Raw genomic sequence first — 57,671 nt, 5'->3', positions numbered from 1 at the left:
GCGGTTCGTGTAGGGAGGAACGTCCGGCTCGCCCCGCCGCAGCCGCACCCATCGGCGCACGAGCACCGCGCTCGCGACGAGTGTGACGACGACCAGTTCCACCGCGTACAGCACTCCCCGGACCGTCGTGCTTCCCATGCCCAGGACCGTGGCCGGGAGCGGGAGGACGAACGTGCCCAGCGACGCCAGCAGGCCGATCACGACCGTGCGCCACACCAGCTCGAGACCGGAGAAGTGCCGGCCGCGGTCGACGTGGCGACCGACGAAGAACTGCACGCACAACGCGAGCGACATCGGCCAGAGCGCGGCGAACACCACCACACTCGGGAGCGGGACCGCATCGAACATGGGCTGGTTGACCGGATTCGTCACCGACCAGTGCCACCATCGCAACTGCGGTCCGAGGTGGTCGAAGATCTCGTAGAACGCGTGGTGAACGAAGCCCACGCAGACCGCACCGACGAGAACCCCGTAGCCCCGGAAAACGCCCAGCATTCTGACGATCTCGAAGGCCAGCGTGGCCATCAGCGGGTAGATCGCGACGATGTACAGCGGGAGCCGGCCCCACAGGAACTCCACCGTGAACACGTTGTGGGCGAACATCGTGTCCACGTGCTCCTCGATGCCGAATGCGGCGGGGAAGTACAGCGGTGGCTCGATGAGGAACAGGTAGGCGGTGGCGCCGAACCAGAGCACCAGGTTGGTGGGATCGCCGTGGCGACGCAGGCGCACGACGGCGAGCACGAGCGCGAGCACGGCACCGAACACGACGGTGACCTCGAGAACCGGAAGGGTCCAGTTCTCCAGGGCCGACGGGTTGCGGACCTCGACGAGGCCACCGGCCTCCTCGCACGAGAAGCCCAGGGACGTGGCGAGTTCGGCGAAGGTGGGTGAACACAGGTCGGTCATCGCTCCGGCCCCCCTACGATGCGACCGCGTCGGCGGTGTACCAGCGCGTGACGTCGTAGCCGTCCTCGTAGCGCCGGAACCACACGTCCGCGAGTGCCGGCAGCTTCTCGTGGGCCGGGTTGTGCTTCGGCAACTGGCTCCGGACGACTCCCGCCAGGGCGACGAGTTGCTCACCGAGCGGGAGATCGTCGAACGCGCGCGGCAGGGGGCCGTGGTCCTCCGCGTGCAGCAGCGGCAACCACGTGCGCAGGCGCTGCTTGCGCCGGTAGGACGCGAACATCGACAGAGCGTCGATCCTCCGGTCCGCCAAGGGAACATGCTCGTTGAAGCCCTCGCAGGCCAGCCGGATGACCTTCAGCACATGACGGAAGACCGACGGGGCCACGCGCATCCGGTAGATGTCGGAGCCGACGACGGAGTCGAAGACGACGAGCGCCGAACTCCGATGTTCGACCTCCTCGACGAAGTGCCAGATGAACAGCGACGCCACCCGGTCGTCTCCGGGCCGGAACAGGGCCGCCTCGTTGTCGAGCATCAGCTTGAACACCGGAGTGAAGGTCGCTTCGAGATCCGCGGTGTAGGCGAGCCGGTAGTTCAGCGAGGTCTCCGCGGTGAGCCGGTCGAACTCTCCGATGACGTCGTCGAGAGTCTCCCGGAGCCCCGGGTACTGCTTGATCAGGGCCCTGACGTGTTGGCGGTGCGCGGTCGAGTGCTGCCCCTCCTGACGCATGAACGCGTCCGCCTCCGCGGCGACCTCGGGGTCGGTGATCAGCGGCTTGGTCTGGAGAATCATCTTCACGATCATCTTCTCGAAGCCGATCGCCAGGAACGAGACCGCGTTGGCCATGCTCGAGAAGGCCGGATTCGCGTCGTTCCACAGGAAGGGCACGTCGTAGTCCTCGAACGCGAAGTTCATCTTTCGGATCTGCAGATCGGTCACGCGCTACCCCTCGTCGTCCGGAAATGGGCTGGGCCGGGGCCCCGCAGAGGCCCCGCGCCGCGGTGCCGTGATCATACATAGATCGACCAACACGTATGATGAGAACGTGTTATCGAAACCGTGGACGGCCCCGCGGGCGGCGGGCCACCCCGTGCTACCGTCGGTCGTTCGAGCGGACGGCCGACAGGCCCCACCATGCGGAGGGCCCGCCGTTCCGGATGCGGTGCGATCCGAGGAAGCGGAGCAGTGGCACGGAGACGCGGGTGGGGCGGCAGCCCACCGGAGAACGACGACGAAGCGTCCCGCCGGATCGTCTCCGCTGCAGTCGATCTGATCGGGCGTACGGGTTCCGTCATCAGCATCGCCGATGTCGCGGAGTCGCTGGGCGTCATCCGCCAGACGGTGTACCGCTACTTCCCCAGCGCGGATGCACTGATGCGGGCCGCGGCGATCGCATCGGTCGACGGATTCCTCGCTCGACTGACCCGGCACATCCGCGGCATCGAGGATCCCGTCGACGCGATGACCGAAGGCGTGGTCTACACCCTGGCCGAGGTACGCCGGACGCCGCATCTGGGCATCCTGCTCACGGGCACGTACTCGAACGTCCATCCCGACGGCCTCACCTCCGAAGAGGCACGCGAGTTCGGGATGACGATGATCAAGCGTTTCGACGTCGACTGGGAGCGCTACGGGTACGACGACGCGGCACTCCACGAACTCGTCGAATACGTGCTGCGCACGATGCAGTCGTTCTTCGTCTCCCCCGGCAACCCCCCGCGGAGCGACGACGAGCTGCGGCGCTATCTCCGACGCTGGATGGGCGCCGCGATCCTCGCCCAGTGCCCGACCGCGGCACGCGCCTCCTCCGGCGGCGTCCGAGACGACAGCGCGTGACGGGAACCGGCCCGGACCGGCGATCCCGGTGCGCCCGCCGGTGCCGATCGCACGCCGTCGCACGGCCGCGGCCCCGGAGCGGTCGCTCCGGGGCCGCGGCCGATCGCCGCGCTAGACCGGCTCGGGCTCGCGGACGACCTGCGGCGTCTCCGCCCGCTCGGCCGCCTCGGCCCGCAGCCGCTGCCCGAGCACCGACTTGCGCCGACCGTAGACGAAGTAGATCACCACGCCCAGGGCCATCCAGGCCACGAACCGCATCCACGTCTCGACGGACAGGTTGAGCATCAGCCAGCCGCACGCGAGGACCGCGAGGATCGGCACCAGCGGCACGAGCGGCACCCGGAACCCGCGCGGCAGGTCGGGGCGGGTCCGGCGGAGCACCATCACGCCGATGCACACCAGCACGAAGGCGAACAGCGTGCCGATGTTGACCATCTCCTCGAGCACACCCATCGGGAACACCGCGGCGAGGACGGCGACGATGCCGCCGACCAGCAGGGTGATGCGTACCGGGGTGCCCTTACGGCCCGTCGTGGCCAGCTGCCGCGGCATCAGCCCGTCCCGGGACATCGCGAACAGCACGCGGGTCTGGCCGAGCATCATCACCATCACGACCGTGGTGAGGCCGGCGAGGCCGCCGACGTTGATCGCCATCTGCGCCCACGTGATGCCGTGCGCCTCGAACGCGGTGGCCAGCGTGGCGCTGCCGTCGCCGACGAGCGCGCTGCCCGTCCGCAGGTCGGTGTACTTCACCATGCCGGTCAGCACCAGCGTGACGCCCACGTAGAGGACCGTGACGATGGCGAGCGAGGCGAAGATGCCGCGCGGCAGCGCCTTCTGCGGGTTCTTCGTCTCCTCCGCGGTGGTGGCGACCACGTCGAATCCGATGAATGCGAAGAACACCAGGCTCGCGGCGGCGAGCAGGCCGTACCATCCGTAGCTGCTGCCGTCGGCTCCGGTGAGCGCCGAGAACAGCGACTGGTGCACGCCGCTCGCGGTGCTCTGCGCCCCCTCGGCCGGCGGGATGTAGGGCGAGTAGTTGCTCTTGTCGATGTAGAAGACGCCGACCACGATGACCAGCAGGACGACCGCAACCTTGATGGCGGTGACGACGGCCGACACCCGCGAGGACACCTTGGTGCCGACGACGAGCACGACCGTGATCGCGCCGACGATGAGCAGCGCCCCCCAGTCGACCGCAAGCGGCCCGAGATGCATCGTGGTGTGCCCGCTGCCGCCGAGCATGCCACCGAGGTACAGCGACCAGCCCTTGGCGACGACGGCGGAGGCGAGCGCGAACTCGAGGATCAGGTCCCAGCCGATGATCCAGGCGACGAACTCACCGAAGGTGGCGTACGAGAAGGTGTAGGCGCTGCCGGCGACGGGGACGGTCGACGCGAATTCGGCGTAACACAGGGCAGCGAGACCACACGTGATCGCGGCGAGCACGAATGCCAGCGAGATCGACGGGCCGGCGACGTTGCCCGCGGTGCGTGCGGTGAGGGTGAAGATGCCGGCGCCGATCACCACGGCGACGCCGAACACGGTCAGGTCTTTGGCGGTCAGCTCTCTTCGCAGCCGCGAACAGGGTTCGTCGGTGTCCGCGATCGACTGTTCGACGGATTTGGTGCGCCAGATGCCGACTCCGGGCATGGTGTGCTCCTCGGGATGGGATTGTGGGCCCGCCGGACCTCGTGGGCGACCGGGGGCGTGACACTCGCAGGCGACGCATTGTGGTGCCGCAGAGCGGGATTGCGTGAGCAATTCAGTGCAGCAATCATGGCACTGTCACAATTCGTGTCAATATCTTCCGCACCAGCTATTCACAATGCTTAAATGTGATGCGCATCACAACAGAAAGGGTGTCACCGTGCTCAGTTTCGATCGGCTCGACGCGGCTCTTCTCGCCGAGCTCACCCACAACCCGCGGGCCGGCATCGTCGATCTGGCAGCGAAGCTCGGCGTCGCGCGCAACACCGTCCAGTCGCGGATCCGGAAGCTCGAGGAGTCCGGCGCCGTGACGGGATACCGGCCGGTGGTGGATCTGCCGAAGCTCGGCCTGCCGCTGCAGGCGTTCATCGGCGCAGAACTGGTGCAGGCCCGGATGGGTCACGTCATCGCGGAGCTCGAGCGGTTCCCCGAGGTGCTCGAGGTGCACGCGACGACGGGTCGGGAGGACCTGCTGATCCGGATGGCGGCGCAGTCGCAGGAGGATCTGCTCCTGCAGCTCGAACGAATCCATGCGATCGAGGGCGTCGCGCACACCACGACCACGCTGGCGCTGACGACGCCGGTGCCGTACCGGACGCAGCCCCTGCTCGAACACCTCACCCGCGACTCCGGGCACGGGCGCTCCGCGCCGGTGAGCGACCGGCACTGAGGGACCGGCGTTGAGGGACCGGCGTCGAGGGACATCGGTCTCCGGGTACGCGAGAAGGGGGAGGCACCGCGGTGCCTCCCCCTCGCCGTACCGCCCGTCAGGCGGCGTCGATACGCCGCTCGGCGACCCGGTTCGCGGCCGCGCCGGGCCCGATGTCCAGGGTCCGCGACATCTCGAAGATCTCGGCCGTGCGGTCGAAGATCGCGTCCACCCGGGACCGGACGACGGTCGGGTCGGATCCGTCGACCTCCCCCGCGACCTGGATCAGGCCGCCGGCGTTGGCGACGTAGTCCGGCACCCACGTGATGCCGCGGTCGCGCAGGATGTCCTCGACCTCCGGGCGGGCCAGCTGGTTGTTCGCCGCACCGCACACCAGACGCGCACCGAGCACCCCGGCGGTCGACGGGGTCAGCGTTCCCCCCAGGGCACACGGTGCGTACACATCCAGCGGCGCCGCGACGACGCCGTCGGCGACCCGTGCCGCCGGGAACTCGGCGGCCACCCGGGCGAGAGCCACCGGGTTCACATCCGAGACCACCACGTCGGCGCCGTCCGCGGTGAGCAGCCCCACCAGTTCGTAGCCCACCTTCCCGAGCCCCTCGACACCCACGGTGCGGCCGGCGAGAGTCGTTGTTCCCCAGACATGCTCGGCTCCGGCGCGCATCGCCTGGAACACGCCGAGCGCGGTGAGCGGCGAGCTGTCCCCGGATCCGCCGGCCGCGGGAGTGCGTCCCACCGCGTGCGAGGTCTGGCGGCCGATCACGTCCAGGTCGCCGGCGTGGGTACCGACGTCGGCGGCGGTGATGTAGCGGCCACCGAGGGACTCGACGAACCGTCCGTACGCGGCGAGCAGCGCCTCGCTCTTGTCCGTGGCGGGGTCACCGAGGATGACGGCCTTGCCGCCGCCGAGGTTCACGCCCGCGACCGCGGCCTTGTAGGTCATGCCCCACGACAGCCGCAGCACGTCCTCGAGCGCCCGGGCCTCGTCGGCGTACGGGTAGAAGCGGGTGCCGCCGAGCGCGGGCCCGAGCGCGGTGGAGTGGATCGCGACGATCGCGCGCAAGCCGGTCGCGGCGTCCTGACAGAAGACGACCTGCTCGTGTGGGCGGTCGGACAGGCACCGGGATCGGCCGAAGACACCGGCGGGGGCGTCGGAGGTGGCCGAACGGGCGAGGGTCGGTGTGGTCACGTGATGGGTTCCTTTCCAGAAGAATGTATTCGGGATGTCGAGAATCGGTGGCGGCTCAGAAGTCGATCTCGACGCCGAGCTCGGCGAGCCGCGCGCGGTACTGCTCGACGGAGCGCAGCTTGACGTCCTCGTAGCCGCGGACCGTGTCCGGCAGAGCCGCGACCTGCACCGCGCGGTCGTAGGTGGCGGCATCGAGGTCGGCGGCGAGGCGATCGACCGTGGCCGTGTAGTGCGCGAGCAGGGCGCGCTCGACCTTCCGGACGTGCGCGTAACCGAACGGATCGAGGCGGGTGCCGCGCAGGCGCCTGCCCTTGGCCAGGATCCGCAGCGCCGCGTGCGACTTCGGTCCGAACCCGATCTTCTTGGTGCGGCCGAGCGCCCGCAGGACCGGCGGGTGCAGCCGGTAGGTCAGCTGCTCACCGCCGGGCACCTGAGCGCGTACCTCGTCGAGGAACGTGGGGTCGACGAGCAGTCGCGCGACCTCGTACTCGTCCTTGTAGGCGGTGAACTTGAACAGCCCGCGCGCGACGGCCTCGCTGAGGTCGGTGCGGTCGGTGACACGGCGTTCGGCCGCCCACACGGACTGCACCCGGTCGATGTAGCGGGCGGCGAGGCGTTCGCCCTGGAAGTCGATGAGCGCGGCGGCACGCACCCGCACGAGCCGCAGCACCTCGCCGTCGAGGGTGGTGTCCGCGAACAGGGCGTCCGGGGCGACGGTGACCTTCGGCTGCGGGCGGGCCGGTTCGGTTGCGGCCGCGAACGCGCCGGGGTCGGCGATCGCCACGCGGCCCCACCGGAACGCCGCGATGTTCGCCGCCACCGCGACACCGTTGATCTCGATCGCCTCCTCGACGGACTCGGCGGGGATCTGCAGGCCGCCGAGTTGATGGGCGGCGCCGACGATCAGGAAGTTCGCGGCGGCGGTGTCGCCGAACAGTGCCTGGGCGGCGGCGAGAGCGTCGAACGAGGCCGACCGGCGGGTCGCCGCGTCCAGCCGGGACAGCAGCTCCTGTTCGTCGGGGTGGCGGATCGACCTGTCGTACACCATGTCCCCGGTGGGGGTGCGGCTCGTCGAGGCCACCGCGACGGTCGTGGCAGGATCGGCGTAGGCGAGGTTCTTCGCATCCGCCGCGGTGAGCAGGTCCAGCGCCAGCAGGCACGACGCCCCGCCGGTGGTCACCCGGTTGCCGGGTTCGAGACCGTCGGCGGCGAACCGTAGGTGCGAGACCACCGGGCCGGCCTTCTGGCTCATACCGATCTGGTCCAGGGATTCGACGTCGAAGCCGGCGCGCAGCGCGGCGGTCGCGAGCACCTGGTTGACGGTGACGATGCCGGTGCCACCGATGCCGGCGAGGAAGATGTTGCGGGTGCCCACCGCGGAGCCGGGATCGGGGTCGGGCACGGCCGGGGGCACCGGGACGGTGCGGCGCTGCGGCGTGCGTCCGGGCGCGACCTCGACCGTCACGAACGACGGGCACTCCCCGTCGAGGCAGGAGTAGTCGGTGTTGCACGACGTCTGGTCGATGCGGGTCTTGGACCCGAACTCGGTGTCGACCGGCTGCACCGACAGGCAGTTGCTCTTGACGCCGCAGTCGCCGCAGCCCTCGCACACCGCCTCGTTGATCACCACGCGCGTGGTGCGGGCGGGCAGGGTGCCGCGCTTGCGCTGCCGCCGCGCATCGGCCGCGCAGTGCTGGTCGTAGATGAGCACGGTGACGCCCGGGACCTCGCGCAGCAGCCGCTGCGCCTCGTCGAGCCGGTCGCGGTGCCAGACCGTCACGCCGCGGGCGAGGGAGCGCTTGCGGTGCCGCTTCGGTTCGTCGGAGCAGACGATGATCCGCCGCACCCCCTCGGTGGTGAGCTTGTGGGTGAGCGCGGGAATCGTCAACGCGCCCTCGGCGTCCTGCGCCCCGGTCATCGCGACGACGTCGTTGTAGAGCAGCTTGAAGGTGATGTTCACCCCGGCCGCGACGCACGCCTGCACGGCGAGCTGGCCGGAATGGAAATACGTTCCGTCGCCGAGGTTCTGGAACATGTGCGGGATGTCGGTGAACGGTGCCTGGCCGATCCACTGCGCGCCCTCGCCGCCCATCTGGGTCAGCCCGGTGACGGCGCTGTCGGCGCGGCCGGACATCGTGACGAGCGCGTGGCAGCCGATGCCGCCGCCGCCGATCGAGCCCTCCGGCAGGGCGGTGGAGCGGTTGTGCGGGCAGCCGCTGCAGAAGTACGGGGTGCGCTTGGCCGACAGCACCTCCAGGGGCAGCGACGGGAGCGGCGCGGGTCCGAGGTCCACGTGGCCGCGCAGTACCCGGCGCAGCGGCCCGCGGATCCGGCCGGCGGTCAGTTCGCCGTCGACGGGCATCAGCGGGCGGCCGTCGGCGTCCTTCTTGCCGACGATGCGCGGCGGGGCGTCGGTGCCGTAGAGGATCTCGCGGATCTGGGTTTCGACGAACGCGGTCTTGTCCTCGACGACGACGAGTTGGTCGAGGCCGGAAGCGAATTCGCGGACCAGGTCGGGGCCGATCGGGTACGGCATGCCGATGCGCAGCAGCCGGATCCCGGCGCGATGCAGGTCGGCGTCGGTCACCCCGAGGTCGAGCAGCGCCTGCCGCAGCGCGTCGAACGTGGTACCGGTGGCGGCCAGCCCGATCCGGGCGTGCGGGGGGTCGACCTCCACGACGTCCAGCCCGTTGGCCTTCCCGTAGGCGTGGACCATCGCCCAGCGCGGCCCGTACAGGTCGGCCTCGGCGATCACGCTGTCGCTCGGCGCAGCCATCGGACGCTGACGGTAGACGAACGGCTTTCCCTCCCAATCGATCTCGGGAACCGTGATGCGCAGGTCCGCGACCGAGCCGTCGACGGACCACGCGCCGTCGGCGACGTCCGCGACGATCTTGAGCGCGACGAGGCAGCCCGAGGCGCGCGACAGCGCGACCCCGTGCAGGCCCATCGAGACGATCTCGGCGGCGTTGCGGGGGAAGAGCACCGGGATGCCGAGGGCCGCGAGGGACCGTTCGCTCACCGCGGGCACGGTCGACGACTTCGATGCCGGGTCGTCGCCGACCATCAGCAGCACGCCGCCGTTCGGGTCGACGCCGTACATGTTGGCGTGCCGCAGCGCGTCGGTGGCCCGGTCCAGACCGGGGCCCTTGCCGTACCAGACACCGACGACAGCATCGTGGGTGGGCGTGCCCGCCCCGAGCCGGCCCTGACTCCCCCACACGGACGTCGCGGCGAGTTCCTCGTTGAAGCCGGGCACGAAGGTGATGTCGTGCTCGGCGAGAACCTTCGGCATGCCGTGCAGCAGCTTGTCGAGGCCGCCGAGGGGGCTGCCGGGGTACCCGGAGACGAACGTGGCCACGCGACGTCCGTCGCGGATGTCGCGCACGTGCTGCTCGACGAGCTGCCGGGCGATCGCCTGGACGCCGGTGAGCAGCACCGTGCCCGAGCCGGAGCGGTACCGGTCGTCCAGGTCGTAGGGAAGACGCTCGATTCCGCGGACCGCGGTCTCGGTCATCGCACACCACCGTTCCTTTGCTGCGACATGTGTTGTGCAGCGTCGCTCAAGTCACATCAACTGGTGCAGCAATGATCGACATAGCTGATTGATTTCGTCAACACACAAGTTCTCAGCGAATCATAATGTTCAAATGTGACCCGCGACACACTCGACAAATGGTCACCGTGATCAGCGGGCGGGTGTCGCACCACCGGCGACGCAGACCCGGCCGGCTCGATGCGCCGTAGCGGACCGGCCCGTCCGCCCTCGCTCCGGGATCCGTCGCCCGGCTCCGTGCGCGGTTCCGTTCGATGGCAGATCCGGGCCGTGGACACCGCCGCCATGCACACCGACGCCGAGAGCACCGCCGCCGAAACCGTTCCGGGGAGGCTGCCAGTTCTGCCGGATTTGTCAGGAGCCGGGAGTACCCTGAAGTGGCGCCGGCCGGTTCCGGGCCGGAGCGCCTGGGGAACTGCCGATGAAAGCTTGCGTACCCCGCCATGCCGGGGCACTGTCGTCCACGGCCGGACCGTCGTCCGTGCCGCGGGGCCGCGCGCCGCCGCCCGGTCCCGTCCTCCCGACCGCGCCGATAGACCACATCTGACGGACCCCGCTCACCGGCATGCCCGGGCGGAACGGGTGTCCCCCACCGGATTCACTCCATCGCGACATCGTTCCCGAAAGGACGTTGTCATGCGCACCACCCTCCCGGCCGCCCTGTGCGCGGCCGCCGCCACCCTCCTTCTCGGATCCGGCATCGCCGCAGCGCAACCCGCGCCCGATGTCGTCGGCCTCAGCGAACAACAGGCGATCGCCCTCCTGGATGCGGAAGGCATCCCGTACCGGATCACCAACCGCGCCGGCAATCTGTCCGGCGAGTGCCGCGTCACCGAACAACGGGATCGCGGCTATCGCACCGAAGTCGACTACGTGTACGACCACGACGACAACGAGTTCGATCGTGTCGAACGGCAGGTGTGGTTGGGCGTCGGCCTCGTCGTAGTCTGCCGCTGACCTCTCGCTTCGCGAACCGCATCGCGCACCACCGTGCACCCCTCGCGACCCGGGGGGATGCACGGTGGTGCCGCATGCGCCCAACCGATCCGGCGGAACCGCCTCGACGAACGCGTTCCCCGCACCCTCACCGGGCACGCACCGAGCGCCTTGCCCGAATTATCCAGTCCCGCAGGGGAATCACCCCCTGGTGGCACCCGACGTCCGGGGGCGATCGGCCCTCACGCCTGCGCCGGAATGTCCAACGGCTCGACGCGGGCACGGACCCGGAGGACGTCCGCGTTCACCGAGTACAGGGCGTCGAGGAACGCGACGGCGAAGGAGCCCGGGCCCGTGGCGTTCCCGTCGGCGATCTCCGCGGCCACCGCGACGTGGGCGTGCGCGGCGGCGAGTCCGATCAGCGCCGTGGGGGCGACGGCGAGGTATGCCGCAGCGAGGGCACCGAGCGCGCAGCCGGTGGAGGTCACGCGCGGGAGCAGGGCACTGCCGCCACCGATGCGCAGGCCGGTCGTCGCACCGGCGGCGTCGCGGCCGACGAGGTGGTCCACGGGACCGGAGGCGGACACCGCGTCGGCGTGGGCCAGCAGCGCCAGCGCGGCCGGCACCGCGGCGGCGGGGTCGTCGGAGCTGTCGACGCCGCGGGTGTCGCCACCCAGACCGGCCAGCGCGATGACCTCGGAGGCGTTGCCGCGGATCGCCGTCGGACGGAACGGGAGCAGATCCGCGGCCAGGCCGGTGCGCCACGGGAGGCCCCCCACGCCGACGGGATCGAGCACCCACGGGGTGCCCGCGTCGCGGGCGGCCTCGGCGGCCAGGGTGAACGCCGCCGCCGTCCCGTCGTCGGGGGTGCCGAGGTTGATCAGCACGCCCCCGGCGATGCGGGCGAATCCGGCGGCCTCGTGGACGTTGTCGATGTGGGCGTTGCTCGCGCCGGCGGCGAGCAGGACGTTGGTCAGGAAGTTGGCGGAGACGACGTTGGTGAGCGACTGCACCAGCGGCACCCGGGCGCGGAGAGCGTCGAGGGCGGCGGCGAGATCGTCGACGGTCGGGGGAATCGGGGCAGTGGTCACGATGAAGTCCTGAGCTGGTTCCACGGGAGGTCGGGGCCTCACGTCCCGAACACCCGCTCCACGACCCCCCGGGCACGTCGAGTGACCCGCAGATAGTGGTCGAGGAACTCGGAGGCGTCACCACCCGACCAGCCGGCGACCTGGGCGACCGCCGACAGCAGCTTGCCCGGGCCCGGCAGCTGGTCGGTTCGCTTGCCGCGCACCAGCACGAGCGCGTTGCGGGCGCGGGTGGCGGTGAGCCACGCGTCGCGCAGCAGTGCGACGTCCGCGCTGCTGAGCAGTTCTGCGGCGCCGATCGCATCGAGCGTCTCGAGCGTCGAGGTGTTGTGCAGCGACTCGATGTGGTGCGCGTGCTGCAGCTGCAGCAGCTGCACGGTCCACTCGATGTCGGCCAGGCCACCGCGGCCCAGCTTGGTGTGGGTGGCGGGGTCGGCACCGCGCGGCAACCGCTCCGAGTCGACCCGGGCCTTGATCCGCCGGATCTCGCGCACCGCGTCGTCCGACACGCCGCCGGCCGGGTACCGGGTGGCGTCGATCATGTGCAGGAACTGCAGTCCGAGCTCCGCGTCGCCGGCGACGGCGTCGGCCCGCAGCAGCGCCTGCACCTCCCAGGTCTGCGCCCACTGGGCGTAGTACGCCTGATAGGACGCGAGGGTGCGCACCATGGGTCCGCTGCGCCCCTCGGGGCGCAGGCCGGTGTCGACCTCGAGCGGCGGATCCGTGCTCGGCGCGCCGAGCAGGGTGCGCACCCGCTCGGCGACCTGGTTCGCCCACTTCACCGCGGCGGTTTCGTCCGCCCCGGGGTTCGGCTCGCAGACGAACAGCACGTCGGCGTCGGACCCGTAGCCCAGTTCGCCACCGCCCAGACGCCCCATGCCGATCACCGCGAGCCGCGCCGGCGCCGGCCCGTCCTCCTGCTCGGACGCCTTGATCACCGCGGCCAGGGCAGCCTCGAGCACCGCCGCCCACACCGCGGACAGTGCGCGGCACACCTGCGGTACGTCCAGCATCCCGAGGATGTCGGCGCTCGCGACGCGGGCGAGTTCGGCCCGGCGCAGCGACCGGGCCGCGTTGATCGCCTTGTCGGGGGCGTCGTAGCGGGCCGAGGAGGTGACGATGGCCTTGGCGACCTCGTCGGGCCGCGGTTCGAGGAGCCGGGGCCCGCCGGCGCCGTCGGCGTAGAGCCGGATGACGTCCGGGGCCCGCAACAACAGGTTGGACACGTAGGCGGAGGACCCGAGCACGGTCATGAGCCGGTCCGCGACGGACGGCTCGTCGCGCAGCGTCCGCAGGAACCACACCCGGTCGACGAGCGCCTCGGACAGGCGGCGGTAGGCGAGCAGCCCGGCGTCGGGGTCGCTCGTCTCCCCCAGCGCCTCGAGCAGTTGCGGCAGCAGCAGCGCCTGGATGCGGGCCTTGCGGGAGGCACCGCCGGACAGTGCCGTCAGGTGGCCGAGCGCGTTCTCCGGTGCGCTGTAGCCGAGCGCGGCGAGCTGCCGGACCGCGGCGTCGGGCGACAGCCGCAGCGCCTCCTTGTCCACCCGGGCCACCGACTCGAGCAGAGGCCGGTAGAACAGCTTCGCGTGCAGCTTGCGCACCCGCGCCGAGTTGCGCTTGATCTCCGACTCGAGCACCCCGAGCGCGTCGTGCCGTCCGTCGGGGCGCATGTGCGCGGCGCGGGCGAGCCAGCGCATCGCCTCCCGGTCCTCCGGGGGCGGCAGCGTGTGGGTGCGTTTGAGCCGCTGCAGCTGCAGGCGGTGCTCGAGCAGCCGCAGGAACTCGTAGGAGGCCCGCAGGTTCGCGGCGTCGTCGCGCCCGACATAGCCCCCGTCGGCGAGGGCGGACAGCGCCTGCACGGTGTTCGGTACGCGCAGCGCCTCGTCGGCGCGGCCGTGCACCAGCTGCAGCAACTGCACCGCGAACTCCACGTCGCGCAGGCTGCCCCGGCCCAGCTTGAGTTCCCGCTCGCGCAGCTCGGCGGGCACGAGTTCCTCGACGCGCCGGCGCATCGCCTGCACCTCGGGCACGAACGCCTCCCGCTCGGAGGCCGTCCACACCATGGGGCTGAGCGCCTCGACGTAGCGGCGACCGAGGTCGAGGTCGCCGGTCATGGGCCGGGCCTTGAGCAGTGCCTGGAACTCCCACGTCTTGGCCCAGCGCTGGTAGTACGCGACGTGCGAGTCCAGAGTGCGGACCAGTGCGCCGCGCTTGCCCTCGGGACGCAGCGCGGCATCGACCTCGAAGAACGCCGAGGTGCCGATCCGCATCATCTCCCCGGCGATGCGGCCGGCGCGGGCGTCGGCCGGCTCGGCGACGAACACGACGTCGACGTCGCTGACGTAGTTGAGCTCGCGGGCCCCGCACTTGCCCATCGCGATGACGGCCAGGTCGACGGGGCAGGGACCGTCCGGGACGACGCTGGCGACGGCCACCGCCAGGGCCGCCGTCAGGGCCGCGTCGGCGAGATCCGCGAGCCGCTGCCCCACCTCGAGGTACGGCAGGACCGGTTCGTTCTCGACGACGGCCGCGAGATCGGCGGCCGCGAGCAGCGCCAGCTGGTCGCGATAGCCGGTGCGCAGCGCAGCCACGGCCGCCGGACCGGTGATCGTCGCCCGGTAGATCAGACGGTTGTCTCCCGTCCCGGCCTCGGGTTCGGCCTCGACGTAGCCGAGCATCCGATCGGTGAGGGTCCGCCGGTCGGGCAGCTGCAACGTCCCGGCGAGGCCACGCCACCGATCCGGGTGGGCCACGATGTGGTCGCCCAGGGCGGACGACCCGCCGAACAGGCCGAACAACCGGCCGCGCAGCCCCTTGTCGGTGCGCAGCGCCGCGTCGAGTTCGGCCCAGCCGTCGCCGAGCGCGTCGTGCAGCCGGGCAAGGGTGCGCAGGGCGAGGTCCGCGTCGGGTGCGCGGGAGAGGGCCCACAGCAGTTCGGTGCTGTCGGTGTCGGTCCAGCCGAGCTGCCGGAGTTCGTCGGGGGCGGTCGGGGCGAGGAGGCCGAGCCGACCGGCGCTCGGTATCGCCGAACGCGCCGTCGGCGGTCTCACCATGCCGTCACCGTCGCTCCGGCGCGGGACACTACCGCCCGAGTGGGCACGGACCTCACCTCTTCGTCGTCGTCGACCGTCCGGTCCGCGGCGACGCCCTCGTGCGGCCGCGGCCGGCAGGGGTTACAAGCCCAGGTACTGATCCAGTTCGTACGGGGTGACCTGGCTGCGGTAGTTCTCCCACTCAGTCCACTTGTTGCGGAGGAAGAAGTTGAACACGTGCTCGCCGAGCGCCTCGGCCACCAGTTCCGACTTCTCCATCTCGCGCAGGGCGATGTCGAGGTCGGTCGGCAGCTCCCGGTACCCCATGGCGCGCCGCTCCGCGGAGGTCAGCGCCCACACGTCGTCCTCGGCCTCGGGGGCGAGCTCGTAGCCCTTCTCGATGCCGCGCAGGCCGGCGGCGAGTAGTACCGCGAACGTCAGGTACGGGTTGCAGGCCGAGTCGGGCGTGCGGATCTCCACCCGGCGCGAGGACGCCTTGCTCGGCGTGTACATCGGCACCCGCACCAGAGCGGAGCGGTTGGACGGGCCCCAGCAGGCCGCGGTGGGCGCCTCGCCGCCGTGCACGATGCGCTTGTAGGAGTTGACCCACTGGTTGGTCACGGCACTGATCTCGTTGGCGTGCTCGAGCACCCCGGCGATGAAGGCCTTGCCGGTGGCCGAGAGCTGCAGCGGATCGTCGGGATCGTGGAAGGCGTTGTTCTCGCCCTCGAACAGGCTCATGTGGGTGTGCATGGCCGAGCCCGCGTGCTCGCGGAACGGCTTGGGCATGAACGTCGCGCGCACGCCCTCCGACATCGCGATCTCCTTGACCACGTAGCGGAAGGTCATCACGTTGTCGGCCATGGACAGCGCGTCGGCGTAGCGCAGGTCGATCTCCTGCTGACCGGGCGCGGTCTCGTGGTGGCTGAACTCGACGGAGATGCCCATCGACTCGAGCGCGTCGATGGCGTGGCGGCGGAAGTTCGGGGCCGAGCGGTGCACCGACTGGTCGAAGTAGCCGCCGTCGTCGGCCGGCACGGGCGGCGCGCCCGGTTCACCGTTCTCGACGAGGAAGAACTCGATCTCGGGGTGCACATAGCAGCTGAAGCCGAGGTCGGATGCCTTGTTGAGCTGGCGGCGCAGCACGTGCCGCGGATCGGCCCAGCTGGGGGTGCCGTCGGGCATCGTGATGTCGCAGAACATGCGGGCCGAGTACTGCTGACCCTTGCTGTCGGCCCACGGCAGCACCTGGAAGGTCGAGGCGTCCGGCCGGGCGACCATGTCGGCCTCGGAGATGCGGGAGAATCCCTCGATGGCCGAGCCGTCGAACCCGATGCCCTCCTCGAAGGCTCCTTCGAGTTCGGCCGGGGCGATCGCCACGGACTTGAGCGTTCCGACCACGTCGGTGAACCACAAGCGCACGAACCGAATGTCGCGCTCTTCGAGGGTGCGGAGCACGAACTCCTTCTGGCGATCCATACGGCCGAGACTAGGCACAGTGCGTTAAATCCGTGTTACATCCGCGGGTTGTGGCCCCGGCGTGTCGCTCACATCGTCGCGCCGTCAGCACCGCGGGTCCGCCGCCGGCGCCTGCCCGGTCACGAAATACCTGATCACCGGGTCGTCGACGCAGGCCTCGCCGTCGAGCACGACGGTGTGCTGGGTACCCGTGAAGGTGACGAGTGCGCCGCCGAGTTGCCGCGCGAGGTCCACCCCCGCCTGGTACGGCGTTGCGGGATCCTCGGTGGTGGAGACGACGAGCACGGTCGGCAGGCCCGGCACGTCCGGGGTGTGCGGCTCACCGGTGTGCGGCACCGGCCAGAAGGCGCACAGATCCCGCGGCGCGGCGCCGCTCGCGCGGCCGTCGTCGAGGAACGGCGCGGCCTGCCGGTACAGCCGGTCGGCCTCGGCCGCGACGGCCGCGTCCGTCACCGGCGGGTCGTCCACGCACCGGATCGCGTTGAAGGCGTCGGTGGAGTTGGTGTAGGTGCCGTCGTCGCCGCGTCCCTCGTACAGGTCGGCGAGCAGCAGCAACGTGTCGCCCCGGCCCTCGGTCAGCGCCGCGAGCCCCGCCCGCAGCGAGCCCCACAGCCGCGGCGAGTACAGACCCTGCTGCACCCCCGTGATCGCGTCCCGGTGGCTCAGGCCGCGCGGATCCGTGGTCTCCGCGGGCGCCGCGATCAGCGGGTCCACCAGGGCCCGGAACCGGCCCACCGCCGCGACCGGGTCGGTGCCGAGCGCACAGTCGTCGTGGCGGGCGCAGTCCGCCGCAAACGCGTCGAACGCCGTCTGGAATCCGGCCGCCTGCAGCAGGACCTCGTCGAGGGGGTCCTGCTCGGGGTCGAGCGCACCGTCGAGCACCATCGTCCGCACCCGGTCGGGGAAGGTCTCCGCATAGAGCGTGCCGATCCGGGTGCCGTACGAGAACCCGAGGTAGTTCAGTTTCTCGTCGCCGAGGACGGAGCGGAGCACGTCGATGTCGCGCACGACCTCGCGGGTGCCCACGTGGGCGAGCAGGCCGGTCCCGGCGCGCTGCGCGCAGGCACCGGCATAGTCGCGGTGCCGCTGTTCCGTCCGCGCGATGCCCTCGGGGCTCATGTCGCCGTCGTCGGACGCGCGGTCGGCGTCCGCCTCGGCGTCGGTGCGGCAGCGCACTGCGGGCTCGGAGGCCCCGACGCCGCGGGGATCGAATCCGATCATGTCGAACCGGTCGGTCAGCTCGGTGCCGTCGGCAACGGTGGCGAGCCCGATCCCGGCCGCACCCGGCCCGCCGGGATTGACGAGCAGCGAGCCGATCCGCTGCCCGGACGCGGGCGAGCGGGAGATCGCCACCGTGATCGTCTCCCCGTTCGGGTCGTCGTAGTCTAGCGGCACCGTGATCCGCGCGCACTGCACGCCGCGGGGCAGTTGCTCGGCGTCGGGGCCGTAGTCCCGGCAGGACCCCCACTGCACCTGCTGCGCGTAGAACCGCTCGAGGCCGGCCGGGGCGCCGATCGGCGACGTCCGCGGCGGCGCGGTCTCGGTCGTGGTGCTGCAGCCGGCGGCGAGCAGCACCGCGGCGGTCAGCGCGACGGCGCGCGCCGGGACGCGGAGAGAAGGGGACGACACCCAGCGATGGTGCCACGGGCAGCATCCGCGCCGACGCGGCCGGTTCGGGTCCGGCCCGCCGCCGCATCCGGCGGATGTGACCAATCGCACCGCCGGCGCCGCTACTGCCCGAATGGAGCCGGTGGCAGACTGAGACCGTCATCACCCAACCCGGGGACCCGCACGGGCCTCGAGGCAGAAAGGGACCTCTGATGTCCGAATCCACCGCTGCCCTCTACGGCGGCTCCGCCCCGTCCGCCGCCCCTCGGCGCAAGACGCGGGTCCATCACCTGCAGGCCATGAAGGCCGAGGGCCGTCGCTGGGCCGAACTGACGGCGTACGACTACTCGAGCGCCCGCATCTTCGAGGAGGCCGGCATCCCGGTGCTGCTCGTGGGCGACTCCGCCGCCAACGTCGTCTACGGCTACGACACCACCGTGCCGGTCACGGTCGACGAAATGCTCCCCCTGGTGCGCGGCGTGGTGCGCGGCGCGCCGCACGCCCTGGTGATCGCCGACCTGCCGTTCGGCACCTACGAGGCGTCGCCCGAGCAGGCTCTCGCCACCGCCATCCGCTTCATGAAGGAGGGCGGCGCCCACGCCGTCAAGCTCGAGGGCGGCGAGCGGGTCGCCGCGCAGATCGCCGCGATCGCCGCCGCCGGCATCCCCGTCCAGGCCCACGTCGGGTTCACCCCGCAGTCGGTCAACAGCCTCGGCGGATTCCGCGTGCAGGGCCGCGGCGACGGCGCCGAACAGCTCATCGCCGACGCCATCGCCGTGCAGGAGGCCGGCGCCTTCTCCGTGGTCATGGAGATGGTGCCCGCCGACATCGCCGGCCAGGTCACCCGCAAGCTGACCATCCCCACGGTCGGGATCGGTGCCGGCAACGAGTGTGACGCCCAGGTCCTCGTGTGGCAGGACATGGCCGGCTACACCAGCGGCAAGACCGCGAAGTTCGTCAAGAAGTTCGGCAGCGTGGGCGACGAGCTGCGCCGCGCCGCGGCCGAATATGCTGCAGAGGTGGCGGCCGGGACGTTCCCCGGTCCCGAGCATTCCTTCTGATCCGGCAGGACGAGGGGAACCTGCGGCCGGTCCGGCCGGAGGTTCCGCTCACCCGTAGGCCCGGGCCTTACCGACCCGCGAGGTGCACCCCACATGATTCGTCCCCGTCGCACACTGCTCGCCGTTGCCGTCGCCGGTGCGACGATCGCCGCCCTGGGCGGGTGCGCGTCCGGCGGTCAGCCCGCCCCCACCGGCTCGACCACCGCGTCGACGCAGCCGACGACCGGCACCGGCGCGGCGGCCGAGCCGAGCGCGCTGCCCGGTGGGGTCACCGAGGCCCAGGCCGCCGAGCTGTGCTCGCAGATGGAGGCCCAGCTGCAGAGCTGGCGGACCTACACCCCGTCCATGAGCAAGCCCGGCTTGAACCTGCTGGTCGGCGAGTGGGCGGCCCGCAACGGGATCGACATGCTGGCGCTCGCCCAGGACCGTGACCGTGTCGACACGATCGCCTCGGCCCAGTGTCCGGAGGTGCGCAGCCAGGCGCTCGAGGCCCTGCAGATCCCGACCCTCGCCTCCGCGCTGGTCGGCTTCTGATGCCGTTGCGGCGGCCGTACCCGCCGATCGAGCCGTACGAGCAGGGCCTGCTCGACGTCGGCGACGGCCAGCGCATCTACTGGGAGGTCAGCGGGAATCCCGCCGGCAAGCCGGTGGTGTTCCTGCACGGCGGTCCGGGCGGCGGCACCATGCCCGCCCACCGGCAGTTCTTCGATCCGGAGGCGTACCGGATCGTGCTGTTCGATCAGCGCGGCTGCGGTCGGTCGGTGCCGCACGTCGCCGAGGGCGCGGATCTGTCCGCCAACACCACCGAGTATCTGCTCACCGACATCGAGACCCTGCGGCGACGTCTGGGGATCGGCCGCTGGCAGGTGTTCGGCGGCTCGTGGGGGTCGACGCTGGCCCTGGCCTATGCGCAGCGCCACCCGCACCGGGTCACCGAGCTGGTGCTGCGCGGCATCTTCCTGCTGCGCAGCAGCGAGATCGACTGGTATTACAACGGTGGCGCCGGACAACTGTTCCCCGAGCTGTGGGAGCGTTTCCTGGAGCCGCTGGCCGGGGCGCCGGACGGTGAGCATCCCGTCGACACGTACCACCGGCTGCTGCATTCGCCCGACCCCGACGTCGCGCTGCGGGCCGCCGTGGCGTGGTCGACGTGGGAGGGGGCGACCAGCGCCCTGCTGCCCACCCCGGAACGGATCGTGGAGACGTCGGAACCGCGTTTCGCTCTGGCGTTCGCGCGCATCGAGAACCACTACTTCCGCAACCGTGGCTTCCTCGAGGAGGGGCAGCTGCTGCGCGACGCCGGACGGCTGCGCACCATCCCCGGCGTGATCGTGCAGGGTCGCTACGACGTGGTCTGCCCCGCGACGAGCGCGTGGGAACTGCACAAGGCGTGGTCCGGCTCGGAACTCGTCGTCGTCGACGACGCCGGGCACGCCGCGAACGAGCCCGGCATCACCCATCACCTGCTCGAGGCGACCGACCGCTTCCGCTGATCCTCACCCGAGGCGGCCGAACCCGACGACCGCCGAGTCGGACGTGACGTCGACGGTGTGGACGCGGATGCGGCCGAGTTCGTTGCCGCCGACCGTCGTCGCGGTGTCGCCGTCGACCGCGACGACGATGTTGGTGTGCTGGCCGACCCACAGCTCGTTCTCGTACAGCACCACGTCGCCCACCGCCGGCCGGTACCCGTCGCCGGCCGGTTCGAATCGTCCGACCGACTCGTAGTACTCCTGCAGGGTGTACACGCCGGGGATCCGCCAGTGCCCGGAATGCGGATTGGCCAGCGGCCGATCCGCTTCCCGCATGATCCAGCTGACGAAGTTCGCGCACCAGGGCTCCTCGGCGCCCTCGGAGTAGAACGTCCCGGGCCGCTGCGTCCGGTGTTCGTCCTCGAGCAACTCCACGATCCGCGCCTGCGGGAGCGTCAACGCCGACGTGTCCACGTCCGGGAAGTCGGCGGTGTCCCAGGGCAGATACCGGCTCGGTGCCACGCGGAACACCAGCACCGCCAGGACCACAAGCACCGTCGTGAGGACGGCGAGGCCGACGAGCAGGCCCCGCGGCCGGCGCGGCGGTCGGGACGCGTTCACGGCCGCCGCTCCCGCCCGGCAGCGACGTCACGCCGGGTACGCAAACCGCACCTTCCGGGCCTGCGGGTCGGCGTGCGTCAGCCGGATCCGGATCCGGCTGCCCTCCTTCGGCTCGCCGGCGCACGGGGCGATCACGGTGGCGTCGGGCACGAACACCTCGGCGTCCCGGCGGCCGTTCGCCGCACGCAGGACCGTCGCCTCGAACGACTCCCCCACGTGCGGGGCGAGGACCGTCGCCTCGGTGAGTTCGATGCACGCGCGGGTCACCTTCCCGGCGAGCGCGTCGGAGCCGGACATCGTCTCGGGAAGCTCCGGGAGCACGGCGCGCACCGGGTCCGGCACGTCGGTGCCCGCGCAGAGCGCCAGGCACACCTCCGTCACGAACCGGTCGGCCAGCCGCCGCAGCGGCGCGGTGACGTGTGCGTACGGCGCACCGATCGCCCCGTGTCCCGGCTGCTCCGGAATCGCACCGTCGAACGCCACGTACGACGCGCCGCGCAGCAGCGCCGGGGCCTCGCTCATCAGCACCAGGGTGCCGGGCAGGTTCACGTCGAGGCCGGCCAGGAAGGTACCCACCGGCACCTGGTCCGGCCACGGCACTCCCAGGGCGGAGGCGGTGCGCCGCAGTTGCGCCACGGCCTCGGGAGCGGCCGGTGGCAGGGTCCGCAGCAGCCCGATCCGCGCGTCGAGCATCAGTCGCGCCGCACACATCCCGGTCAGCAGCGACACGTGGGAGTTCCAGTCGTCGACCTCGGTGCGCGGCTGGGTGGTCAGCCGCCAGCCGTTCCCGTCGGCGACCACGTCCTGCTCGGGCAGGCGCAGTTCGATCGCGCCGCGTGCGCGGGCCGCGGCCTCGCGGAGCCGGCCGAACTCGGATAGTGCCGCGATCGACGGGTGCACGACCCCGGCGTCGACGCCGGCCTGCACTCCGGCGTAGTCGAACCGGGCGACGGACCGGACCAGTGCGCGCCGCACGCTCACGTCCACGGGCTCGGCGGCGTCGTCGAGAACGATGCGCCACAGCGCCGCCGGACGCACGCGGCCGGGGAGGAGGCTGGCCGAATCCTCGGACAACGGCCGGGGGTGCAGCGGGACCGACCCGTCGGGCAGATAGTAGGTCTGTCCGCGGCGCCGGCTCTCGCGGTCGAGCGCGCCGTCGGGTGCGACGACGGCCGCGACGTCGGCGATCGCGTAGTGCAGGACGAAGCCGTCGACGGTGCGCTCGAGGTGCAGCGCCTGGTCGAGATCCATCGAGCCCGGCGGATCGATGGTCACCAGTGGCAGATCCGTGCGGTCCACCCGCGCGGCCGACCAGCGGTCGACCGCGGCCTCGGCCTCGGCGACGGCGGGCAGGGGATAACTGTCGTCGAGCGCGAACTCGGCGCGGACGGCACCGAAGTCGATCGCGGGCGCGACGACGATGCGGGTGTTCGTCACCGTGCTGGGGAACCGCTCAGCGGTTCCACTCCTCGTCGGCCTCGTCCGCGGCCTTGTTGCGCTCGGCCGCGATCTCGAGTGCCCGTTCGGCGGTGGCGCGGTCCGGATACGGCCCCATGCGGTTCAGCGCACTGGGGTCCTTTCCCTGGCTGACCTTTCCGGTGTGGACGTCGTAGTACCAGCCCTCGTCGCTCATGACTCCCAGTCTGCCCCAACCGACGCCGAGTTTCGGGGTAACCCGCACGCGCGGCGCGGCTGGTACCGTCGGCCCCTGGTCCCCGCTCGACGACTCGAAAGGCACCGCATGTCGTACCTGCTCTACGACTTCCTGCTCCCCTACCTGGGGCACGAGGCCGCCTCCTACTGGGCGCACCTGCTGGTCGTCGCCCCGATCTGAGCCGGGGTGGGCGGACGAGCCGGCCTGTAAGCCGGATCCTGTACCCCGCCGAGGCGGGGTGGCGACCATCCATCTGGGCACACCGTCGCCGGGTACCTCGAGCGGTTCACCCGCAGGCTCGGGCGAGCAGCCCTCGGACACCTGCGCAGCCGCACCGAACGAGTCGGTGCGGCCTTCAACCTTGCTCCGGGCGGGGTTTACCGAGCCGCCCCGGTCACCCGGGGCGCTGGTGCGCTCTTACCGCACCGTTTCACCCTTACCCACCCCGAGGGGTGGGCGGTCTGTTCTCTGTGGCACTGTCCCGCGAGTCACCTCGGGTTGCCGTTAGCAACCGCCCTGCTCTGTGGAGTCCGGACTTTCCTCGATCCAGGGCCTGGCACCGCCACGGTGCCGGTTCCCTGAGCCGCGGTCGCCCGGCCAACTCGTCCGCGTCGATCAGGGTACTGCCTCACCTGTCTCGAATGCGAACTACGGTACCGCCATGGCGAGATATGTGGCCCTGCTGCGGGGAATCAACGTCGGTGGCATCACCATCGCGATGGCGGATCTGAAGGACGTGTTCGCCGGGCTCGGTTTCGGCAACGTCCGCACCGTGCTCGCTTCGGGCAACGTGGTGTTCGATGCCGACACCGCCGACACCGCCGAAGCGAAGGCCCGGATCGAGGCGGCCCTGCGTGATCGATTCGGGTACGAGGCGTTCGTGTTCGTCCACGATCAGGCGGCCGTCGCGGCGATCGTCGACGCCTACCCGTTCGAGGAGCGTGACGGCCGGCACGCGTACGCGGTGTTCGTCGCCGATCCCGCGGTTCTGGACGAACTGGCGGCGACGGCGGAGGGTCTCGACCCGGCGGTCGAACGCGTCACCCGGGGCAACGGCGTCCTCTACTGGGACGTCGAGCGCGGGCAGACGGTCAAGAGCGCCTTCGGCCGGAACACCGGCAAACCGCGCTACAAGGCGGTGACCACGACGCGGAACCTGCGCACGCTCCGAAAACTCCAGGTGTGAGCGGCCGGGACGCTGCCGGCGGTGTGTCCTTCGGGCGGTGGGCGCAGCCCGAAAGACACACCGGCGCCGACGGCGCCTACAGGTGCGACGTGTCGTTGACCAGCCGCACGGCCGCGCCGCCGTCGGGATAGAACTCGGCGATGCTCAGCGACGCGAGGTCCAGGTGCAGGCGGTACAGCAGCGACGGCCCCGCGTCGAGCGCCATCTGCAGCAGTGTCTTGATCGGCGTGACGTGGGAGACGACGAGCACGTTCGCCCCGCCGTACTCCGCGACCAGATCGTCGCGGACGGTGGCGAGACGGCCGCGGACCTCGTCGAAGCTCTCCCCACCCGGCGGGCGCACCGACGTGTCCCCCAGCCAGCGCCGGTGCAGATCGGGATCGCGCTGCGCCGCCTCGAGGAAGGTCAGCCCCTCCCACTTGCCGAAGTCGGTCTCGATGAGGCCCTCGTGCACCGTCACGGGCAGACCGAGCGCCGACGCCGCGGCATCGGCGGTCTCCCGGGCCCGCCCGAGCGGCGACGACACCACCGCGGCGACGTTGCCGCGCTCGCCGATGCGACGCGCGGCCGCGCGGGCCTGCGCACGGCCCAGTTCCGTCAGCGGCGGGTTGCCGCGGCCGGAGTAGCGGCGCTCCACCGACAGCGGGGTCTGCCCGTGCCGCAGCAGCAGCATCCGGGTGGGCGTGCCGACAGCGCCGGTCCAGCCGGGCGACTTCACCGGTGGGGCCGCCGATTCCGGTGTGGGAGAAGCGGATTCGGAACCCGAAGCAACCGACGCGGCGGCGTCCATCGCCTCGTTGGCGAGCCGGTCGGCGTAGGCGTTCTCCGCGCGTGGCACCCAGGTGAACTCGACCCGCGAGAATCCCCGGGCCAGCTCGCGGGCGCGGGCGGCGAGCGGAATCATGTCCGGGTGCTTGATCTTCCATCGGCCCGACATCTGCTCGACGACGAGCTTGGAATCCATCCGGACGTCGACCTCGTCGGCCCCGAGTTCGGCGGCGGCGGTCAATCCGGCGATCAGGCCCTGGTATTCGGCCACGTTGTTGGTGGCGCGGCCGATGCTCGCGCTGCGCTCGGCCAGCACCGCCTCATGGTCGGCGCCGAAGACCACCGCACCGTAGCCGGCGGGGCCCGGGTTGCCGCGCGAGCCGCCGTCGGCCTCGACAACTACCCGGCTCAAATCCCGGATTCCTTGGTACGCACCAGGATCGCGTTGCACTCGGGGCAACGTACGAGGACCTCGGGGGCGGCGGCGGCGATGCGAGCGATCTCGCCGCGGTCGAGCTCGAGGCGGCATGCGCCGCACCGGCGCGCCTGCAGCAGGGCCGCGCCGATGCCCGTCTTCGTCCGCTGCGCCTCGTACTGGTCGACCAGCTCGGCCGGGAAGGCCTCCACGAGTGCCGCGCGGTCGCTCAGGCACCGCTGCTCGGCGACCTCGATGTCGGCGAGCGCCTCGTCGCGCAGGCGGACCGCGTCGGCGAGTTCCTCGTCGACGCTCGACAACCGCGCGCCGGCGTGGTCGTGATCGGCCTTGGATGCCTCCCGGCGTTCCATGACCTCGAGCAGCTCGTCCTCGAGCAGGGCCTGCCGGCGTTCGAGGCTGGTCAGCTCGTGCTGGAGTTCGGACAGCTGCTTGGCGCCCACTCCGCCGGCGGCGAGGAGCTTGCGGTCGCGATCCTCCCGCTGGCGGACCGCCTCGACCTCCCCCTCGAGCTTGCGAATGTCGCGGTCGAGGTCGTCGAGGATGATCTCGACAGCGACGGCGGCGTCCCGGCGCGCGGTGCGTTCCGCCTCGAGCCGCTCGACCTCCTGCTGTTCGGGCAGGGTGCGGCGCCGGTGCGCCAGGCGGGTCACCTCGGTGTCCACAGCGGCGAGGGCCAGGAGCTTGGACTGCACGGCGGGTTCGACGTTCACTCGGCGGGTTCCTGCTTTCGGCGACGAGATCAAGGGGGGGTGGTAGCTGCCTACCGTACCGCGCGGCCGGTCACGGGGAACCCGGACCTACCGGGCTGCGGTGGTCCAGGGATCGGTGCGCAGCGCGCTGACGCGGGTCGACCAGCCGTCGCGGTCGGCGAACACGTCGTCGAGCACACCCTTCGCCTGGGCGCACCACGGGTACTCGCTGGCCCAGTGCGCGACGTCGACAAGCGCGGGGCCGCCGGCGCGCAGGTGCTCGTCGGCGGGATGGTGCCGCAGGTCCGCGGTGACGTAGGCATCGACGCCGAGCCGGCCGACGGTGCCGAGGAAGGAGTCGCCGGAGCCGCCGCACACCGCAACGGTGCGGATCATCCGGTCGGGGTCGCCGGCACCGCGCACCCCCCACTCGGTGGCCGGCAGTGCGGCCGCGACCCGCTCGGTGAACTCGCGCAGCGTCTGCGGCGCCGGGAGTTCTCCGACCCGGCCGAGACCTCGGGAGCCGGGCAGAGCGGCGAGTTCGAGCACGTCGAACGCGGGTTCCTCGTACGGGTGCGCCGCGCGCAGGGCAGCAAGCACCGGGCCGCGCACCGATCGCGGGGCCACGACCTCGATGCGGTCCTCGGCCAGGCGTTCGAGTTCGCCGACGGTGCCGACCGCCGGATCCGCCCCGGCCTCGGGACGGAACTGTCCGGTCCCGGAGGTGGTCCAGGAGCACTCGCGGTAGTTCCCGAGCCGGCCCGCACCGGCGTCGAACAGGGCGGCGCGCACCGTCTCGGCCGAGTCGGCGGGCACGAGGACCACCCACTTGTCGACCGCCGGTTCGGGCTTGGGTTCGATCGGCCGCAGGCCGGTCAGGCCGAGCGCCTGTGCCAGCGCATCGGACACGCCCGGGTCGGCACGGTCGGCGTTGGTGTGGGCGGTGAACAGCGCGCAGCCGCCTCGGATGAGCCGGTGGATCAGGGCGCCCTTCGGGGTGTGCGCGCCGACGGTGTCGACGCCGCGCAGCAGCAGCGGGTGGTGCACGAGGAGCAACTGCGCACCCCAGGCCAGGGCTTCGTCGACGACGGCGGCGGTCGCGTCGACCGCGAGCAGGACCCTGCTCACGGGCTCGGAGGGATCACCGGCGACCAGCCCGACGGAGTCCCACGACTCGGCCAGCGACGGCGGATAGGCCGTCTCGAGCACGTCGATCACCTCGCGCAGCGCCACCGCCGTCACCGCTCCTCCTTCGTCGTCTCCCGGGTGCTGCCCGAGACCCTACGCGGCGGGCTTCGCCGGGAGCCGGGACAATGGGGACGTGACGACTCTCGCCGACCTGCATCCACTGCTGCTGCCCGCGCCCGTCGTGCTGTTCGACCTCGACGGCACCCTCACGGACTCGGCGGCGGGCGTGCTCGACGGGTTCCGGCATGCGCTCGCCACGGTGGGCGTTCCGGAACCGGCGCACGACGAGCCACAGCGGGTCCTCGGTCCGCCGATGATCGACACACTGCGCGGGCTCGGTCTCGACGAACAGCAGGTGGATCGGGCGCTGACCGCGTACGTCGAGCGCTACGACGCGCGCGGCTGGGCGGAGAACTCCGTGTTCGACGGGGTGGCGGCGATGCTCGAGCGGGTGCGCGACGCCGGGAGCCGGCTCGCCGTCGCGACGTCGAAGAACCAGGGCTTCGCCGTCCGCATCCTCGAGCACTTCGGGCTGGCCGCCCACTTCGAGTTCATCGGCGGCGCGAGCGACGACGGGAGCCGGCGGGCGAAGTCGGACGTGATCGCGCACAGTCTGGCCTCGCTCGGGGTGGACCCGGTCGCCGCGGAGGACGGCGGCACCGCGGGCGTGGTCATGGTCGGCGACCGCGAGCACGACGTGACGGGCGCGGCGCGGTGGGGTATTCCGACGGTGTTCGTCGAGTGGGGGTACGGCGCCGACGACGAGGCGGCCGTCGCCCACCGGTCCACGGCGAGCGTCGACGAACTGACGAGGGTGCTGACCGGTGACCGCTGAGCGCCTGCACGTGACGTTCGTGTGCACCGGCAACATCTGCCGGTCGCCGATGGCCGAGAAGATCTTCGCCGAGCACCTCCGCCGGGCCGGTCTCGCCGAGCGCGTGCGGGTCACCAGCGCCGGCACCGGCGACTGGCACGCCGGCGAGGACGCGGATCCACGCACCACGGACCTGTTGCGGCGGCACGGCTACCCGACCGGGCACTGCGCCCGGCGCGTGACCGACGAGCAGCTCGCCGCCGATCTGGTGGTCGCACTGGACACCGGCCACGACCGGGTGCTCGCGCAGCTCGGGGTGCCCGCCGAGCGCCGGGTGCTGCTGCGCAGCTTCGACCCGGACGCCGAGGGCGAGTCGGTACCGGATCCGTACTACGGCGACCGGCACGAGTTCGAACTGGTCCGGCGGCAGATCGAGGCGGCGATCCCGGGCCTGCTCGACTGGGTGCGACGGCAATGAGGCCCGCGTCACCGGTTACCGTGGTTACGTGCGACGACTGACGTTCCTGCTCCGCCCGAGCTGGCTGGTGCTGGCCCTGGTGGTGGGCGGCTTCGCCTACGCGTGCTTCACAGTGCTCGCGCCGTGGCAGCTCGGCAAGAACACCACCACCGAGGAGCGCAACGACCGGATCACCGCCTCGCTGGCCACGGACCCCGTGCCGGTGGAGGAGCTGCTGACCGGTGCCGCGCCGGCACCGGAGGACGAGTGGCGGCGCGTCGTCGCGACCGGGTCCTACCTCCCGGATTCGGACCTGCTGGTGCGGTTGCGCAGCGTCGAGTCCTCCCCCGCCTACGAGGTGCTCACGCCGTTCCGGCTCGCCGACGGCCGCACCGTCCTGGTGAACCGTGGATACGTGCGCCCGGAGCGGGGCACCGAGATCCCCGGGTTCGCCCCGGCACCGGCCGGTCCGGTGACCGTCGACGCCCGCCTGCGGATGTCCGAGGGGACCGCCGAGGGCAAGACCCCGTTCCGCGACGCCGGCCACACCCAGGTCTACTCGATCGACCCTGCGCAGATCGCGGCGTTCACCGGCCTGGAGCTGACGGGCGGATACCTGCAGCTGTCCGAGAACCAGGCCGGGGGGCTGGGCACGATCCCGTTGCCGCAGCTCGACGCCGGCCCCTACCTGTCGTACGGGCTGCAGTGGGTGGCGTTCGGGATCATGGCGCCGCTGGGCCTGGGGTACTTCGTATGGGCGGAGCTGCGCGAGCGCCGCAAGCGGAAGGACCCGGCGCCGGCCGCCGCCCCCGAGGCCGAACCGGTGCCCGCTCCGGTGGAGCGCAGCACCGAAGACAAGCTCGCCGACCGTTACGGCCGGTCCCGTTGAGCCACCCAGGCGAGGAGCCCGCGATGCACGCGACGATCGACGACTACCTGGCCGACAAGGATGCCGCCGCCGTCGACATGTTCTGCCGGCTCCGCACGCTCGTGCTGGGCCTCGGCGACGACGTCGAGGAGCAGGTCCGCACCGCCGAGGTGCGGTGGGGGCGCGGTCGCGTGTTCGCGGCGGCATTCGTCTATTCGTCGCGGCTCGAGATCGCGATCGACCTGCCGCGGCGGGTCCATCACCCGCAGCTGCGGGAGGCCTTCCCGACCACCGGAAAGGTGACGACCCACCGGTTGAGCATCGCCACCCCGGATCAGCTCGACGACGGCGTCGTCGCGTTGCTGGCGGAGGCGTACGCCACGGTCGGCGCAAGCACCCGATAGCAGGTTCCGCAGGGCGGTGAGCCGCGACGGGCGTCAGACGTAGAGCTGCTCGATCCGGTCGGCGAAATTGTCGACCACCAGCTTGCGGCGCAGCTTCATGCTGGGCGTCAGATCCCCCGCCTCGATGGACAGCTCCCGGTCGAGGACCGTGAACTTCTTGATCTGCTCCCAGCGGTTGAGCCGGTCGTTGAGCCGGTCGATGCAGCCGGCGATCAGCTCGCGGGTCCGCTCGTCCCGGGCGATCTCACCGAACTCCCTGCCGGCCATGCCGTTCTTGTCCGCCCACTCCGTGATCGCCTCGGCATCGAGACCGACGAGGGCGACGCAGTAGGGCCGGCTCTCGCCGTACACGACGATCTCGCTGGCATAGGGGCAGATGCCCTTGAAGGTGGCGGAGATCGCGGACGGCGCGACGTACTTGCCCTGGCTGGTCTTGAACAGATCCTTCTTGCGGTCCGTGATCCGCAGGAACCCGTCGGCGTCGAGTTCCCCGATGTCGCCGGTGTGGAACCAGCCGTCGGGTTCGAGGGCCTCTGCGGTGGCATCGGGCCGCTCGTGATAGCCGTCCATGACGCCCGGCCCGCGCAGCAGTACCTCCCCGTCGCCGGCGATCCGCACCTCCGTGCCCGGGAAGGGCCAGCCGACGGTGCCGAGCCGGTACGCGTACGGGCGGTTGATGAACGACGCGGCGGACGTCTCGGTCAGGCCGTACCCCTCGAGGATGATGATGCCGGCCGCGTCGAACCACTGCGCCACGGCACGGTCGAGCGGGGCCGCCGCCGAGACGAAGAACCGCAGGCGACCGCCGAAACGCTCCTTGATGGTGGAGAACACGAGACGGTCGGCGAGCCGATACCGGAGCCGGTCGAGGCGAGAGGGTGCGCGGTCCTCCTGCCGGGCCTGCGAGACACGCAGTCCGACGCCGAGGGCCCAGTCGAAGATCTTCTTCTTCGCCCCGCCCTCCTCGGCGATCATCGCCTCGATGCGGGCGTGTGCCTTCTCGAAGATGCGCGGCGCCGCGCCCATGAAGGTGGGATGCACGACGGCGAGGTTCTCGACGATCTTCTCGACGCGGCCGTCGATCACGGTGGTGAAACCGATCTGCAGGGGCAGCGCCAGCATGACCTTGCCGAAGGCGTGCGACAGCGGCAGCCAGAGGAAGTTCAGATCGTCGGGTCCCAGGATGTTCACCGCGTCGACGGCCGCAGCCGTGTACGTCCACCCCGAGTGCGGCAGCAGCACGCCCTTCGGCTTCCCGGTGGTGCCGGAGGTGTACATGATGCTGGCCAACTGTTCGGGCCGGATCGCGTCGACCCGGTCGGCGACGACGCGGGGCGACTCGGCAAGCAGTTTCCGGCCCCTGTCCTCCAGGTCGGCGAGGCTGATGACCCAGTCCCCGTCGCCCTCGCCGTCGATGACCACCACGGTCCGCACCTTCGGCAGGTCGGCGCGGTGGGCGACGAGCTTGTCGACCTGGGTCCGGTCCTCCGCGATCACGACGCCGCTGCCCGAATTGGCGACGATGAAGGCGACGTCGGGGGCGTTGGTCGTGGGGTAGATCGTGGTGGTCGCGGCACCGGCGCACATCACCGCGAAGTCGGCGAGCACCCATTCGTACCGGGTCGACGACGCGACCGCGACCGGATCCTGAGGCTGGACCCCCAGGGCGATCAGGCCCGCGGCGAGCGTGTCGACCCGCTCGCCCACCTGCCTCCAGGTCACGCTCTCCCAGCCGTCACCCTTCGGATACCGGAAGGCCTCGGCCTCGGGAGTCGCCGCAACCCGGTCGACGAACAGCCGGGCCACCGACGGCGCCCGGTTGTCGAGCTTCGAAGAGTCCACCGGTTCGTCCGCCACCCGCAGCGCAGCCATGCGCCGAGTGTAGGACTGTCCCGGTCTCCGACGTGGGCGGTTGCGCAAACGAGGGCACCCCCGGTCACCGACGCCGGGCAGGTACCCGCGGGAGTCGTAGCGCGACAACGTAGCCGACGGTCGACATGACCGCCATGGCGCCGACGGCGAAGGTCAGGGCCCGGTTCCTGGCGTCGGCGTTGATCCGCACGAGCTCGTCGGCAGCGGGACCCCCGACGCCCCGTGCCGCGAGGTTGGCACCGACCTGGTCGTCGCTCAGCGCGGTGACCTGGACCTGCTGGTCTACCGTCTGCTGGACGAGCTGCTTCTCCGCGGCGTTCAGCACGGCGCTGTCGTCCACCCCCGACTGGAACGAGGAGACCAGCGCCGTCGTCAGGAACGCACCGGCCAGTGCCACTCCGAGTGAGCTCCCGAGGTAGTTGATGCTCCGCGACAGGCCCGTCACGTCGCTCACCTCCTCCGCCGGCGGCGTCGACTGGATCAGGTCGGTCAGCGTCATCGTCATGCCCTGGCCGACACCGAGGAGGAAGAGCCCCGGCGCGAGCGCCAGGCCCGTCGCGGTCTGCCCCGTCTCGCGCGGGTCGAACATGGCGGCGACCGCGACGCAGCCCGCGATCATGAACAGGAACGACCACAGCTGGGCGGTCCGATGAGTCATTCGGCGGCCGGCGACGAGCCGGGCCGCCGCCGAGGCGGCGACGATCAGCCCCAGCGTCACGGGCAGCATGGCAAGGCCGCTCCACAGCGCGTCGAAACCCAGCGTCGTCTGCAGGAAGACCGGCACCAGGAACAGGACACCCGCGGTCACCAGCGCCTGCATCGCCAGGGTCTCCGAGCCGGCCCGCGTCGTCCGATTTCGCAGCACCGCGATCCGCACCAGCGGATCTCGACCGTTCGTGACGAGGTGGCGCTCCCACGCGGCGAACGCGACCAGGACCACCAGCCCGGCGCCGCCCAGTACGAGCACGGGCGACACCCCGCCCCGTTCGAGCACCGTGTACCCGAGCACCTCGAAGTCCTGCCGGGCCCGGACCAGGCCGTACCTGCCGGCCAGCAGCGTCCCGACGACGAGGAGCCCGAATCCGGTCGCGGACAGCACCGCTCCCAGGACGTCGAACCGGCGATCCTCCGCCGGAACGCTGCGTCGCCCCGGTTCGGCGACCCGGCGCATGAGGAGCAGCACGACAACCGTCACCACGGTTCCCATGAGGAACGACACCCGCCAGCTCAGGAAACTGGTGATCACGCCACCGACGATGGGGCCTGCCGCCGCGGCGACCCCGCCGACCGTCCCGATCGTCGACAACGCCCTCGTCCGTGTGGCGCCGGTCAGGGCGTCGGTGAGCAGGGCAAGCATGGCCGGGATCATGAGCGCCACGCCGATCCCCTGGAGCAGGGACCAGCCGACCAACATGAAGACGATACTCGGGCCGACGGCAGTGATGAGCGTGCCGAGCCCGAAGATCTCCGCGCCCAGGACGAAGGTTCGTCGGTAGCCGAGGCGGCCTCCGAGCTTGCTGCTCGTGATCAGGAACGCGGCGATGACGAGGGAGTACAGCGAGATCGCCGACTGTACGGCGGTCAGAGTGGTCTGCAGATCCGCGACTATGGCCGACATGGCCACGTTCATGGCGGTCGAGTTGTAGACCATCAGGAAGTTCTGGACCGCAAGGGGGAGGAACAGGGCTCCGGCGACGCCCGGTCCCGGTGTGCCGGTCCTTCCGCCGCCGTTCACGTCGGCATGGGCGACGACCCTGATGCCGCCGCGCCCGCGCGGACACCGACTGCTGCCGCGGCCGCGGCGGACACAACGGAAAGGGCGATGCCCGGAAAAGCGGGTGCCACCCCGGCGGACGACGTTGCGGTACCACGAAGTCGCACGACGAGCCTCGATTCTGCCCGTGGCCGGTGGCATCACGACCGGCCCGTGAGTTCGACGGTACGACCTCCGGACGGCCCGACGGCGAGAATCGGCGACGTGCCTGGTTCCGCCGTTCGACCACGATCTCGCGACTCCGTTCAGTCTGGGCCACAACAGGTCCGAAGGGTCGAACCGGGAGTGGTCGGTCAGGCGGTGTGCTGATCGGAGACACCCGGCCGGCGCTGCCGGCTCCCCGAGCGGCCATCGGCGGTACGTATCCGCGAAGGCGGAGGATAGAAGTCCCACAGACGCGTCACATCTCATCGATGCCCACTCCCGTCTGCGAAAGCGCAGACCTGTCTCAGGCAGATGGAACGTGATGGACGAGGTAAGCGGTGCGATCCGATTCCCGGCCGCGTTCACCGCGATCGAGAACCATTTCACATGGAAGCTCCAGACCGACGACGGCCGGACCGGCGTCGTCCGGATGGCCGAGGACTACGCGCGGCGACACCACACCCGGCTCGATCTGCCGGCGTTGCGCGCGTTCGCCGATCTGCGTAACGCCCGCAACGCCCACTCGCGTCTTTCGGACTCGACGATCCGCTCCGCTCGGTCCTCGAGGAGATCCGCCGCCACCACTACTCGCAGTTTCCCATCTGCGACGACCGCACCTACCGCGGTCTGCTGACCACCAACTGCATCGCACGCTGGCTCGCACACCGCCTGGCCACCGACGAGATCGTCGAAGGCGAGACCGTGGGCGCGGCACCGGAGTTCGTCGAGCCCCACGATCGAGCCATCCATCTGTCCCGCAAGACGACCGTGCCGCAGGCCCTCAAGAAACTCTCCCCACCCGCCGACGGCGGACTCCCGCCGACCGCCTTGATCATCACGCACAGCGGCAAGCCCCACGAGAGCCCACTGTCCCTCGTCGTCGCGGACGACCTGCCGGTCCTGGTCGCCGCGATGAGCGCGGGAACATAACTGGGCACATTGCCGATACTCCTGTCGACGGCGGCAACTCGATTCCGACCGGGAGGTCCCCGTGAGACCCGGCGAAGTGCGGCTCGGCCAAGGAGTCTGGTGGGCCGAGGAATATTGGCGGGTGATGGGCGTCTACGACGACGGCAGACTGCTGCGCCTGGCGAGACCGACCCACTTCGAGGACGGCAGCTTCTCGTTCACCGAAAACGTGGTCAACGACGTACCCGTCGAGTTCGTCTCGCCCCCCGACTCGCGTGGACCCGGCTGGACATAGCAGGCGACGACAGCGCCACTCCGGGTCACGAAGAGGGAATCGTGAGAATCACTCTGCCCAACGGCATCGAGGACGACGACCCATCCGCTGCCGCGGCCGCTGCCCTCGCGGGCCTCGCACCCGTCGTTGACGATGCCGGCCCCGCCCCGAATGACGTCCCGGACGAAGAATCCGCCGGTTGCTCGGAGGACGCGGCACTCGAAGCCCTGCACATCGTGCGTGCTCGACCGAAGCCGGTGACCGTCACGTACCTCGCCAGGAGATCGGGCATCACCCCGGAGGACGCCCTGGAACGACTCGCGATGCTTGTCGTGATGGGCCGGGTCGAGCAACTGTCCGACGGCATCTACCGCCCGATCGACAACGTCAACGACGTCGACGAGAGCGAGCCTCGGGACACCGCGGCGATGAATGCCGGCACCCCGGCCGAGGAGTCCGAGACGGTGCCCTCCGCGGAACCCGACCCCTTCGATGCGATCATGACTTTCAGGCGTGAGGTGCAAGCCCTGCTACCGACCCGACGTGACCGCGAGACCTACGACCTGTTCGTCTCCCGACGCAAGCGTTTGTCGAGTGCACGTGCCGCTGCGCTGCTCGAGCCGTCCCATCGTCGGGCGATACAGGCTCGGCTCGACGACGACCGCGACCGGCAAACCTTCGAGTTGTTCGTCGAGAACGACGCCTTCCAGTCGGAGGGCACGGTCGCCGGTTCGCTCTTCATCACCCGGCGTGAGGCCGAGGACCGGCTGCAAAGACTGGTCGCGCGCGGAGTCATCGGACGCAAACCAACCGGCTACGGGACCTACCACCGCTACTACGCCATCGACTGACTTTCTCCGAGTAGGCGAACAGTGCTGGACTGCACCCTTCAGGCGCTCATAGACGGTCGGAAGCAACGCCACCAGCAGCTTCTGCGACAATCCTCTGGTTGTCGAGGATCTGCGCCGACCGGTCCGCCGAGGAGTCCATAGCTCCCGATCACCGCGGCGAGGAATTCACTGTGCAGGTCCTGGCCCGCCGAGAACGGCTGCATGGTGCCGTCTGCGCCTGCTGCAGGGTCTCGGACTCCTCGAGCCGGTCCCGAATGTAGGTGACGACGTTGCGCACGCTCGAGTCGGGGTGGTCACCGGAGCAGGCACTGCGGGACCGGCGCATACCCGAGGGGGCGACGAACGAGCGGCACTCGTTACCCGCCGGAACGATTCGAGGATCGGGTCGGGCAGTCGGCGCAGCGCCGGACGGCTGCCGGGCCGTGTAGTCCGTACGCTGTGCCGTCCATCCGGCCTCACTGCGGAGCGGCTGAGAGGGCGGGGAAGACCACGCGGTAGACCGACGGAACGGCACCTCCGGGCGTCAGTCGCCGGTCCCTCCGAACTCGGGAGGGGTGTCGCGGTAGGTGAACGGTTCCAACGTCACCATTGCGCCGGTGCCTTCGTCACCGTCGACGAGTTGGGCCGCCGTGGCTCGGAATTCCACGCCGACAGTCCTCACGTACCCGTCCGCCTCCCACTGCCCGACCCTCCACCGCAAGTAGTCCCGCAGATCGTCCAAGCTCGCGAAGAACGTCACCGACTTGGGTGCGAGAACCACGCCGTCCTGCCGCCACGACTCTTCCAGGCCGTAGTAGCCGCGGGTGTGGCCGGCCCAGACCTCGTCGAGGGGCACAATCAATTCACTGGGATCGCGTATCGGAACAGGACGCCATCCGTCCTTCGCGGGCTTGCCCTCGAGCACACGATCGGGTGCGCCACTGAGCGTCACGAGGGCCTGCATCTCGGCATCCGGCAGTTCGCGGAACGCCGCGGGGCCGTTGACTGCATTCGAGCTCTCCAGGGGCGTCCCCGCTTTTCGCTCGTGCACCGGGAACGCCGGCGTCAGCCAGTGGATGGGCTGCAAGTAGATTCTGCGAACGCCGGGCTCCCCAGTCAGCTTGGTGACCGTGCAGAACCCGACCACGGACTTCGAATCGGTCTGATAGGCCGCCACCACGTCCCCGGCCGTCACTTCTTCGGCGAGATGCTTGGACACCTCACCCGACAGCGTCGAGTAGTCCCCGCCCCACTCGACAGGTGCACCTCGACTGAACACGCCCCGTAGCCAATCACCGTAATATCCGGACGGCCCGCCTTCCGCGGCGTTGCACTTGTAGAGCCAGAACCCCATCTCTACCTCTCCCGGTGACCGCAACAGACCGAAGCTGGGCCTTCCCAGTCCGGGGTAACCTCGCGAACTCCGCCTACCCGTTTCTGTGCCTTTCAAAAGCGGCGGGTCCTCGATTGGGAGAATCGGCCGCCGGTGGCTGGTGCCGCCCGCACAATCGCAACCACGGAGCTGGACGGTAATGACCTCGGAAGGCTGCGCCGAGTCGCGGACCCACTCAGTGTCCGGACGTCAGAAGCAGGTGATTTCACGCCCTGGCTTGCCGAGAACATCGACCTCCCGGCTGAGTAGCTCGAGCGGCCGTTGACGGTCGTGTCCACACAGGTCGCTGTCGGCGAATTCTGCTTCGACATCCAGGCGGAGGACGACAACGGCCGCACCGTCGTCATCGAGAACCAACTCGAGCGAACCGATCACGGGCACCTGGGCAGAGCCTGATGTACGCAGCCGGCTTCGACGCCGCGGCCATCGTTTGGGTATCGACACGGTCGGTGAAGATCACCGAAGCGCGCTCGACTGGCTCAACGAACGCACTGACAGCTCGGTCGGCTGTTCGACGACGACCTCGAGGCGGTCGCGAGCGCCCCCTCGGAGGCGCGAGCTCGGGCGAATGTGGGCAAAAGCCCTTCCGGCGGTGAGGTACCGGACCCTGGACAGGCTGCTGGGCAGCGTGGGTTGCAGCAGCTGCTCGACGGCACCTATGACATCCCCGGCGTCGTGCGTACGCGCTACGGGGATACCCGTCACCATCCTCCAGGTCGGCCTCACCCAGGTGAGTGCGCTCCTTCCACCCAGGGCAGCGGTTCATGAATGCCACAACCGGCGACCTCGAGACCGTGACGGGTGTACCACGCCGTCCCGTGTTCCCTCGTCGATCCGGCACACAGTGAGGGCAGAGACGGCGCATCCTGAGTGGGTGGCGCGAGCCGTCGGGTCGGCGGCGGAGAATCTCGGCAAGGGCTATCGACACAGGAGGACGCGATGACCTCACATGCGAACAGCACCCCGATTCCGCCCGGCATCGAGATGCCGGACGAGGTCCGCACCCGGTTGGGCACGCTGCGGTCCTTCGACGGAGTCCCGGACGACGAGACGACCCGGACACTGTTCGACAACCTGGACTTCCAGCGGGCGGTGCAGGCGTACCTGCTGGCGCAGCATCCGGTGTCGTGGGCGGCGTGGCGCCGGGGGCTGCTGCGCTGGGGCCCGGCGAACACCACGATGGCGCTCTGGGAGGACCTGTGCCACCCGTGCACCGTCGGACCGGCGATGCACACGACCGTTGTGTACTTCTACATGTGGATCGACCTCCACGATGGACCCCTCGTCCTGGACGCCCCGCCCGACGTGTACGGCCTGATCGACGACTCGTGGGGGCGCTGGGTCGTCGACATCGGCGCGACCGGACCCGACAAGGGCCAGGGTGGCAAGTACCTGTTCCTGCCGCCTGCATACGACGGCGAGGTCCCGGACGGCTACTTCGTGGTGCGGTCCCGTAGCTACGGGATGTGCCTCGTCTCGCGCGGTTTCCGCGACGAGCACGGCGACCCGCATCCGGCCGCCGACATGATCAAGGCGAAGACCCGGGCTTACCCGCTGGCTCAGGCCGACGACCCGCCGCCGATGCGATTCGTGAACGTCTCCTTCGAGCCGTGGGTCACCATCCCGGCCGCCGACTACCAGTACTGGGAGCTGCTCAACGAGGTGGTGCAGTCCGAGCTGCCGGAGTCATCCGACCCGGTCACGCTGGGGATGTTCGCCGCCGTCGGCATCCAGCACGGCAAACCGTTCGACCCCGACGAGCGGATGCGGGCAATCCTGACCGAGGCAGCCGCGGTCGGCGACGCGACCGCCCGCGCGCTCCTCTACCGGGTCCGCCAGCCCGAGGCACGCTACTACCCGGACGGCGCCTGGCGGGTCTTCCTCTTCGCCGGTTACCAGTTCCAGGACAATGGCGCCGCGATGCTCGACACCGCCGCCGCGCTCGGCTTCATAGGGAGCGGATCGAGTCCGGCGTACCTGACGGAGATGGTCGGCGCCGGATCGCAGTATGTCACGGCGTTCGTCGACGCCACCGACGCGCACTTCGACGGCGGCAGGACCTACCGGCTGCACGTCCCGCCGAACGTGCCGGTCAACACCTTCTGGTCGATCGTCGTCTACGACACCCAGACCCGGTCGATGCTGCAGACCGACCAGGAATGGCCCACCGTTGCCAGCGACCGCGACATGATCTCGAACGCGGACGGCTCAGTCGACGTCCACTTCGGTCCCGAACGGCCGGAGGGCAGCCGCAACTGGATCCAGACCCTGCCCGGCAAGAGCTGGTTCGCGATAGTCCGGCTCTACGGTCCGCTGGAACCGTGGTTCGACAAGACATGGAGACTGCCCGACACCGAACCGCTCGCGTAGCAACCGGGAATGGTCCGCCCTGACGGCCGGTGCCTCTCCACCGGCCGTCAGAGACGTCACGCCGACTTCTGGTCGGTGTCCGGCGGGTGGTCGAGCTTGCGACGGGCCGCGGTGACGGCCGCGTCGACGGTCGAGTGTGCGTCTGTAACGACACTGGCGATGCCGGTCGCGCTGAGCAGGTCGCGCACCTGGCCGATCTCGCCGGCGAAGAGCAGCCGAATGTGGTGGTGCTCGAGGTCGGCATACAGCCGGTCCAGCATCTCGACGGCGGTGATGTCGATTCCCGGCACAGCTGCGGTGTCGAGGACGACGGCCCGCGTGTCGTCATGGACATGGCCGCGTACGGCCGCTGCCACGTTGTCGGCGTTGGCGTAGATCAAGCCGGACTCGGGCCGCAGCACCACGATTCCGGGCTCAGTGAGCGCGTCGGGATGGCGCTGCAGGTCGACCCAGCGGCTCTTGTCCGGTGTGCGGCCCAGCTCGGCGACGTGGGGCCGCGAGGCCCGGAACAGCAGGAGCAGGACCGACACCGCGACACCGAGGAAGAGCCCGGGAAGGATGTCGAAGACCAGCACACCCACCATGGCGCTCGCCGCGGCGAGGAAGTCCGCGTACGCCGCGACGCCGTAGATCCGCCGCAGGCTCGGGGTCGCCAGGCGCGCGTACTTGCGCAGCGTCCGGAAGTCGACGAGCTTCGTGACGGCCGCGATCACCACGGCGGCGAGGGTGGCCTCCGGCAGGTTCGCGAACAGACCGGTCAGGAACAGCAGCGTCATCACCGTCAGCGCCGCCACGACGATGCCAGAGATCTGCGACACCGCCCCGGCCGAGACGTTGACCGCGGTCTTCGACAGGGACCCGTTGACGATCATCCCGGAGGACAGTCCCGCGCCGATGTTCGCTGTGCCCACCCCGAGCAGCTCCTGGTTCGGATCGATCTCGTAGTGTTCCTTGGCGGCGTAGTTCTTGGCTGCTCCGACGCCCTCGGCGAACGCCACCAGCAGGATCCCTGCCGCCGACGCGAGCAGCGCGACGTAGTCGGATCCAGGGAGGCCGGGGAGCCCGAGCGGAGGTAGCCCGCCTTCGATCCGCCCGACGATCTCCACTCCCTTGGCGTCGAGGCCGAGGACCGAGACGGCGACGATTCCCAGGACGACCGCGACCAGCGGTGCGGGCAGCCGGGGCGACACCCTGTGCAGGACCAGTACGACCGCAAGGGAGCCGACGCCGACGGCCAACGTCCAGCCGTTCGTCCCACCCAGCGACGTGACCAGGTGCCAGGCTTTTTCGAAGAAGTCCCCCTCTCCCCTCGGGACTCCGAAGAGCTTCGGGAGCTGGCCGACGATGATCGTCAGCGCCAAGCCGACGATGAACCCCTTCAGCACCGGCTCGGAGATGAAGGAAGCCAGAAACCCCAGACGCAACAGCCCCGCGAGAATCCCGAGCGCACCGACCAGCAGCGCCAGACCGGCCGTCAGCGCTGCCGAATCGGCGTCACCGGAAATGCCGGCAACAGCAGCACCCGAAAGCGCCGCGGTGGCCGCCATCGGCCCCACCACCAGGTGCCGGGAGCTGCCGAACAGCGCGTAGAGGAGCAGCGCCGCGGGCGCGGCATACAGGCCGATCACCGGGGACACCCCGGCGATCGTGGCGTACGCGAGGGCCTCGGGCACCAGAACCGCCCACACCGTCAGGCCGGCCAGCAGGTCACGTCCCATCTGGTTGGCTCGATAGCCCTCGAACGACGTGAGCAGCGGCACCTTCACAACACGAGCACAGCAAACCCGGCCCGGCCACGACAGAGCCCAAAGGCCCCGGGTGACGCCGCACGATCCCCGGCACACCGCGGCCCCGGCCTGGCCGTGTCCGCGGGCGTCAACGTGAAGGCCCTGCAGTGGATGTCGGGTGGGCAGAATCCCCCTCGAGCGGTGAGGGACCGGCCGCTGACCAGGTCTTTCACCGCCACTCCCCTGGTGGGCGCGGAGGGTTTCGAACCCTAGACTAGCCCCGGGTCAGGGGGTGGGCGACTTGCTGAGCAGCGGATATTCCACTCACTCAATCACACTCATTCACGAGCATCGACGCATGGGTGTGGGCAAAATGTGGGCACAGTAGGACCCGTCCGCGACACGCCTGCATCTCTTATTTCTTCGCACATGTCTTACGTGCGCGGTGATCGGTCATCGGCGCGCAGCACAATCGTTATTGGCGCTGACGACCAGATCGCGGCATATCGGGAATGTCGTACCCGTTCGTCATACTGCGTAAAGGCGACGGCAACTCCTTCAGAGCCGCGCCACTGGAGGTACGGATGAGCACCCTGGCGCGACTCGAAGGCACGACCGTGGACCTCTCGGCTCTCACGCCTGCGGAAATGGCGCGGATTGGTGAGCTCCACGGCAACATCGACAGAGGCGACCACACCCTCGAGTGTATGGAGGCGGGCGGTGGAGAGATGTTCATTCGTCGACGCGGTGACAGGTACTTCGCAGTGCACTTCTCCGGCTCGGGTTGCAGCGCTACTCACGACGTAGCTCCCGAAACCGACGAGCACAAACGCCAGAAGGAATACTGGTGCCGGGCGGCTGATCGCGTGGGCTACGAGGCTGTCCCCGAGTACAAGACAAACGGGGGGACTCGCGTCGATGTCTTGGTTAAGGGCACGGTACTGGTCGGGGCCGAAGTGCAGCATTCTCGTCTGAAGCTCACCGCGGCACGTAGCCGGACGACGAAAACCGCGAATGCTGGCATCGTGCCGCTGTGGACGTCGGATTCGCAACGGGAGCCGACCTGGCTGCACAAAATCCCTTCAATTCGGGTGAACGACACAGACTGGTCAGCGGGGATGCCACCGGCAGGCACTGCAACCGCCACGGCACTTCGCGAGATCGAAATGACGCGGTGCGACTGGAGCGGATTCCAGAAGTGCCCCGTCACCGGTGGGCGACCCTGCGGCGACTGGCATCCCAAGCTCGTTCCACTACTCGGAATAACTTTGGACGACGCGATCGCAGGGGCCGCGAGCGGAAACTTGCTCCCCATCGTCGACCGATCGGGACACGTGTACATCGTGCCCCAGCGCGACCGAGACAAGCTCCGTCAAGAAGGTGAATGCGACTGGAGTCCTACGTGGCAGCAGCAGCAGAAACCGGACCCGAAACAAGATCGCAGGACTTGTGAGGCGGCGATTCACAGGGGCATCGCGGTGTCACAGACCGCGATCATTGGCCCCGTGCACGGTCCCGCTCCGCTCTGCCCGGTTTGTCGTTTTCCCCTAGACGGTGCCGCCACTGGTCTCTCGATGCACCATGACTGCGCTCGTACCCAGATAATGTGACCACTCTTCGCATGCAAGAAGCGTGAGCTAGCCACAGGCGGGAACTGCCGCGACGTTAACCACACCGAGAGCATCGACGACCGCCCACAACGACCGCGACGCCCCCTGCTCGACGGTCGACAGATTGGTCGAGGCCAGGCGCTCGTCGTCGTGTCCGCTCATGCGACACCCCGATCCCGAAAGTCGAGCCCGGCGGCGACATGCGTCGCCGACGGCGAATCGGAACCATCGAGGTCGCTCAGCGTCCACGCGACCCGCAGTGCACGCCAAAGGCTGAACTGGCTCCTGACAGTTATGGACTCGCCCTCATATCACCCGACTGACTACTCCTGAGAAGGCTGTTCTGGGCACCTCGGAGCCACCTCTTGGCCCCGGTGCCTTTGCAACGCTCGAAAGGTCGTGTCGACGTACCAGTTGCCTACCTTTGTGCACGGAGTCCGGCTCTCGACGCTGGTGCTCGCTTCAACGTGCAGGACGTTGTCGTCGTCGAGGAATTGAAACCATCGCGCGTCCGCCGACAGGGCGTATCCGACATACTGCGATCCGTCGGTCAGCTTGATTGCTTCGGTGGGTAGCCACGGCCCAACGCTCGCGGTCAGACATGTTAGGACGGCAAGACCTATCGCCTCCGTCGCTTTGAGGCGGTAACTCCTCGGACCGCCCTTACGCTGAGCGCGCCAGATTTGAGCAGCCACAACCATGACGGACGCTATCGAAGCCACTGCCGTCAAGATAGTCATGCCAGTGAGCGAAACCAGTAGAAGTGTGATGACAAACGCCGGTAGCAACGCTGGCATTGCAGGCCGCTCCTCCTTGCGGGTGATTCGCCAGCGGTCAATTAGTAGGACTATGCCCCAGAACATAAGGACTGGCATCACGGGCAACACCGTCGCGAGGACGATTCGGAGGATATCGATGCTGGCGAGGAGCGCCCTCATAACCTCGGTGTCTCCACGCGACACATAGATCAACCGGAAACACACAAGCACTAGCGGGAGGAGGCCTAACACCCACAGGGGGTTGTCGCGGACCGTCTGGATAAGGCTGCTACTGACGGTCGTCGTGCGAGGCCATCTCGGCGAGAGAGGCTCTTTCGGTGCAGCTTCGGTATCGGTCGCTTCGGCGTCAGGCCGCTGGTCGTCGTGCGTTTCGGAGGTCTGCTCGTCGCCGCCGTCGTCCGGCGTCTGGTCTGTGTCGACAGTCACGCGCGGAATCTACGCGAGACGACCGACGCGCCGCCGCAGCGGCGCACCTCCGCACCGACTGTCCGTCGACCATCGCCGAGAGATACAGGCTCAGCTCGACGACGATCGCGACCGGTAGACCCACGAGCTGTTCGTCGAGAACGATGCCTTCCAGTCGGAGGGCACGGTTGCGGGTTCGCTCTCCATCAGCCGCCGGGACGCCGAGGACCGGTTACAGAGACTGGTCGAACGCGGAGTCATCGGCCGCAAACCCAGCGGCTACGGGACCTACAACCGGTACTACGCCATCGACTGACTCTCACCCGGACACCTGCAGGCGGACAGTGCTAAGCGATATCCTTCAGCCGCCGGTAGACGGCCGGTAACAACGCCTCCAGCAGCTTCTGCGACAGGCCCTGGTTGTTGAGTATCTGGGCGGACAGGTCCGCCGACGAGTCCATTGCGCCGATCACCGCGGCGAGGAACTCGCTGTGCAGATCGGGGCTTGCCGAGAACTGCTGCATGCTGTTGTTCTGCGCCTGCTGCTGCAACGTCTCGGATTCTTCGAGCCGGTCCCGGATGTGGGTGACCACGTTGCGCACGCTCGAGTCGGGGTGATCGCCGTCGAACAGATCGTTGATCTTCTCGATGACTTCCTCGAGAGCCACCATCTCCGGATCACGCACCGTCCCGGTCCCGGCCTCCTTGGCCGGTGCAAGGGCGACGTCGCCGGTGAGCTTGCCGTCGGTGGTGGCCTGCTCGTGCTGGGCGATGTAGTCGAAGTTCACGGTGGACAGGTCGATCTCGTGATTGAGCTGCTCACGGGTGATCTGCGGGGCGAGGTGGCGCAGATAGATCGACAGCTTCTCGAGCGACGGGTCCTCGTAGTCGACGATCTGGGACAGGAAGTCGTATTGGCGCAGGAACGTACCCACGTCCTTGCGGAACATCTCGAGCTCGTCGAGCGCGACGGTGTCTCCGGCCTCGGTGGCGGTGCGTTCCCGGTCGCGGAACCGATCCCTCGCCGGGGTGATCCACTTGGTCAGCGCGTTGTTGCCCTTGTCGGCGAGGTAGTCGGCGACCAGGCCGTCGATTTCGGAGTCGAGGTAGACTCCGGCGGCGTCGAGCTTGGCCATCGTGGTGTGCACGATGTTCGGGTCGGTGACATCGGCGAGGGTGGTGGCCTGGTAGTACGGCTCGAACGCCTCGACGATCTCCTCGGCGGTGTTGGCGAAGTCCAGCACGAAGGTCTGGTCCTTGCCCGGGGCGGTGCGGTTGAGCCGCGAGAGGGTCTGCACCGCGGCGACGCCGGAGAGCTTCTTGTCGACGTACATCGCCACCAGCAGCGGCTGGTCGAACCCGGTCTGGAACTTGTTCGCCACCAGCATCACCTGGTACTCGTCGGTGGCGAAGGCCTCCCGCAGATCACGTCCCTTCAGACCCGGGTTCATCGACGTCTCGGTGGCCTTCTCGACGCCCAAGTCGAGGTCGGTGACGTCGCCGGAGAACGCCACAAGCGCGGCGACGTCCGTGTAACCGTGGTTGGCGAGGTAGGTGTCGAAGGCGAGCTTGTAGCGCACTGCCGCCTTACGCGAGGAGGTGACTACCATGGCCTTGGCGCGGCCGTCGAGCCGCCAGGCGACGTTCCCCCGGAAGTGCTCGACGATGATGCCGACCTTCTGGGAGATGTTCGTCGGGTGCAGCTTGACCCAGTTCATCACCGATTTGATCGCCGCCTGTTTGTCCACCAGCTCGCCGTCGGTGCTGCCGGTGACCGCGACGGTGCCCGCGGCCGCCGTGGTCTCCGACTCGTAGGAACGGCCGTTGTGGGTGAGCCGGAACGCGGTCTTGTAGGGGGTGTAGTTCTTGAGCACGTCGAGGATGAAGCCCTCCTCGACCGCCTGCTGCATTGAGTACAGGTGGAACGGCTGTGGCGTGCCGTCCGGGCCTTTCCGGCCGAACAGTTCGAGGGTCTTGTTCTTCGGGGTGGCGGTGAACGCGAAGAACGACAGGTTCTTCGCCTGCGCCCGTGCGGTCATCTCCGCCGCCAGGACATCCTCGGCATCCACGGTGCCGCCGTCGGCGAGTTCATCGATCTCCGTGGCCGTCAGGGCCGATTTCAGACGCTTAGAGGCTTCCCCGGCCTGAGATGAGTGCGCCTCATCGGCGATGACCGCGAAGTTCTTCCCCTTCAGTTTGGCCTGGTTGCGGATCAGCTCAAGCGCGTAGGGGAAGGTCTGGATGGTGACGATGATGATCTTCGTGCCGCCCTCGAGGGCGTCGGCGAGCAGCTGAGACTTCGAGCTGCCCAGCCCGTCGATGTGCGCCACCACACCGGGAGTGCGATCAATTTGCCGGATCGCCTCCTGCAACTGCGCATCGAGAACGTTGCGGTCGGTGATGACGATGACCGAGTCGAACACCGCCGAGCTTTCCTCGTCGTGCAGCACGGACAACCGGTGCGCGAGCCACGAGATGCTGTTGGTCTTGCCAGAACCGGCGGAGTGCTGGATCAGGTAACGGTGTCCCGGTCCCTCGGTGCGGGCCGCGTCGATCAACTTCGTGACTGCCTCCCACTGGTGGAAGCGCGGGAACAGCATCGTCTGCTTGCGACTCTTTTTCCCCGAGACCCGATCGATCTTCTCGGTGATCTGCAGGTGCATGAACCGCCCGAGGATGTCGAGCCAGGTGTCGCGCTGCAGGATCGTCTCCCACAGGTACGCAGTCGGTGAGCCGATCGGATTCGGAGGGTTGCCCGCGTGCGCATTGTTCCCTCGATTGAACGGCAGGAAGACCGTGTCCTTGCCAGCGAGCTTGGTGGTCATCTGCACTTCACTGTTGGACACGGCGAAGTGCACCAGGGCTCGGGAGCCAAACGCCAGCAGCGGCTCCCCCTTCGGCAACCTGTCGTGCTTGTACTGCAGGACGGCATCGGTGATGTTCTGCGTGAAGTCGGTCTTGAGCTCGGCAGTCGCCACCGGGATACCGTTGACGAAGAACACCAAATCGATGCTGTTGTTGTGCTTCGTCGAATAGTGCACCTGTCGCATCACCCGCAGACGCACCGACTCGTACCGCTTCGCGGTGGTGGCGTTGAGTGAGGTGTTCGGCCGGAACTGGCACATCGAGAACTGGGCGTTCAGGTCCTTGAACCCGCGCCTCAGCACCGACAGGGTGCCACCGTTGGCCTTCGGATCGGCGTCCAGGGCCTTCACCAGGGTTGTGAGCACGCCCTGCCGAGCTTTCGTCACCGCTTGTCCGGTCAGGTCCGGCTTGACCCGCTTCGCGAGCTGCTCCGGTTGCGTGTCGGCCAGCCATCCGAACACGTCCTCCGGGAACAGCGCGAGGTCCCGGTCGTAGCCGGCGTCGGTCGGCGAGTACAGCCAGCCGTGCGCGGCCAGGTACTCGCAGAGCTCGGTCTCAAAAGCAGACTCGTGATGCTGGGCCATCAGCTCTCCAGTCCTCTGTCGTGGCGGCCAACGTCTGCGCTTCCAGATCATTGATCGACTGGCCGTCGGCATTGCGCCAACTGATTCGTCCGTTGTTGCTGCCTCCAACGACCACGCTCCCGGCAGCGGACGGGCTGGAGAACAAGTGATCCTTGAGAAACACCAGTTCGGTGTCACTCAGCCGGATAATTCCGTCAGCGTGTAGCGCATCGCGCTGCCGACCTATGCTGGCCGGAGCGGACGGTCGTAGCTCGGGGCGACCCCTCGAACCGGCGAGCACGAGCAGCCCTTCCGGAGTCTGATAGCCGGTCGCATCACACTTGCGCTCCCGGAAAAACAGCCACACCGGCTCCGCCTCCGCACTTAGGTCGACGGCAGACTCGGGCGGACGTCGCTGGACCGGTTCGAGTACTGGAGCGCCGAGGGTGGCGAGTAGCACCGCTATGGTCTCCAGAAACTCCTGACAATCGGCCTCCAGAGGTTCGGGCGTGTGCGGATTGGAGGCCTGATTGCCGTTGAGCAGGATGTACCGATCCGCGCCGGTGGCCCGGTTGAGCGATAACCACTCCAGGTACGCGACGTGGGTGGAGGTCCACTCGTTGGTCAGTGAGACCGCCACAAGTGCCTTCGTCCAGAAGTCCTTCGTCCCGGTGTGCTGCTGCAACCGCACACCGACATTCCCGGACTGCCCTATGTAACACCGTGCCGTCTCGTCCTCCCCCGCCCCGATTAGGTAGTAGACCCCCACTTGTCCCGCCTCGGGCCGCTTCAGGAACTCGCTGAGGAGCGACCGGGGCACCTCGAACACCCGGACCGTACGTGTGGTCAGATTTGCCACGCGGAGCCCCGCCGGATCGCCTGAGGGAAGATAGATCTGGATCGTTTGCGCTCGCCCCACCGCTATGCGACCGCCTGCCGCACGTCGATCTTGCCGGTCACTGCCGCGGTGATCAGCGCTGACCGGTACTCACGCATCGTCACGATGACCTCTGCGGCTTTGTCGATTAGGGAGTCAATCGTCCTGCAGCGCTCATCGAGAAAATCGACGAGGGCAGCTTGCTCTTTCTCGGGAGGAAGGGCAAGGGCAAAATTTCGGAAATCGCCCATCGAAAGGTTCTGCATGCTCGAACTGGCTCCGACGCAACTCGCTGCTATCTGCGATCGATAGGTGTCCGTCCGTGTCCAGTAGTAGATGAAGGATGCAAGCGCACCCTCGAAGCGGACCTGCCAAAGCTTATCCGATAAGTAAAGGTTCCTCGGGGCGTGCGCAACGTAGCCCGCAGACCCCACGAGTAGTGGGGTGTTTGCACGGTTGACGATCAACGTATCTTTCCGGACGGGACAAGACACCCGGGAAATGTCCTCATCGACAACCGTCTTGTTCGCAGTCGGGTTGAACCATCCCCCTGAGACACAGCTCGTCTTGAGCACGCCCACCTCTCCCGGCTCTGCGGGAATATCTGCGCCGTTAACACTTGTACCCGAGTCAATAGACACCATGACGCTTTTCAAGCGCGCAGGCACCCAATGCTGTGGAATCTTTCCCAGCCACTCGACGCCGGACTCCCTTACTCCGACGTCGGGATCGAGGCCCTTGGTGACGGCGAGCGTGATGGTGGCGGTGCGGTCCTCGCGCAGGGTGGCGATGAGCTGTTCCTGCTTGCCGATCAGCGCGTCGATCCTGGAAGTCTCGCGATCTAGGAAACCTGCGATGGCGACTTGTTCAGAACTCGGAGGCAACGGAACCCGTACTTGAGCGAAATGCTCAAGTCCCAGCGCTTGTCCGTCTCGCAATTGATTCGAGGTACTTCGTAGTTCCTGAACAAAGCCGCTGGACTTCAAAAGATGGACGAAATACCGATCGACAACTTCACGACCAGGCGTGAGGATCGTGTACGCCGGACTGATCTTCCCGGGCGCTGGGCTGTACTCGATGCCACCTTGAAAGCTTCTTAGGCTGATGACGAAGTCCCCGGCAGCCACATGCTTCAACCCCGCCTGGCCTTCGATTACCTGCACCACGCGAGTACCCCGGGTTTCCATGAACTCATCCTGATAGACGACGCCGTCGCTCTGCGACGCTGTGAGCTGCCGGTCTTCCGGATGGGCAGGTTCCCGGTGAAGTACAAAGAGTGTCTTCGGGTTGCGGATGTCCCAATGATCAGGAATTTGGCCAAGCCACTGGGTTTCGACTTCTCTATAAGTCTCATACGTCGGCCAGTTCACGCGCCGACCTCCGAGAGCATGGCCTGAATCTCGGAGACGAGGGCCCGCAGGTCCTTCTGGATTTCATCGAGCGGCCTCGGCGGCACGTACCGGTAGAAGTGCCGGGTGAAGGGAATCTCGTAGCCGATTTTGGTCTTGTCGTGGTCGATCCAAGCATCCGGCACATGCGGCAGCACCTCGCGGGCGAAGTACTCCTCGATGTCCTCGGTCAGCGGCACGTTCTCGGTGTCGCGCAGCGCCGGGTCGGGTTCGGGGTCGCCCTTGGAGTTGGTGACGATGTCGGCCTCGGGGTCGTGCTCGCCGATCGTCGACCAGATCGTCTTCACCAGCGGTGCACCGGGCCGGGTGATGCCGGCGTCGCGCAACGCCGCCTTGAGTTCGTCGACGAAGGCGTCGCGGTTCGTCCAGGTCCAGCCGACGAGGGTCTTGAGGGCCTTGCGGATCACAGCCTGCTCGCCGTCCTTGAGCTTGGCGATGCTCTTCTGCGCCAGGACCTCGTCGATCTTGTCCTCGGTCGGCTCGAACCGCAGTTGCAGGGGCCGTTCGACGGTGACGGTGGCGTAGCCGAACTCCTCGCCGCGGAGGACCTTCGAGTGGGCGGGGTGGGTGTCGGTGCCCTTCTCGTTGCGGTACCGGTCGTAGAGCCTGCAGAGGCGTTCGATGTCCTCGGGCCGCAGGTACTTGCGCTTGGAGCCGAGAGACTTGCGCATCTTGCCGAACATGTTGACGCCGTTGATCAGCTGGACTTTACCGCGGCGCGGCTCGGGCTTGTTGTTGTCGAGAATCCAGATGTAGGTGGAGATGCCGGTGTTGTAGAACATGTCTGTCGGCAGCGCGATGATCGCGTCGAGCAGGTCGTTCTCGATGATCCACTGCCGGATGTTCGACTCCCCCGATCCGGCTCCGCCAGTGAACAGCGGCGAGCCGTTGAGCACGATCGCGAGGCGGCTGCCGCCCTCACCGCCGCGGACAGGCTGCATCTTCGAGATCAGATGCAGCAGAAACAGCAGCGACCCGTCCGAGACGCGGGGCAGTCCGGGGCCGAAGCGTCCGGCGAAGCCGCGCTGCTCGTACTCATCGGTCACGACCTTCTGCTGGGTCTTCCACTCGACCCCGAACGGCGGGTTGGACAGCAGGAAGTCGAAGTGCCGTCCGGAGTGTCCGTCGTCGGTAAGGGTGTCGCCGAGGTAGATGTTGTCGACGTCCTGACCCTTGATGATCATGTCGGACTTGCACATGGCGTACGAGCGCGGGTTAATCTCCTGCCCATACAGTACCGGGCGGGCGCTGTGGTTCATCTCGATCAGGTGGTCGTAGGCCGTGGAGAGCATCCCGCCGGTGCCCGCGGCGGGATCGTAGATGGTGCGTACGGTGCCGGGCTTGGTCAGCGCGTCGTCAGCGGTGTCGAACAGGATGTCCACCATCAGCGCGATCACCTCACGCGGGGTGAAGTGGTCACCGGCCTGGGCGTTGTTCGATTCGGCGAACTTGCGGATGAGCTCTTCGAAGATGTAGCCCATATCGTGTCCGGAGACGACCTTCGGATGCAGATCGACGGCCGCGAACTCTTTGACGATCAGATACAACCGGTCCGACTTCTGTAGGTCGGCGATCAGATCGGGCATCCGGAAGCCCTCGAACACGTCGCGCACGTTCGGCGAGAACCGCTCGATGTAGTCGATCAAGTTGTCGGCGACCCCTTCCGGGTCGGACACCAACGAGGCGAACGTCCAACGAGAGGTGTTGTAGAACGGCAGCTTGAACTTGGTCTTCAGCACCACGCCGGGGTCGACCTTGAGCCCCTGCAGCTTTTTGTACTCGGCGAGGACCTGGTCCTTGGTCGGCTCGAGGATGCAGTCGAGCCGGCGCAGGATCGTGAACGGCAAGATCACGTCGCCGTACTGGTTCGGCTGGTAGGGGCCGCGGAGCAGGTTCGCGATGCTCCAGATCAGGTCGGCATTGGTCTTTGCCATGGTGATTGTAGGTCTCCTCGTCGGTCAGTCTGGATGAAGTTACCCCGGCCAAGGGGGGATGACCTCGAGCAGGCTGTACGGTTCGCCCTCAACGGTGTTGTCGGCGATCGGGGTGTCGCGTTACATGCAAGAGTTTCGGGGTCTGCTTAGCTAGGGGGCTCGCCAGCTGCCCTCGGGGTTTGCACCCTTCGAGTCGTCGATCGCCCTGTCGGTGTCCTGCCGTAACTTCGCCGCGACGACCTCGCTCGCCGACGAGAGGATTTCGCCCGTGACAGACATTGACCGCCTGCGATTCCTGTTCGAAGAACCCGAGGAGCCTCCACCGCCGGAACGCATGCCGTCGCTGATGCGACGTCACGCGCTCGAAGGTGCTCGAGGAACAGGAGCCGCGCTTGTCGCTCTCGCGACCCTCAGCGGAGTCACGGTCGCCACCATCGTTGACGGCGGCGTCGGTCTCGTCGCGATCGCGCTCGGGATTCTTGCACTCGTCACCGCATGGCTGATCAGGACTTGGGTAGTCACCGAGCGAGAGCTCCAAGGCGAGACATCGGCGAGCGCCGGCTTCAGAATTCGCGCCCGCCACTACGCGGGCTACTACGAGACTCCAAATGGCATGGGGACGATGCCCGGCTTTCGTTCGCGCTTCCATGGCGGCGATGGAGGTCACGGGGGTGACGGCGGCACCGTTGGCGGCAGCGGCACCGCGAACGGCGGCAACGGTGGTCACGGGGGTTGGCCCGGTGGAGCCGGTGGCGCAGGGGGCCGTGGCGGATTCATCGGACGCGACGGTGACGCGAACGGTGGGCACGGTGGCGACGGCGGCACCTGACTTCTCAGTTAGATTGTGTCGCTCCGCCCGTCGAGGAGACTACGAGGTCAGACATTTGGTAGATATCTCTAATGCCATCCAACGTGAGCGGAACAAATCCAGCACGGTTCCGCAGGGAGCGAGTCCGCCTCGACGAACAAGGCAAGCCGGAATCGTTTCCGGATAGCGCCGTCGAACTCGACTGGTATGCCCACCACAACATTTCCGGGAAGTTCGCATACCTCGAGCGTTTCGGCCGTATCCCGGCCCCCGAATCACTTTCTGAGTTCATCGACGTGGCCGAGCAAATCTCTGTAGCATCCGACCAGGGAATCACGGGCTGGCGGGGACAATCCGACGGCAAGTGGGGGGTCCAGACCGGCGCTGCTCGCCGTGTCCTCAAACCGTGGTCTGCTCGCGAAAGCCGCGAATATCGCGAGGTGCATGATCTCCTCGAGCGAGCGAAGATCGATACCGGCTTCAACCCTAGACGCGATCAACCACGTGATGAAGGGTGCATCGGCCATCGCGAGGACGTGGCGATGTATCAGCGGTATTTGCTCGACCAAGCACGCAAGCGGGGTTTCGATATCGTTGATGGCCGGCCGCTTTCCGATCTTTCGTTGCTTGGCATGCTGCAACACCACGGAGCTGCCACCAACTTGCTCGACATCAGCAGCAGCGTGCTTGTCGCGTTGTGGTTCGCGGCCAGCAGCAATCCGCTTGACACCGGAATTGTAGTCGCATTCGATGAGCAATCCGTGCTCTCGCTCTCGGCCAAGAGCGCTGAGAGGGAAACGCTTGAAGGTCTCATCGATTGGTTGACGAGCGAGTGGCAGCGCGAACGCGTCGGACGCTGGACGCCCAGTACCCCGACCTCGCGCGTTCTCGGCCAGCACAGCCAGTTTCTTCTCCCCCCGACGGGTGAGGAGCCGTGGGGAACTATCCCGCTGTGGGGAACTAGCGTATGGGCTTCTGACCAACGGGAATTCAGTCTCGACCACACCTTTGCGAAGGTCTTCTTTATCGCGGTGCCCCCACCGCTCAAGGATGCCGTCCGGAGAGCCGGCGAGAATGGCCTCCTGGGCTTGGACGAGGCTTCGATCTATCCCGACATCGGAGGCTTTTCACAAGCTCACAGCGCTCAGCAGACCGTTCCGCTGCTCCCTTACCTCTAGGTTGATCGCCGCCGACCTACTACATCGCTCAATCGCGCAACAGTTGCGCCCGGGAGGACGTTCCTTTAGGGCAAGGCGTCGGGTGACTCCCGCATCGAGCCGTTCCAGAGGCAGGATCGCCGCCTATCCCTCGGTAGCGACCGACTCGTCCAGCTGCTGCAGAATCTGCCCCCACATCTCGCGAGGCACGACCGCCTTCACCGCCGCGGTGATCTGCTGGAGCTGGACCATCATGTCGGCGACATCCGGATGGGAAGAGGTCTCCTGAGAGATGGCGTACAGTTTCTCCGCGGCCCGCAACCCGGTCTCGACACTCACGATGGTGTCATCGTCGACAAGGTGCGCGAAAGCCTTCTGCATGACGACCTCGAACATCGCGATCGGCGTCAGTGCGACCGCCAAGCCCTCGGCGAAGTCGAGATGGTTCTCCCGGGCCCGGCGTTCTAGGACTTCCCGATAGGTGGCCGCTGCCGCCTGCTGCACCGGGAAGTGCCGCTCGCAGTGCCGACGAACCGAGTCGACCGTGACCCTCTGCTCGCCGAACGTGGTGTCCTCCGCGGTGAGAGCCCGGACGATGCCCGCATACGACGCTCCCCGCGCCAGCATCTGGTTCACCGTCCCGCGGATTTGGTCGTCCCGGCACACCCGACAGCGCGGTTCGATCCGCGGACTGTGCGCGGATTCGACCAGTTTTATCGATCCGAGCGTCTCGTCGACGAGGTCGCCGACCACCTGTGTGTCATACATGCTGTTGTTCCTTCCGACCGGGGTGTACTCCGCTGTCACTACTTACTGCTCGTCCGCGCACCTGGACGGCACTACGCCGCACTTGACTTATGACCGGCATGCAGCGGCGGACGGACAAGCGCGGTCGTTTTTCGAAAATGGACCTGGTTCCCCTTGGTTCCCAGTAGTTCCTGCGGAACCGGTCGGAACTGGTTCCCCGGTTCCCGGGTATAGGAACCGGGAACCAGGAACCACTCACTTCGAGCACTGGAGGTTCCCCCCAGCCAGGAACCGATCCGACCGCGGATCGTCCGCTTCGCGGTACGGCTTCACCGAGCTCAGCACGTCGTGTCCGCCTCGTCCTCTCTCAGAACTGAGGAAGCCCTCACTGAGCAGCACACCGGCCGCATGCAGTCTGCTCTGCTTCTGCCCTCCGGCCAGGTCACCGGCCTTGGTCTTGGTGAGTTCGCCGGGCTGCTTCTCGATCAGCTTGCTGATGCGCTCCATGAGTGCAGTGGGGCGGAACTCCGCGGAGTCGGCGTTGGGCTCGCCGTCCTGACTTGCGCCCGGAGGATGGATGGTCACGACGGGGGGAGACGCCGTCGAGTCGATGACGACCCGGGCCGCTTCCTGGGTCCGGTCCTTCTTGTGGAAGCTGCCACAGTGCGGCCGAACGGCCCCCGGACGATCCTTGCCGACCCTCAGCACGACCTCACCACGCAGACCGCGACCCAGCGGCTGCGCAACCTCCACGGTGTAAGCGGCACCGGTGAGGCCCGCCATCTTCGACTGGCCGCCGATTGCGAAGCGGCCCCGCGAGCTGGTGTCCTTGGTGACGTGATCGATGAGCACGACCGCTGCCCCGGTCCGGGCGGCGATCGCCTTCGGTACCGCCCTGATCCACCGAGCGACCTCATCGTTGTCCTTGGTCGCGCAACCGAACACCCCGAGCGCGTCGGTAACCCCGTCAACGACGGCCAATGCGTACGCGCCCGTTAGCATCTGCTCCCATGCCCGCCGGTCCTGCAGAGTGGACGGCTGCACCTCCGGCTGGTGGTAGTGGAAGTGAGCCCTGATCGACTCCGCGGTCGCACCGAATTCGAGCAGTCGCTCGACGACGGACGACGCATCGGATTCGAAGTCGAGGTAGAGCACGTCTCGACCCTGCTTGAGCACGCGCACGCACTCGATCTGCGCGATCAGGGACTTTCCGGACTCCGATTCACCGTGGAAGCTGTGGACCATGCCAGGGTAAAGCAAGCACACACCGTCGGCGCGCTCGAATAAGGTCGGAACCAGCAGCTCCCGATCCCCGGCGAGGACATCCTCGAGGTCCACCGGCTCCCACGACGACAGCTCCGCGGAACCTTCCATGCGACTCGAAGCGACACCCTCACCGATCTCCCCCGTAACCGACCGCTCGATCCCGAGAACGCTCGACGCGTCCGTGGGCGGGGTGGCGGCCACGAGCAGCGCCGCTCCCTCGGTGAACCGCTTGAACTCCGCCTCGGCCACCCGCGGCGACCTGGTGTCCATGACCTCGGTGACGTACACGGTGAACAACTCTTCCAACGCCCGCGGGACGCCAATCCGCCCGCAAGAGTGGTACCGCATGAGGGCGAGAACGTGGTCACGGGTGGCGTCGTACCTGCTGCCTGCACCGTCACTGAGGTCTGTAAGAGCCCGCTGCAGTCTCGCGGCGACGACCGTGTCGGGTGCCCCGTCGTCTCGCAGATGGCGCAGTTCCTCGTAGAGCGCACTGTCGACGGCGGATTCGACACCGGATTGGAGCGGAGTCGAGCCGGCGAACGCTTCCTCTCGCACCGCATCCTTCGCGAGGGCGCTCACCCAGGCCTCGGGTAGCTCGGCGAGGTCCTCGACAACCGGCACCACGCCTTCCGGCAGCAGACGTCCGTCCGGCCCGAACCACCGGTATTGCTGACCGGTCTTCGGGTGGATCGACGGCCACGTGATGACGAACCGGTGATGCGGTTGAACGATCTCGACATCCCCGATCGCGGAGTCGGGGAACGCGATCCGGCTCTGGAACATCACGTCCTCAGGGGCGCGAAAGACTCTGATCCCGCTCGTCTTGTCGTCGAGCCGCGACGACGACCGGTACGTGCGCGGAAGCGGCCCCCAGCGGGTTTCGGCCTCCTTGAGCGTCTGGCCTCCTGTCTTGGCGTCGTAGGCGTCGACGTCGATGCCGACGATGCCATAGTCGAGCCGAAGACCGAGGTTGCTCGACGCTGGATGCTCTCGTGCCCACAGGCCGATCTGCGCGTCGTCCGGCCATCTCCCGTCGTGACCACTCCACCCCGCGGGCGGGGGGAACTTCTCCCTGGGCGGGAAAGGAAGCGGCGCAGTCCAACCTGCCCTCCGGTACACCGGCGCGCCGCGGGAGTAGATCGCGTCGTGGTCCGCATCGGTCATAACGCCACTGCCCTCGACACGACCCGACCCGACCGGAAGTCCGCGATCGCACGGCGGTCGGAGGCGTGGAGCTTCCTCCGGTTGCATCGCGCACAGATCGGGCGGCAATTGCCGAGGTCGTGCGATCCACCCGCGGCGACCGGGATACGGTGATCGAGCTGATCCCAAGGACCGCCGCAGTCAAAGCACCGATCACCGTGCGCCGCGATCAGTTCATCACGGTTGAACGACTCGATGACCGGCGACAGTCCGTGTCTTCGGCAGCGAGTACGGAAGCCCGCCTCCCGCCCGAGGTGAGGATGGGCACGCCGGTACTCCAGCTGGCGGCTAAGAATCTGCCCGCGCTCACGCCGGTACCGCCGACGTTCGTACTCGGCCCTACAAGCCGCGCACACGCCGCGGTAGCCAGACGGCCTACAGCGGTCCACCGCGAACTCCCGGAGAGGCCGCATAACATTGCACGCGTAACACGTCTCGAAGTCCGTAGAATCGCCGATGAAGGTTTCGCCGACCTGGTGATCCGCCCTGCCCCGTCCGGCGGGGCGGATTTTCTTTCCGGAGTTCACCGTCGATCGCCTCCTGCGAGGACAGCTTGGATCGAGTCGAGCTGTTCCTGGCTGAGTCGGGGAGCGCGTTCGACCAGCTCTTTCGCCGCCCGGTATGTCTTCTCGTCGATGTTCGGGAGCATCGCCCGCAAGTCAGGCACGGCGACCACCCGCCTGCTCCTGCTCCCGAAGCCACTGCTCTACCGCTTCGCGGCGGTAGTAGACCTTGTGCCCGATCCGCACGTGAGGCGGCCACTCTCTGCCGCCGGTCCGTCCCCTGATCTCCCCGGCCGAAGAGATGCCCATCCACTGGGCGAACCTCCGCCGCGACATCAATTCGGTATCGCCACTACTCATCGTCAATCCCTAATCGGTCAAGGGCGACCGGTGCCGAGAGGAACGGCGCTGTCCCTCTCGCTTCTTACTGCGGGAGACAGTTCAAATGAGAGCGTCCGCAGCCAAAATCGATCGCTTGCAGTAACTCGAATGGTCAAGTCCCTGGAGGTGGTGTACGACGTCGTCGCGTGATTCCTCGGGAGTGGGTCAGGCAGTCAAGGCCGGTGTCACCTCCCCGGTCTCCTCGGCGACACTGTCGGCGGGCTTGTCGGTGCGGG

At 68.5% G+C, this 57,671-nt stretch carries 48 protein-coding genes, 1 other RNA gene and 1 pseudogene (1 of these 50 running past the window's edge); 19 read left to right on the top strand and 31 right to left on the bottom strand.

What is annotated here, in order from left to right:
- Positions 1 to 909: the 5' portion of a hypothetical protein gene (locus G6039_RS10625; protein WP_043799909.1), read on the bottom strand. 252 nt of this gene lie to the left of the window's left edge; 909 of the gene's 1,161 nt are visible here — the first part of the coding sequence; its start codon is at positions 907 to 909; its stop codon lies off the left edge, out of view.
- Positions 910 to 922: 13 nt separating this feature from the next.
- Complete coding sequence (locus G6039_RS10620; RefSeq protein WP_006947759.1) at positions 923 to 1,849, bottom strand: metal-dependent hydrolase; 927 nt, start codon at positions 1,847 to 1,849, stop codon at positions 923 to 925.
- 246 nt (positions 1,850 to 2,095) lie between these two features.
- On the opposite strand from G6039_RS10620, the gene G6039_RS10615 reads away from it, so the two are divergent.
- Entirely contained in the window at positions 2,096 to 2,746 is a 651-nt protein-coding gene (locus G6039_RS10615; protein ID WP_006947757.1) for a TetR/AcrR family transcriptional regulator, read from the top strand.
- Positions 2,747 to 2,857: 111 nt separating this feature from the next.
- Here G6039_RS10615 and G6039_RS10610 read toward each other — a convergent pair whose 3' ends face one another.
- Positions 2,858 to 4,399, bottom strand: a complete 1,542-nt coding sequence (locus G6039_RS10610) for an amino acid permease (RefSeq protein ID WP_006947747.1) — start codon at positions 4,397 to 4,399, stop codon at positions 2,858 to 2,860.
- Between the two features lie 217 nt (positions 4,400 to 4,616).
- Between G6039_RS10610 and G6039_RS10605 the strand changes: the two genes are divergently transcribed.
- Positions 4,617 to 5,126, top strand: a complete 510-nt coding sequence (locus G6039_RS10605; RefSeq protein WP_006947744.1) for an Lrp/AsnC family transcriptional regulator — start codon at positions 4,617 to 4,619, stop codon at positions 5,124 to 5,126.
- Positions 5,127 to 5,223: 97 nt separating this feature from the next.
- Here G6039_RS10605 and G6039_RS10600 read toward each other — a convergent pair whose 3' ends face one another.
- Complete coding sequence (locus G6039_RS10600) at positions 5,224 to 6,315, bottom strand: Glu/Leu/Phe/Val family dehydrogenase (RefSeq protein ID WP_043800833.1); 1,092 nt, start codon at positions 6,313 to 6,315, stop codon at positions 5,224 to 5,226.
- 55 nt (positions 6,316 to 6,370) lie between these two features.
- Positions 6,371 to 9,832, bottom strand: a complete 3,462-nt coding sequence (locus tag G6039_RS10595; protein ID WP_043800838.1) for an indolepyruvate ferredoxin oxidoreductase family protein — start codon at positions 9,830 to 9,832, stop codon at positions 6,371 to 6,373.
- Between the two features lie 675 nt (positions 9,833 to 10,507).
- Here G6039_RS10595 and G6039_RS10590 point away from each other — a divergent pair.
- Positions 10,508 to 10,828, top strand: coding sequence for a PASTA domain-containing protein (locus tag G6039_RS10590; protein WP_043800842.1), 321 nt, complete (start codon positions 10,508 to 10,510; stop codon positions 10,826 to 10,828).
- A 221-nt stretch (positions 10,829 to 11,049) separates the two neighbouring features.
- Here G6039_RS10590 and thiM read toward each other — a convergent pair whose 3' ends face one another.
- From thiM to G6039_RS10570, 4 genes are all read right to left on the bottom strand, one after another.
- Positions 11,050 to 11,898 (bottom strand): hydroxyethylthiazole kinase, encoded by an 849-nt coding sequence (gene thiM / locus G6039_RS10585; protein WP_043800876.1) that lies wholly within the window; start codon positions 11,896 to 11,898, stop codon positions 11,050 to 11,052.
- Between the two features lie 38 nt (positions 11,899 to 11,936).
- Positions 11,937 to 14,948 (bottom strand): bifunctional [glutamine synthetase] adenylyltransferase/[glutamine synthetase]-adenylyl-L-tyrosine phosphorylase, encoded by a 3,012-nt coding sequence (locus G6039_RS10580; protein WP_043800846.1) that lies wholly within the window; start codon positions 14,946 to 14,948, stop codon positions 11,937 to 11,939.
- 120 nt (positions 14,949 to 15,068) lie between these two features.
- Positions 15,069 to 16,406 (bottom strand): glutamine synthetase family protein, encoded by a 1,338-nt coding sequence (locus G6039_RS10575; protein ID WP_029544266.1) that lies wholly within the window; start codon positions 16,404 to 16,406, stop codon positions 15,069 to 15,071.
- 84 nt (positions 16,407 to 16,490) lie between these two features.
- Positions 16,491 to 18,035: an alpha/beta hydrolase gene (locus G6039_RS10570; protein WP_043800849.1), complete on the bottom strand. Its 1,545-nt coding sequence runs from the start codon at positions 18,033 to 18,035 to the stop codon at positions 16,491 to 16,493.
- A 191-nt stretch (positions 18,036 to 18,226) separates the two neighbouring features.
- Between G6039_RS10570 and panB the strand changes: the two genes are divergently transcribed.
- The 3 genes from panB to pip all read left to right on the top strand — a co-directional run bounded on the left by panB (position 18,227) and on the right by pip (position 20,568).
- Positions 18,227 to 19,075: a 3-methyl-2-oxobutanoate hydroxymethyltransferase gene (gene panB / locus G6039_RS10565; protein ID WP_006947723.1), complete on the top strand. Its 849-nt coding sequence runs from the start codon at positions 18,227 to 18,229 to the stop codon at positions 19,073 to 19,075.
- 93 nt (positions 19,076 to 19,168) lie between these two features.
- Positions 19,169 to 19,609 (top strand): hypothetical protein, encoded by a 441-nt coding sequence (locus tag G6039_RS10560; protein WP_006947721.1) that lies wholly within the window; start codon positions 19,169 to 19,171, stop codon positions 19,607 to 19,609.
- Positions 19,609 to 20,568 carry a prolyl aminopeptidase gene (pip, locus tag G6039_RS10555; RefSeq protein WP_006947714.1) on the top strand — a complete coding sequence of 320 codons (960 nt, stop codon included), beginning with the start codon at positions 19,609 to 19,611 and terminating at the stop codon, positions 20,566 to 20,568. The genes G6039_RS10560 and pip overlap by 1 nt, the downstream gene beginning before the upstream one ends.
- A gap of 3 nt (positions 20,569 to 20,571) precedes the next feature.
- Here the strand turns inward: pip and G6039_RS10550 are convergent, their stop codons facing one another.
- The 4 genes from G6039_RS10550 to rnpB form a co-directional block, all read right to left on the bottom strand.
- Positions 20,572 to 21,168 carry a CHAP domain-containing protein gene (locus G6039_RS10550; RefSeq protein ID WP_006947713.1) on the bottom strand — a complete coding sequence of 199 codons (597 nt, stop codon included), beginning with the start codon at positions 21,166 to 21,168 and terminating at the stop codon, positions 20,572 to 20,574.
- Between the two features lie 27 nt (positions 21,169 to 21,195).
- Positions 21,196 to 22,605 (bottom strand): RNB domain-containing ribonuclease, encoded by a 1,410-nt coding sequence (locus G6039_RS10545; protein ID WP_043800851.1) that lies wholly within the window; start codon positions 22,603 to 22,605, stop codon positions 21,196 to 21,198.
- Positions 22,606 to 22,621: 16 nt separating this feature from the next.
- The gene (locus G6039_RS10540; RefSeq protein WP_006947711.1) at positions 22,622 to 22,801 is read right to left on the bottom strand and encodes a hypothetical protein; all 180 of its coding nucleotides are present in this window, start codon (positions 22,799 to 22,801) and stop codon (positions 22,622 to 22,624) included.
- A gap of 212 nt (positions 22,802 to 23,013) precedes the next feature.
- Positions 23,014 to 23,427, bottom strand: an RNA gene (rnpB, locus tag G6039_RS10535) — RNase P RNA component class A.
- A 56-nt stretch (positions 23,428 to 23,483) separates the two neighbouring features.
- On the opposite strand from rnpB, the gene G6039_RS10530 reads away from it, so the two are divergent.
- Positions 23,484 to 24,008 carry a DUF1697 domain-containing protein gene (locus G6039_RS10530; RefSeq protein WP_043800854.1) on the top strand — a complete coding sequence of 175 codons (525 nt, stop codon included), beginning with the start codon at positions 23,484 to 23,486 and terminating at the stop codon, positions 24,006 to 24,008.
- A gap of 76 nt (positions 24,009 to 24,084) precedes the next feature.
- Here the strand turns inward: G6039_RS10530 and G6039_RS10525 are convergent, their stop codons facing one another.
- The 3 genes from G6039_RS10525 to G6039_RS10515 form a co-directional block, all read right to left on the bottom strand.
- Entirely contained in the window at positions 24,085 to 25,188 is a 1,104-nt protein-coding gene (locus G6039_RS10525) for a bifunctional RNase H/acid phosphatase (protein WP_006947709.1), read from the bottom strand.
- Positions 25,185 to 25,922, bottom strand: a complete 738-nt coding sequence (locus G6039_RS10520; RefSeq protein ID WP_043800857.1) for a zinc ribbon domain-containing protein — start codon at positions 25,920 to 25,922, stop codon at positions 25,185 to 25,187. The genes G6039_RS10525 and G6039_RS10520 overlap by 4 nt, the downstream gene beginning before the upstream one ends.
- 87 nt (positions 25,923 to 26,009) lie before the next feature.
- Complete coding sequence (locus tag G6039_RS10515; RefSeq protein ID WP_043800860.1) at positions 26,010 to 27,143, bottom strand: Nif3-like dinuclear metal center hexameric protein; 1,134 nt, start codon at positions 27,141 to 27,143, stop codon at positions 26,010 to 26,012.
- Between the two features lie 79 nt (positions 27,144 to 27,222).
- Between G6039_RS10515 and G6039_RS10510 the strand changes: the two genes are divergently transcribed.
- The 4 genes from G6039_RS10510 to G6039_RS10495 are packed head-to-tail and all read left to right on the top strand — an operon-like array spanning position 27,223 to position 29,632.
- Positions 27,223 to 27,924 carry an HAD hydrolase-like protein gene (locus G6039_RS10510; RefSeq protein WP_006947703.1) on the top strand — a complete coding sequence of 234 codons (702 nt, stop codon included), beginning with the start codon at positions 27,223 to 27,225 and terminating at the stop codon, positions 27,922 to 27,924.
- Positions 27,914 to 28,381: a low molecular weight protein-tyrosine-phosphatase gene (locus G6039_RS10505; RefSeq protein WP_043800863.1), complete on the top strand. Its 468-nt coding sequence runs from the start codon at positions 27,914 to 27,916 to the stop codon at positions 28,379 to 28,381. The genes G6039_RS10510 and G6039_RS10505 overlap by 11 nt, the downstream gene beginning before the upstream one ends.
- Before the next feature lie 28 nt (positions 28,382 to 28,409).
- Positions 28,410 to 29,249, top strand: a complete 840-nt coding sequence (locus G6039_RS10500) for an SURF1 family cytochrome oxidase biogenesis protein (protein WP_006947694.1) — start codon at positions 28,410 to 28,412, stop codon at positions 29,247 to 29,249.
- Between the two features lie 23 nt (positions 29,250 to 29,272).
- On the top strand, positions 29,273 to 29,632 hold the full coding sequence (locus G6039_RS10495) for a DUF5655 domain-containing protein (RefSeq protein WP_006947692.1): 360 nt from the start codon (positions 29,273 to 29,275) through the stop codon (positions 29,630 to 29,632).
- A gap of 33 nt (positions 29,633 to 29,665) precedes the next feature.
- Here the strand turns inward: G6039_RS10495 and G6039_RS10490 are convergent, their stop codons facing one another.
- A complete protein-coding gene (locus tag G6039_RS10490) occupies positions 29,666 to 31,504 on the bottom strand; it encodes an AMP-dependent synthetase/ligase (RefSeq protein ID WP_006947691.1) in 1,839 nt (612 codons plus the stop codon).
- Between the two features lie 64 nt (positions 31,505 to 31,568).
- Entirely contained in the window at positions 31,569 to 33,239 is a 1,671-nt protein-coding gene (locus tag G6039_RS10485; RefSeq protein WP_051446114.1) for an MFS transporter, read from the bottom strand.
- Positions 33,240 to 33,744: 505 nt separating this feature from the next.
- On the opposite strand from G6039_RS10485, the gene G6039_RS30535 reads away from it, so the two are divergent.
- From G6039_RS30535 to G6039_RS10470, 4 genes are all read left to right on the top strand, one after another.
- The gene (locus tag G6039_RS30535) at positions 33,745 to 34,056 is read left to right on the top strand and encodes a hypothetical protein (RefSeq protein ID WP_235194094.1); all 312 of its coding nucleotides are present in this window, start codon (positions 33,745 to 33,747) and stop codon (positions 34,054 to 34,056) included.
- Positions 33,993 to 34,352 (top strand): hypothetical protein, encoded by a 360-nt coding sequence (locus G6039_RS30530; protein WP_231386026.1) that lies wholly within the window; start codon positions 33,993 to 33,995, stop codon positions 34,350 to 34,352. Before G6039_RS30535 ends, G6039_RS30530 begins: the two co-directional genes overlap by 64 nt.
- Positions 34,353 to 34,413: 61 nt before the next feature.
- Positions 34,414 to 34,626 (top strand): hypothetical protein, encoded by a 213-nt coding sequence (locus G6039_RS10475; RefSeq protein WP_029544285.1) that lies wholly within the window; start codon positions 34,414 to 34,416, stop codon positions 34,624 to 34,626.
- A gap of 41 nt (positions 34,627 to 34,667) precedes the next feature.
- On the top strand, positions 34,668 to 35,456 hold the full coding sequence (locus G6039_RS10470; protein ID WP_043800866.1) for a hypothetical protein: 789 nt from the start codon (positions 34,668 to 34,670) through the stop codon (positions 35,454 to 35,456).
- Between the two features lie 523 nt (positions 35,457 to 35,979).
- Here G6039_RS10470 and G6039_RS10465 read toward each other — a convergent pair.
- Both G6039_RS10465 and G6039_RS10460 read right to left on the bottom strand, forming a co-directional pair.
- The gene (locus G6039_RS10465) at positions 35,980 to 36,789 is read right to left on the bottom strand and encodes a hypothetical protein (protein ID WP_029544289.1); all 810 of its coding nucleotides are present in this window, start codon (positions 36,787 to 36,789) and stop codon (positions 35,980 to 35,982) included.
- Between the two features lie 228 nt (positions 36,790 to 37,017).
- Positions 37,018 to 37,203 (bottom strand): hypothetical protein, encoded by a 186-nt coding sequence (locus G6039_RS10460; protein WP_152103900.1) that lies wholly within the window; start codon positions 37,201 to 37,203, stop codon positions 37,018 to 37,020.
- Positions 37,204 to 37,767: 564 nt separating this feature from the next.
- Between G6039_RS10460 and G6039_RS10455 the strand changes: the two genes are divergently transcribed.
- Positions 37,768 to 39,198: a DUF1254 domain-containing protein gene (locus G6039_RS10455; RefSeq protein ID WP_043800871.1), complete on the top strand. Its 1,431-nt coding sequence runs from the start codon at positions 37,768 to 37,770 to the stop codon at positions 39,196 to 39,198.
- Between the two features lie 56 nt (positions 39,199 to 39,254).
- Here the strand turns inward: G6039_RS10455 and G6039_RS10450 are convergent, their stop codons facing one another.
- The gene (locus tag G6039_RS10450; RefSeq protein ID WP_043800873.1) at positions 39,255 to 40,964 is read right to left on the bottom strand and encodes a SulP family inorganic anion transporter; all 1,710 of its coding nucleotides are present in this window, start codon (positions 40,962 to 40,964) and stop codon (positions 39,255 to 39,257) included.
- Positions 40,965 to 41,509: 545 nt separating this feature from the next.
- On the opposite strand from G6039_RS10450, the gene G6039_RS10445 reads away from it, so the two are divergent.
- A complete protein-coding gene (locus G6039_RS10445; RefSeq protein ID WP_152103899.1) occupies positions 41,510 to 42,535 on the top strand; it encodes a competence protein CoiA family protein in 1,026 nt (341 codons plus the stop codon).
- A 27-nt stretch (positions 42,536 to 42,562) separates the two neighbouring features.
- Here the strand turns inward: G6039_RS10445 and G6039_RS31060 are convergent, their stop codons facing one another.
- From G6039_RS31060 to G6039_RS10415, 7 genes and pseudogenes are all read right to left on the bottom strand, one after another.
- Complete coding sequence (locus G6039_RS31060; RefSeq protein ID WP_255326725.1) at positions 42,563 to 42,697, bottom strand: hypothetical protein; 135 nt, start codon at positions 42,695 to 42,697, stop codon at positions 42,563 to 42,565.
- Positions 42,694 to 42,801: pseudogene (locus tag G6039_RS10440) on the bottom strand (magnesium chelatase subunit ChlI family protein); the annotation flags it as partial. The gene G6039_RS31060 and the pseudogene G6039_RS10440, both read right to left, overlap by 4 nt.
- A 57-nt stretch (positions 42,802 to 42,858) precedes the next feature.
- Positions 42,859 to 43,740: a hypothetical protein gene (locus G6039_RS10435; protein ID WP_043796989.1), complete on the bottom strand. Its 882-nt coding sequence runs from the start codon at positions 43,738 to 43,740 to the stop codon at positions 42,859 to 42,861.
- Between the two features lie 326 nt (positions 43,741 to 44,066).
- Positions 44,067 to 47,168, bottom strand: coding sequence for a type I restriction endonuclease subunit R (locus G6039_RS10430; protein WP_043796990.1), 3,102 nt, complete (start codon positions 47,166 to 47,168; stop codon positions 44,067 to 44,069).
- Positions 47,140 to 48,006 carry a GIY-YIG nuclease family protein gene (locus tag G6039_RS10425; RefSeq protein ID WP_235193997.1) on the bottom strand — a complete coding sequence of 289 codons (867 nt, stop codon included), beginning with the start codon at positions 48,004 to 48,006 and terminating at the stop codon, positions 47,140 to 47,142. The genes G6039_RS10430 and G6039_RS10425 overlap by 29 nt, the downstream gene beginning before the upstream one ends.
- Before the next feature lie 62 nt (positions 48,007 to 48,068).
- Positions 48,069 to 49,394, bottom strand: coding sequence for a restriction endonuclease subunit S (locus tag G6039_RS31055; RefSeq protein WP_152103898.1), 1,326 nt, complete (start codon positions 49,392 to 49,394; stop codon positions 48,069 to 48,071).
- Positions 49,391 to 51,367: a type I restriction-modification system subunit M gene (locus tag G6039_RS10415; protein WP_043796993.1), complete on the bottom strand. Its 1,977-nt coding sequence runs from the start codon at positions 51,365 to 51,367 to the stop codon at positions 49,391 to 49,393. The genes G6039_RS31055 and G6039_RS10415 overlap by 4 nt, the downstream gene beginning before the upstream one ends.
- Before the next feature lie 268 nt (positions 51,368 to 51,635).
- Between G6039_RS10415 and G6039_RS31050 the strand changes: the two genes are divergently transcribed.
- Entirely contained in the window at positions 51,636 to 52,196 is a 561-nt protein-coding gene (locus tag G6039_RS31050; RefSeq protein WP_161780424.1) for a hypothetical protein, read from the top strand.
- Positions 52,197 to 52,279: 83 nt separating this feature from the next.
- Entirely contained in the window at positions 52,280 to 53,353 is a 1,074-nt protein-coding gene (locus tag G6039_RS10405; protein ID WP_161780425.1) for an FRG domain-containing protein, read from the top strand.
- Positions 53,354 to 53,476: 123 nt separating this feature from the next.
- Here the strand turns inward: G6039_RS10405 and G6039_RS10400 are convergent, their stop codons facing one another.
- The 3 genes from G6039_RS10400 to G6039_RS31410 form a co-directional block, all read right to left on the bottom strand.
- On the bottom strand, positions 53,477 to 54,100 hold the full coding sequence (locus G6039_RS10400; RefSeq protein ID WP_043796999.1) for a hypothetical protein: 624 nt from the start codon (positions 54,098 to 54,100) through the stop codon (positions 53,477 to 53,479).
- Between the two features lie 234 nt (positions 54,101 to 54,334).
- Positions 54,335 to 56,512 carry a bifunctional DNA primase/polymerase gene (locus G6039_RS10395; RefSeq protein WP_051445977.1) on the bottom strand — a complete coding sequence of 726 codons (2,178 nt, stop codon included), beginning with the start codon at positions 56,510 to 56,512 and terminating at the stop codon, positions 54,335 to 54,337.
- Entirely contained in the window at positions 56,509 to 56,964 is a 456-nt protein-coding gene (locus tag G6039_RS31410; RefSeq protein ID WP_373867496.1) for an HNH endonuclease, read from the bottom strand. The genes G6039_RS10395 and G6039_RS31410 overlap by 4 nt, the downstream gene beginning before the upstream one ends.
- Positions 56,965 to 57,671: the final 707 nt, after the last annotated feature.

Origin of the sequence: Rhodococcus aetherivorans (genome assembly GCF_011058165.1) — a bacterium.
Lineage (GTDB): Bacteria > Actinomycetota > Actinomycetes > Mycobacteriales > Mycobacteriaceae > Rhodococcus > Rhodococcus aetherivorans.
The sequence above is the reverse complement of the archived record's forward strand: the minus strand, read 5'-3'. Positions and strand labels throughout refer to the sequence as shown.

Coding starts and splice junctions, on each gene's coding strand:
- G6039_RS10610 (WP_006947747.1), bottom strand. CDS start 4,399: ATGCCCGGAGTCGGCATCTGGCGCACCAAATCCGTCGAACAGTCGATC.
- G6039_RS10595 (WP_043800838.1), bottom strand. CDS start 9,832: ATGACCGAGACCGCGGTCCGCGGAATCGAGCGTCTTCCCTACGACCTG.
- G6039_RS10590 (WP_043800842.1), top strand. CDS start 10,508: ATGCGCACCACCCTCCCGGCCGCCCTGTGCGCGGCCGCCGCCACCCTC.
- G6039_RS10580 (WP_043800846.1), bottom strand. CDS start 14,948: ATGGTGAGACCGCCGACGGCGCGTTCGGCGATACCGAGCGCCGGTCGG.
- G6039_RS10575 (WP_029544266.1), bottom strand. CDS start 16,406: ATGGATCGCCAGAAGGAGTTCGTGCTCCGCACCCTCGAAGAGCGCGAC.
- panB (WP_006947723.1), top strand. CDS start 18,227: ATGTCCGAATCCACCGCTGCCCTCTACGGCGGCTCCGCCCCGTCCGCC.
- G6039_RS10560 (WP_006947721.1), top strand. CDS start 19,169: ATGATTCGTCCCCGTCGCACACTGCTCGCCGTTGCCGTCGCCGGTGCG.
- pip (WP_006947714.1), top strand. CDS start 19,609: ATGCCGTTGCGGCGGCCGTACCCGCCGATCGAGCCGTACGAGCAGGGC.
- G6039_RS10540 (WP_006947711.1), bottom strand. CDS start 22,801: ATGAGCGACGAGGGCTGGTACTACGACGTCCACACCGGAAAGGTCAGC.
- G6039_RS10530 (WP_043800854.1), top strand. CDS start 23,484: ATGGCGAGATATGTGGCCCTGCTGCGGGGAATCAACGTCGGTGGCATC.
- G6039_RS10495 (WP_006947692.1), top strand. CDS start 29,273: ATGCACGCGACGATCGACGACTACCTGGCCGACAAGGATGCCGCCGCC.
- G6039_RS10490 (WP_006947691.1), bottom strand. CDS start 31,504: ATGGCTGCGCTGCGGGTGGCGGACGAACCGGTGGACTCTTCGAAGCTC.
- G6039_RS30535 (WP_235194094.1), top strand. CDS start 33,745: ATGGACGAGGTAAGCGGTGCGATCCGATTCCCGGCCGCGTTCACCGCG.
- G6039_RS10465 (WP_029544289.1), bottom strand. CDS start 36,789: ATGGGGTTCTGGCTCTACAAGTGCAACGCCGCGGAAGGCGGGCCGTCC.
- G6039_RS10455 (WP_043800871.1), top strand. CDS start 37,768: ATGACCTCACATGCGAACAGCACCCCGATTCCGCCCGGCATCGAGATG.
- G6039_RS10445 (WP_152103899.1), top strand. CDS start 41,510: ATGAGCACCCTGGCGCGACTCGAAGGCACGACCGTGGACCTCTCGGCT.
- G6039_RS31060 (WP_255326725.1), bottom strand. CDS start 42,697: ATGAGCGGACACGACGACGAGCGCCTGGCCTCGACCAATCTGTCGACC.
- G6039_RS10430 (WP_043796990.1), bottom strand. CDS start 47,168: ATGGCCCAGCATCACGAGTCTGCTTTTGAGACCGAGCTCTGCGAGTAC.
- G6039_RS10415 (WP_043796993.1), bottom strand. CDS start 51,367: ATGGCAAAGACCAATGCCGACCTGATCTGGAGCATCGCGAACCTGCTC.
- G6039_RS10400 (WP_043796999.1), bottom strand. CDS start 54,100: ATGTATGACACACAGGTGGTCGGCGACCTCGTCGACGAGACGCTCGGA.
- G6039_RS10395 (WP_051445977.1), bottom strand. CDS start 56,512: ATGACCGATGCGGACCACGACGCGATCTACTCCCGCGGCGCGCCGGTG.
- G6039_RS31410 (WP_373867496.1), bottom strand. CDS start 56,964: ATGCGGCCTCTCCGGGAGTTCGCGGTGGACCGCTGTAGGCCGTCTGGC.